Source organism: Phnomibacter sp., from assembly GCF_036803085.1.
Classification (GTDB): Bacteria; Bacteroidota; Bacteroidia; order Chitinophagales; family Chitinophagaceae; genus Phnomibacter.
Genome location: NZ_DAIRUZ010000010.1, coordinates 57,672 through 114,219, shown reverse-complemented (window position 1 = coordinate 114,219; position 56,548 = coordinate 57,672). Strand labels below are relative to the sequence as shown.

58 protein-coding genes and 1 pseudogene (2 of these 59 only partly in view) are annotated in these 56,548 nt (G+C 47.4%); 34 read left to right on the top strand and 25 right to left on the bottom strand.

Going from position 1 to position 56,548, the window contains the following annotated elements:
* The 5 genes from V7Q13_RS16905 to V7Q13_RS16885 all read left to right on the top strand — a co-directional run.
* Window positions 1-627 carry the 3' portion of a hypothetical protein gene (locus tag V7Q13_RS16905; protein WP_333801848.1) on the top strand. The gene continues 78 nt to the left of window position 1, outside the view, so only the last 627 of its 705 coding nucleotides appear in the window; the start codon falls outside the window, past its left edge; the stop codon is at window positions 625-627.
* Between the two features lie 22 nt (window positions 628-649).
* Window positions 650-1,075: a hypothetical protein gene (locus V7Q13_RS16900; protein WP_333801847.1), complete on the top strand. Its 426-nt coding sequence runs from the start codon at window positions 650-652 to the stop codon at window positions 1,073-1,075.
* Window positions 1,076-1,231: 156 nt separating this feature from the next.
* Entirely contained in the window at window positions 1,232-2,167 is a 936-nt protein-coding gene (locus V7Q13_RS16895; RefSeq protein ID WP_333801846.1) for a glycosyltransferase family 2 protein, read from the top strand.
* Window positions 2,148-2,921: a class I SAM-dependent methyltransferase gene (locus V7Q13_RS16890; protein WP_333801845.1), complete on the top strand. Its 774-nt coding sequence runs from the start codon at window positions 2,148-2,150 to the stop codon at window positions 2,919-2,921. The genes V7Q13_RS16895 and V7Q13_RS16890 overlap by 20 nt, the downstream gene beginning before the upstream one ends.
* A gap of 2 nt (window positions 2,922-2,923) precedes the next feature.
* The gene (locus tag V7Q13_RS16885) at window positions 2,924-4,489 is read left to right on the top strand and encodes a hypothetical protein (protein WP_333801844.1); all 1,566 of its coding nucleotides are present in this window, start codon (window positions 2,924-2,926) and stop codon (window positions 4,487-4,489) included.
* A 77-nt stretch (window positions 4,490-4,566) separates the two neighbouring features.
* Here V7Q13_RS16885 and carB read toward each other — a convergent pair whose 3' ends face one another.
* Entirely contained in the window at window positions 4,567-6,336 is a 1,770-nt protein-coding gene (gene carB / locus V7Q13_RS16880) for a carbamoyl-phosphate synthase large subunit (protein WP_333801843.1), read from the bottom strand.
* A gap of 42 nt (window positions 6,337-6,378) precedes the next feature.
* On the opposite strand from carB, the gene bcp reads away from it, so the two are divergent.
* Window positions 6,379-6,837: a thioredoxin-dependent thiol peroxidase gene (bcp, locus tag V7Q13_RS16875; protein ID WP_333801842.1), complete on the top strand. Its 459-nt coding sequence runs from the start codon at window positions 6,379-6,381 to the stop codon at window positions 6,835-6,837.
* Between the two features lie 41 nt (window positions 6,838-6,878).
* Window positions 6,879-7,178 carry a DUF4157 domain-containing protein gene (locus V7Q13_RS16870; RefSeq protein WP_333801841.1) on the top strand — a complete coding sequence of 100 codons (300 nt, stop codon included), beginning with the start codon at window positions 6,879-6,881 and terminating at the stop codon, window positions 7,176-7,178.
* On the opposite strand, the gene V7Q13_RS16865 is transcribed toward V7Q13_RS16870, so the two are convergent.
* A complete protein-coding gene (locus V7Q13_RS16865; RefSeq protein WP_333801840.1) occupies window positions 7,175-7,930 on the bottom strand; it encodes a biotin--[acetyl-CoA-carboxylase] ligase in 756 nt (251 codons plus the stop codon). The two genes, V7Q13_RS16870 and V7Q13_RS16865, sit on opposite strands and share 4 nt — an antisense overlap.
* A gap of 60 nt (window positions 7,931-7,990) precedes the next feature.
* On the opposite strand from V7Q13_RS16865, the gene rsfS reads away from it, so the two are divergent.
* The 4 genes from rsfS to V7Q13_RS16845 all read left to right on the top strand — a co-directional run bounded on the left by rsfS (window position 7,991) and on the right by V7Q13_RS16845 (window position 11,761).
* Entirely contained in the window at window positions 7,991-8,437 is a 447-nt protein-coding gene (rsfS, locus tag V7Q13_RS16860; protein ID WP_333801839.1) for a ribosome silencing factor, read from the top strand.
* Between the two features lie 89 nt (window positions 8,438-8,526).
* Window positions 8,527-10,611, top strand: a complete 2,085-nt coding sequence (ftsH, locus tag V7Q13_RS16855; RefSeq protein WP_333801838.1) for an ATP-dependent zinc metalloprotease FtsH — start codon at window positions 8,527-8,529, stop codon at window positions 10,609-10,611.
* A gap of 19 nt (window positions 10,612-10,630) precedes the next feature.
* Window positions 10,631-11,278 carry a LutC/YkgG family protein gene (locus V7Q13_RS16850; RefSeq protein ID WP_333801837.1) on the top strand — a complete coding sequence of 216 codons (648 nt, stop codon included), beginning with the start codon at window positions 10,631-10,633 and terminating at the stop codon, window positions 11,276-11,278.
* 45 nt (window positions 11,279-11,323) lie between these two features.
* A complete protein-coding gene (locus V7Q13_RS16845; protein WP_333801836.1) occupies window positions 11,324-11,761 on the top strand; it encodes a gamma-glutamylcyclotransferase family protein in 438 nt (145 codons plus the stop codon).
* Window positions 11,762-11,777: 16 nt separating this feature from the next.
* Here the strand turns inward: V7Q13_RS16845 and V7Q13_RS16840 are convergent, their stop codons facing one another.
* A complete protein-coding gene (locus V7Q13_RS16840; protein WP_333801835.1) occupies window positions 11,778-13,523 on the bottom strand; it encodes a tetratricopeptide repeat protein in 1,746 nt (581 codons plus the stop codon).
* 133 nt (window positions 13,524-13,656) lie between these two features.
* Here V7Q13_RS16840 and V7Q13_RS16835 point away from each other — a divergent pair, with 133 nt between their 5' ends.
* The 3 genes from V7Q13_RS16835 to V7Q13_RS16825 are packed head-to-tail and all read left to right on the top strand — an operon-like array spanning window position 13,657 to window position 16,354.
* Window positions 13,657-14,415, top strand: coding sequence for a UDP-2,3-diacylglucosamine diphosphatase (locus V7Q13_RS16835; RefSeq protein WP_333801834.1), 759 nt, complete (start codon window positions 13,657-13,659; stop codon window positions 14,413-14,415).
* Complete coding sequence (locus V7Q13_RS16830) at window positions 14,415-15,266, top strand: hypothetical protein (RefSeq protein ID WP_333801833.1); 852 nt, start codon at window positions 14,415-14,417, stop codon at window positions 15,264-15,266. Before V7Q13_RS16835 ends, V7Q13_RS16830 begins: the two co-directional genes overlap by 1 nt.
* A 5-nt stretch (window positions 15,267-15,271) precedes the next feature.
* Complete coding sequence (locus tag V7Q13_RS16825) at window positions 15,272-16,354, top strand: mechanosensitive ion channel family protein (RefSeq protein ID WP_333801832.1); 1,083 nt, start codon at window positions 15,272-15,274, stop codon at window positions 16,352-16,354.
* A 10-nt stretch (window positions 16,355-16,364) separates the two neighbouring features.
* Here V7Q13_RS16825 and V7Q13_RS16820 read toward each other — a convergent pair whose 3' ends face one another.
* Together V7Q13_RS16820 and V7Q13_RS16815 are read right to left on the bottom strand one after the other, a co-directional pair.
* The gene (locus tag V7Q13_RS16820) at window positions 16,365-16,895 is read right to left on the bottom strand and encodes a thioredoxin family protein (protein WP_333801831.1); all 531 of its coding nucleotides are present in this window, start codon (window positions 16,893-16,895) and stop codon (window positions 16,365-16,367) included.
* Window positions 16,892-17,788, bottom strand: a complete 897-nt coding sequence (locus V7Q13_RS16815) for a MerR family transcriptional regulator (RefSeq protein WP_333801830.1) — start codon at window positions 17,786-17,788, stop codon at window positions 16,892-16,894. The genes V7Q13_RS16820 and V7Q13_RS16815 overlap by 4 nt, the downstream gene beginning before the upstream one ends.
* A gap of 874 nt (window positions 17,789-18,662) precedes the next feature.
* Here V7Q13_RS16815 and V7Q13_RS16810 point away from each other — a divergent pair.
* Complete coding sequence (locus V7Q13_RS16810) at window positions 18,663-19,139, top strand: Lrp/AsnC ligand binding domain-containing protein (protein ID WP_333801829.1); 477 nt, start codon at window positions 18,663-18,665, stop codon at window positions 19,137-19,139.
* Window positions 19,140-19,261: 122 nt separating this feature from the next.
* On the opposite strand, the gene V7Q13_RS16805 is transcribed toward V7Q13_RS16810, so the two are convergent.
* Window positions 19,262-20,437, bottom strand: coding sequence for a glycosyltransferase (locus V7Q13_RS16805; RefSeq protein WP_333801828.1), 1,176 nt, complete (start codon window positions 20,435-20,437; stop codon window positions 19,262-19,264).
* Between the two features lie 106 nt (window positions 20,438-20,543).
* A complete protein-coding gene (locus tag V7Q13_RS16800; RefSeq protein WP_333801827.1) occupies window positions 20,544-20,828 on the bottom strand; it encodes an RNA recognition motif domain-containing protein in 285 nt (94 codons plus the stop codon).
* Window positions 20,829-21,257: 429 nt separating this feature from the next.
* Between V7Q13_RS16800 and V7Q13_RS16795 the strand changes: the two genes are divergently transcribed.
* The 5 genes from V7Q13_RS16795 to V7Q13_RS16775 all read left to right on the top strand — a co-directional run bounded on the left by V7Q13_RS16795 (window position 21,258) and on the right by V7Q13_RS16775 (window position 26,605).
* The gene (locus V7Q13_RS16795; protein WP_333801826.1) at window positions 21,258-21,716 is read left to right on the top strand and encodes a MarR family winged helix-turn-helix transcriptional regulator; all 459 of its coding nucleotides are present in this window, start codon (window positions 21,258-21,260) and stop codon (window positions 21,714-21,716) included.
* A gap of 69 nt (window positions 21,717-21,785) precedes the next feature.
* A complete protein-coding gene (locus V7Q13_RS16790; RefSeq protein ID WP_333801825.1) occupies window positions 21,786-23,582 on the top strand; it encodes an acyl-CoA dehydrogenase family protein in 1,797 nt (598 codons plus the stop codon).
* Window positions 23,583-23,711: 129 nt separating this feature from the next.
* A complete protein-coding gene (locus V7Q13_RS16785; protein ID WP_333801824.1) occupies window positions 23,712-24,824 on the top strand; it encodes a Re/Si-specific NAD(P)(+) transhydrogenase subunit alpha in 1,113 nt (370 codons plus the stop codon).
* A gap of 38 nt (window positions 24,825-24,862) precedes the next feature.
* On the top strand, window positions 24,863-25,162 hold the full coding sequence (locus V7Q13_RS16780) for an NAD(P) transhydrogenase subunit alpha (RefSeq protein ID WP_333801823.1): 300 nt from the start codon (window positions 24,863-24,865) through the stop codon (window positions 25,160-25,162).
* A gap of 54 nt (window positions 25,163-25,216) precedes the next feature.
* Window positions 25,217-26,605 carry an NAD(P)(+) transhydrogenase (Re/Si-specific) subunit beta gene (locus V7Q13_RS16775; RefSeq protein WP_333801822.1) on the top strand — a complete coding sequence of 463 codons (1,389 nt, stop codon included), beginning with the start codon at window positions 25,217-25,219 and terminating at the stop codon, window positions 26,603-26,605.
* A 4-nt stretch (window positions 26,606-26,609) separates the two neighbouring features.
* On the opposite strand, the gene V7Q13_RS16770 is transcribed toward V7Q13_RS16775, so the two are convergent.
* Together V7Q13_RS16770 and V7Q13_RS16765 are read right to left on the bottom strand one after the other, a co-directional pair.
* A complete protein-coding gene (locus tag V7Q13_RS16770; protein WP_333801821.1) occupies window positions 26,610-26,825 on the bottom strand; it encodes a hypothetical protein in 216 nt (71 codons plus the stop codon).
* Between the two features lie 51 nt (window positions 26,826-26,876).
* Complete coding sequence (locus V7Q13_RS16765; RefSeq protein ID WP_333801820.1) at window positions 26,877-29,150, bottom strand: hypothetical protein; 2,274 nt, start codon at window positions 29,148-29,150, stop codon at window positions 26,877-26,879.
* Between the two features lie 144 nt (window positions 29,151-29,294).
* Between V7Q13_RS16765 and V7Q13_RS16760 the strand changes: the two genes are divergently transcribed.
* On the top strand, window positions 29,295-29,612 hold the full coding sequence (locus V7Q13_RS16760; protein WP_157480649.1) for a heavy metal-binding domain-containing protein: 318 nt from the start codon (window positions 29,295-29,297) through the stop codon (window positions 29,610-29,612).
* Between the two features lie 284 nt (window positions 29,613-29,896).
* On the opposite strand, the gene obgE is transcribed toward V7Q13_RS16760, so the two are convergent.
* Together obgE and V7Q13_RS16750 are read right to left on the bottom strand one after the other, a co-directional pair.
* Window positions 29,897-30,904 carry a GTPase ObgE gene (gene obgE / locus V7Q13_RS16755; RefSeq protein WP_333801819.1) on the bottom strand — a complete coding sequence of 336 codons (1,008 nt, stop codon included), beginning with the start codon at window positions 30,902-30,904 and terminating at the stop codon, window positions 29,897-29,899.
* Between the two features lie 72 nt (window positions 30,905-30,976).
* Entirely contained in the window at window positions 30,977-31,351 is a 375-nt protein-coding gene (locus tag V7Q13_RS16750) for a putative zinc-binding protein (protein ID WP_333801818.1), read from the bottom strand.
* 115 nt (window positions 31,352-31,466) lie between these two features.
* Here V7Q13_RS16750 and ric point away from each other — a divergent pair, with 115 nt between their 5' ends.
* The 6 genes from ric to V7Q13_RS16720 are packed head-to-tail and all read left to right on the top strand — an operon-like array spanning window position 31,467 to window position 35,557.
* Complete coding sequence (gene ric / locus V7Q13_RS16745) at window positions 31,467-32,420, top strand: iron-sulfur cluster repair di-iron protein (protein WP_333801817.1); 954 nt, start codon at window positions 31,467-31,469, stop codon at window positions 32,418-32,420.
* A gap of 11 nt (window positions 32,421-32,431) precedes the next feature.
* Window positions 32,432-32,938, top strand: a complete 507-nt coding sequence (locus V7Q13_RS16740; protein WP_333801816.1) for a hemerythrin domain-containing protein — start codon at window positions 32,432-32,434, stop codon at window positions 32,936-32,938.
* 4 nt (window positions 32,939-32,942) lie between these two features.
* On the top strand, window positions 32,943-33,509 hold the full coding sequence (locus V7Q13_RS16735) for a DUF2249 domain-containing protein (protein WP_197428869.1): 567 nt from the start codon (window positions 32,943-32,945) through the stop codon (window positions 33,507-33,509).
* Between the two features lie 2 nt (window positions 33,510-33,511).
* A complete protein-coding gene (locus tag V7Q13_RS16730; protein WP_333801815.1) occupies window positions 33,512-34,786 on the top strand; it encodes a cytochrome C oxidase subunit I in 1,275 nt (424 codons plus the stop codon).
* Between the two features lies 1 nt (window position 34,787).
* Complete coding sequence (locus tag V7Q13_RS16725; protein ID WP_333801814.1) at window positions 34,788-35,114, top strand: metal-sulfur cluster assembly factor; 327 nt, start codon at window positions 34,788-34,790, stop codon at window positions 35,112-35,114.
* 11 nt (window positions 35,115-35,125) lie between these two features.
* Window positions 35,126-35,557: an RrF2 family transcriptional regulator gene (locus V7Q13_RS16720; RefSeq protein ID WP_333801813.1), complete on the top strand. Its 432-nt coding sequence runs from the start codon at window positions 35,126-35,128 to the stop codon at window positions 35,555-35,557.
* A 1-nt stretch (window position 35,558) separates the two neighbouring features.
* Here the strand turns inward: V7Q13_RS16720 and V7Q13_RS16715 are convergent, their stop codons facing one another.
* Together V7Q13_RS16715 and V7Q13_RS16710 are read right to left on the bottom strand one after the other, a co-directional pair.
* Window positions 35,559-36,854, bottom strand: coding sequence for a M24 family metallopeptidase (locus V7Q13_RS16715; protein ID WP_333801812.1), 1,296 nt, complete (start codon window positions 36,852-36,854; stop codon window positions 35,559-35,561).
* Window positions 36,855-36,977: 123 nt separating this feature from the next.
* A complete protein-coding gene (locus tag V7Q13_RS16710) occupies window positions 36,978-37,577 on the bottom strand; it encodes an acyltransferase (RefSeq protein WP_333801811.1) in 600 nt (199 codons plus the stop codon).
* A 176-nt stretch (window positions 37,578-37,753) separates the two neighbouring features.
* Between V7Q13_RS16710 and V7Q13_RS16705 the strand changes: the two genes are divergently transcribed.
* Window positions 37,754-38,026 (top strand): hypothetical protein, encoded by a 273-nt coding sequence (locus V7Q13_RS16705; protein WP_333801810.1) that lies wholly within the window; start codon window positions 37,754-37,756, stop codon window positions 38,024-38,026.
* A 3-nt stretch (window positions 38,027-38,029) separates the two neighbouring features.
* Here the strand turns inward: V7Q13_RS16705 and V7Q13_RS16700 are convergent, their stop codons facing one another.
* From V7Q13_RS16700 to paaA, 7 genes and pseudogenes are all read right to left on the bottom strand, one after another.
* Entirely contained in the window at window positions 38,030-38,479 is a 450-nt protein-coding gene (locus V7Q13_RS16700; protein ID WP_333801809.1) for a PaaI family thioesterase, read from the bottom strand.
* Entirely contained in the window at window positions 38,476-39,255 is a 780-nt protein-coding gene (locus V7Q13_RS16695; RefSeq protein ID WP_333801808.1) for an enoyl-CoA hydratase-related protein, read from the bottom strand. The genes V7Q13_RS16700 and V7Q13_RS16695 overlap by 4 nt, the downstream gene beginning before the upstream one ends.
* A 61-nt stretch (window positions 39,256-39,316) precedes the next feature.
* Window positions 39,317-39,784 carry a 1,2-phenylacetyl-CoA epoxidase subunit PaaD gene (paaD, locus tag V7Q13_RS16690; protein ID WP_333801807.1) on the bottom strand — a complete coding sequence of 156 codons (468 nt, stop codon included), beginning with the start codon at window positions 39,782-39,784 and terminating at the stop codon, window positions 39,317-39,319.
* Window positions 39,785-39,947: 163 nt separating this feature from the next.
* Window positions 39,948-40,700: pseudogene (gene paaC, locus V7Q13_RS16685) on the bottom strand (1,2-phenylacetyl-CoA epoxidase subunit PaaC); the annotation flags it as partial.
* A gap of 33 nt (window positions 40,701-40,733) precedes the next feature.
* The gene (gene paaB, locus V7Q13_RS16680) at window positions 40,734-41,099 is read right to left on the bottom strand and encodes a 1,2-phenylacetyl-CoA epoxidase subunit PaaB (protein WP_442958266.1); all 366 of its coding nucleotides are present in this window, start codon (window positions 41,097-41,099) and stop codon (window positions 40,734-40,736) included.
* A gap of 27 nt (window positions 41,100-41,126) precedes the next feature.
* Complete coding sequence (locus V7Q13_RS16675) at window positions 41,127-41,501, bottom strand: four helix bundle protein (protein ID WP_333801806.1); 375 nt, start codon at window positions 41,499-41,501, stop codon at window positions 41,127-41,129.
* 80 nt (window positions 41,502-41,581) lie between these two features.
* Window positions 41,582-42,523, bottom strand: coding sequence for a 1,2-phenylacetyl-CoA epoxidase subunit PaaA (paaA, locus tag V7Q13_RS16670; RefSeq protein WP_333801805.1), 942 nt, complete (start codon window positions 42,521-42,523; stop codon window positions 41,582-41,584).
* Window positions 42,524-42,878: 355 nt separating this feature from the next.
* Here paaA and V7Q13_RS16665 point away from each other — a divergent pair, with 355 nt between their 5' ends.
* The 3 genes from V7Q13_RS16665 to V7Q13_RS16655 all read left to right on the top strand — a co-directional run bounded on the left by V7Q13_RS16665 (window position 42,879) and on the right by V7Q13_RS16655 (window position 45,692).
* On the top strand, window positions 42,879-43,694 hold the full coding sequence (locus V7Q13_RS16665) for a hypothetical protein (protein ID WP_333801804.1): 816 nt from the start codon (window positions 42,879-42,881) through the stop codon (window positions 43,692-43,694).
* Between the two features lie 421 nt (window positions 43,695-44,115).
* Window positions 44,116-45,213 carry a nickel-binding protein gene (locus V7Q13_RS16660; protein WP_333801803.1) on the top strand — a complete coding sequence of 366 codons (1,098 nt, stop codon included), beginning with the start codon at window positions 44,116-44,118 and terminating at the stop codon, window positions 45,211-45,213.
* Between the two features lie 101 nt (window positions 45,214-45,314).
* The gene (locus tag V7Q13_RS16655) at window positions 45,315-45,692 is read left to right on the top strand and encodes a DUF4242 domain-containing protein (protein WP_333801802.1); all 378 of its coding nucleotides are present in this window, start codon (window positions 45,315-45,317) and stop codon (window positions 45,690-45,692) included.
* 93 nt (window positions 45,693-45,785) lie between these two features.
* Here the strand turns inward: V7Q13_RS16655 and V7Q13_RS16650 are convergent, their stop codons facing one another.
* On the bottom strand, window positions 45,786-46,919 hold the full coding sequence (locus V7Q13_RS16650; RefSeq protein ID WP_333801801.1) for a hypothetical protein: 1,134 nt from the start codon (window positions 46,917-46,919) through the stop codon (window positions 45,786-45,788).
* A 174-nt stretch (window positions 46,920-47,093) separates the two neighbouring features.
* Here V7Q13_RS16650 and V7Q13_RS16645 point away from each other — a divergent pair, with 174 nt between their 5' ends.
* Entirely contained in the window at window positions 47,094-47,621 is a 528-nt protein-coding gene (locus V7Q13_RS16645; protein ID WP_333801800.1) for a phage tail protein, read from the top strand.
* A 26-nt stretch (window positions 47,622-47,647) separates the two neighbouring features.
* Here V7Q13_RS16645 and V7Q13_RS16640 read toward each other — a convergent pair whose 3' ends face one another.
* From V7Q13_RS16640 to V7Q13_RS16625, 4 genes are all read right to left on the bottom strand, one after another.
* On the bottom strand, window positions 47,648-48,250 hold the full coding sequence (locus V7Q13_RS16640) for an HAD family hydrolase (protein WP_333801799.1): 603 nt from the start codon (window positions 48,248-48,250) through the stop codon (window positions 47,648-47,650).
* A 229-nt stretch (window positions 48,251-48,479) separates the two neighbouring features.
* The gene (locus tag V7Q13_RS16635) at window positions 48,480-49,463 is read right to left on the bottom strand and encodes a glycoside hydrolase family 43 protein (protein ID WP_333801798.1); all 984 of its coding nucleotides are present in this window, start codon (window positions 49,461-49,463) and stop codon (window positions 48,480-48,482) included.
* Between the two features lie 103 nt (window positions 49,464-49,566).
* Complete coding sequence (locus V7Q13_RS16630) at window positions 49,567-50,031, bottom strand: hypothetical protein (RefSeq protein WP_333801797.1); 465 nt, start codon at window positions 50,029-50,031, stop codon at window positions 49,567-49,569.
* Between the two features lie 37 nt (window positions 50,032-50,068).
* Window positions 50,069-51,952 carry an ELWxxDGT repeat protein gene (locus tag V7Q13_RS16625; protein ID WP_333801796.1) on the bottom strand — a complete coding sequence of 628 codons (1,884 nt, stop codon included), beginning with the start codon at window positions 51,950-51,952 and terminating at the stop codon, window positions 50,069-50,071.
* Between the two features lie 129 nt (window positions 51,953-52,081).
* On the opposite strand from V7Q13_RS16625, the gene V7Q13_RS16620 reads away from it, so the two are divergent.
* The gene (locus tag V7Q13_RS16620) at window positions 52,082-53,395 is read left to right on the top strand and encodes an MFS transporter (RefSeq protein WP_333801795.1); all 1,314 of its coding nucleotides are present in this window, start codon (window positions 52,082-52,084) and stop codon (window positions 53,393-53,395) included.
* A 174-nt stretch (window positions 53,396-53,569) separates the two neighbouring features.
* Window positions 53,570-56,548 carry the 5' portion of a family 10 glycosylhydrolase gene (locus tag V7Q13_RS16615; RefSeq protein WP_333801794.1) on the top strand. It continues 1,548 nt past the right edge of the window, so 2,979 of the gene's 4,527 nt are visible here — the first part of the coding sequence; it begins with the start codon at window positions 53,570-53,572; the stop codon falls past the right edge of the window.

The following is a 56,548-nucleotide window of genomic DNA, read 5'->3' as shown; positions in this document are numbered from 1 at the left end:
TACGCCGTACCCGAAGGCTACTTTGAGTATCTGGCCGACCGCATGCTGATAGAAGTAACGCCCTCCCCACAAACCGGCACTGTACCCGAAGGCTACTTCGACAATTTTGCCGACAATATGCTGCAGCTCATTCGTAAGCAAAACAGCAGCCACGAACTGGCCGATATTGCTCCCACACTCGCAGGCATCTCTAAGGAAATGCCGTACCATGTACCTGCCGGTTATTTTGAGCAGCTTACTCCTGCCCTGCCCCAGCCCGCCAAAGTGGTAAGCATGAGCAGTAAAAAAATGTGGTGGCGTATGGCCGTAGCAGCTGTGTTGCTCATTGGCGGATTCAGTATCTGGCAACTCAGCAACGATAACAAGCAAGCCAACAGCACAGGCCTGGATGTAGCAACGCTGGCTGCAGATACCGTGGCTATTCCACAAGAAATCAGCCTGCAATTGGCCAATCTGGATGCCAGTACACTCGAATCAGCATTTGCAGAAACAGAACATACCAGCAGCCACACACAAGCCGCTTACCTGCTCGAAACCGACAACTTTGAGCAAGCCTTACAATCAGTAACCACCGAAGCCATCAGTGATCAACTCGATAAAATACCTGTTACCCAAAAAAATATTTAATGGTTCAACTCTACGCATAGTCATGAAAAAGATTTTGTTATTCGTATGGATGCTGGGCTTGGGCTTTGTAGCGCAGGCACAGGATAAAAAAGAGGATGCGCTGGAAGCATTGCGCATTGCCTTCATCAGCAAGCAGCTGGAGCTCACTCCTACCGAAGCCGAAAAGTTTTGGCCGGTATACAACAAATATCAGGGCGACCTGCGCCGCATGATGCAGGAGCACCGCGATAAGAAAGGCTCTGAGCTGGATTGGGAAGAAAAACTGCTGAACATGCGCAAGCAGTACAAACCTGAGTTTACCAAATGCATCAGCGAACAAAAATTTGATCGACTGATACGGGCCGAACGTACCTGGGGCGATATGCTGCGCAAAGAATTACAGCGCCGTCGTGAAGCGGGTGAACGCCCGGGTATGGGCCGGCCGCCAATGGTTCGTCCTCGTCAATAAGCTTCCGTTACGCTATTTATACTGCAGTAAGCAAAAAAAGCCGCCCCTTGGGTGGCTTTTTTATTGATTGCTGTGGAATGTTGATTGCCTGATTTCTGATGGATGGAAAGCCACAACTATATTTGCTCTGCTGCCTTACCCCAGCCCATTTGCTGCATGCTGTTATCCGTTATTATTCCTGTTTACAATAGTGAGCATACCATTGGTCCGCTGGTGGATTTGCTGCAATCATCAATTCACCATACCTCATTTGAAATTGTACTGGTAAATGATGGCAGCCGCGACCGCAGTGGAAAAATCATTATGCAACTGGCGAAGCAATACCCCAATGTGCAAGCCATTTCTTTGCGTAGAAATTTTGGAGAGTTCAATACCGTGATGTGTGGCCTTAATCATTGCAAAGGCGATTATGCCACTATTATTGATGATGATTTTCAGAACCCACCCACTGAAATTTTAAAGCTCTTGCAAAAAGCACAGCAAGACGATTTGGATGTGGTATATGCCAACTATGGCAAAAAAGAACATTCCCACTTTCGCAATATGGGGAGCCGGTTGTTCAACTGGCTCATCAGCCAACTGATGGACAAACCGAAGCATTTGTATCTCTCCAGCTTCAAGGTCATCAGCCGCCCGGTGATTGATGAAATCATTCGCTACAAAGGGCCGTACCCTTTTATTGACGGACTCATTTTTGCAGTCACCCGCAACGTTGACAGTCAACTGGTCGATCATCAAAAAAGAAAAGAAGGCAAAAGCAACTACAGCATCCGCCGATTGGTATCGTTGTTTCTCAATATGTTCATCATCTGCAGTCCGCGTCCGTTACGTATTTTATTCATGTCGGGCTGGTTGTTTATTGCACTCGGCTTATTGGCCGTTGTGTTTGAAACCATCCTGCTTTGGTTTTTTGAAGAATATTACAAAGCAGAACATATTGTTTGGATTACGCTGGTGCTGGTAATGGGCCTGCAGTTTTTTGCGATGGGTTTGCTGGGCGAATACCTGGGTAAAATCATGATGACACAAAATGGCTGGCCACAGTATGTAATTAAGCAACAAAGCGGAAAGGATGATCGGCAAGAAGCATGAGTATGCGTTGATGCATGAATCAGAAACGAATTTCTGGTGGTACAAACACTTGCATCAACAAGTGCTGCACAGCATTGAGCATTACTTCTTGCAGCAAAAAAACATTGATATTTTAGATGCAGGCTGTGGCACAGGAGGACTGTTGGTAAAGCTGCAGCAACAACAGTACAACAATCTGCATGCGTTAGACGCCTCTTCAGACGCTGTGAACTTTGCCCGTGAAAAAACAGGATTGCCCAATATTGTGTTTGGCTACCTACAAGAAGTGGGACAGCATTTTTATGGTCGACAGTTCGATGTGATTTGCTGCATGGATGTATTCACGTATTTAATTGATGAAGAGATTGTTTCGGTATTGCAACAGTTTGCTGGCTTATTAAAGCCTGGTGGCATCATCATCACCAACAACAATGCTTTTAAAGCATTTAAAGGCACACACGACTACCACGTGGGTGTCATCAAACGTTTTACAGCGAAAGACTTTCAGCAATATGCAGCGAATGCCGACCTACAAGTATTGGAAAACCGCTATTGGAATTTCTTGCTTTCACCATTGGTATGGACCATTCGCAAGTGGAAATTATTGCTACACCATACAGGCATCAAATCAGCCGATCACATCCAGTCTGATATTGCCATGCCAGCTACTGCTGTAAACAACTGCTGTTTCTCACTGCTGCAGTTTGAACGCAAATGGCTGCGCAATCCTCCTTGGGGTACCAGTGTTTTTACAGTATTACAACACAAACCTTAGGCATGCTACTACACTTACTTACCGGAATATTGTTGCTTGCAGGCTTTGGTCTTGTTGGCTGGCTATTGCATTCACAACGCATTCGACTTTCTGTAGCCTTGTTGGGCAACACCTTGCTATTGCTCATTTTTCGGTTGTGCTATATCGCTACAATTGAAACAGGGCCAGATGCATCTATTTGGTTGGCATCCGCACAAACTGTAAGCAAATTGTCCGATCCGGTTTGGTCATTGCTTACTACCAATGAAGGCCGGCCGCTGACGGTATTGCCTCTTGTATTGCTGCACAAAATAGGCATGCCACTCACGTATGTGTGGGCCGATGTAGCAGGCATACTCATGTACGCTGGTGCATTTGCAATAGCCGCATCATTGATGGCTAAATTGACAAATGCATTGCAAGCCTGGCAATTGAGCTGCATCTTGTTTGCCACACTCGCCACCGTTAGTATCATTGATTATACCAGCTACAATTGTCAGGCTCCGTCACTGTTGATTACAATGTATTGCCTGCATCTGCTGCATGACATTTGGCAGCAATCCGTTAAACGTTATCATACAGTCTTGTTGGGAATATTGCTGGGCAGTTTGCCGTTGTTCAAGTTTCAAAACGCACCCGCAGGTATGCTTATTGGTGTTGCTACCTGTGCCTTATTTCTTTTCCGCAAGCAATGGCAACAACTCATATTGATTGCTGCAACAGCATTATTACCCGTAGCATTGGTAGCTTTCTTTTTTTGGCAGCGGGGTTTGTGGGCCGATTTCATGAACGATTATTTCAACAACTATTTCTTTTACGCATACACCGAAGACTATGCAGGCGATAGCTACTGGCACCGGTATTCACCACGTAGAGTATTCAGCTTCTTATTACGTACTACTGATTCGGCAATATTGATTGCAGGTGCATTTGGCATGCTCGCCATAGCTATACTACAAGCAAAACGAAAAGCATTCAGTAATGTGCCACAATGGTTTTTACTACTCTTTTTATTGGCTAATTTTTACGCTGTTATCCAAAGTGGATGGAACACACCGCACTACCTTTTTTACATCTGGATTCCACCGCTCTTGCTGATAGCTGCCATTACTCAAGAACAACGAAAGTGGTTGTTGGCAGGCGCAACACTGATCATCATTGGGCAAGTAATGGTCAACCAAATGTGGCGCAAACAAGCCAACACTGATCATTTGGCAGCAGATGAACAAATACTGCAAGGCATACGTGCACAGATTGATGAAAATGAACCTATGGTGGTATGGGGTCACGCCGATCGCTATTATGTGCAGGCTCCACGTCCAATGGGTGCAAGACTGGCAGACAGTTGGTGGATTATTCAAAAAGGGCCTTTGCAACCAAAACGGGTAGCTGAGTTTATTTACGATTTGGAAAAAAGACAAACGCCGTTGATAGTTGACAACACCGGCGGACCCGATCCGCACCGGTTCCAGTTTAAGCAATCGCATCTGTTGTCGATACCGGCCATTGCAGCATATGTGCAACAGCACTACACCGTTAGCGACAGTATTGCTGGTGCTATTTTTTATACACGAAAAAAACAACTGTAGTTTTACTTTCTCAGCTGTTTCAAGAAATAAAACAGGCCGGGCAAAGGCCCGGCCTGAAGTGCAAAAATACAAGAACGTTATCCTTCGAAAGTGCTGTAGTAGTAAGGCGTTTTGGCCTCAAACTCAGCGCTACAGGTATCTACCAGTTTGTACACACGGGTAATACCCCATGCTTTTCTTTTTTCATACACCTGATCGGCAGTGCAGTTGCGCATGATGCGGGCAATTTGCTCATCGCTAAAGCCCTGGCGTTTTACTTCCTTCATCAAGTCTTGCGGAATGGTATCAATGGTGTATTTCGCAATTTTTTGCTCCAGCTTGCACAGCTCACGGATTTGGTAAATAAACCAGCGATCTATTTTGGTAGCCTGCACCACACTTTTTACCGATACACCTGCCATCAGCGCATCTTTAATGCGGAAAATGCGATCCCATTTCGGCGTTTTGATGTATTCCAGCAATTCTTCGGCATGCATCAGGCTTTTGCCATAGTAGCCCAAACCAACGGCTTCGTTCTCCAGGCTCTGACACGCTTTTTGCACCGCTTCATTAAAGCTGCGGCCAATGGCCATTACTTCACCCACACTCTTCATTTGTAAGCCGAGTGTGTCATCTGCACCCTTAAACTTATCGAAGTTCCAGCGGGGTATTTTTACAATCACATAGTCCAGCGCCGGCTCAAAGTAAGCACTGGTGCTGCCGGTAATCTGGTTTTTCAGTTCATCGAGGTTGTAACCAATGGCCAGCTTGGCAGCAATTTTGGCAATGGGATAACCCGTTGCTTTAGATGCAAGTGCCGATGAACGGCTCACCCGTGGGTTAATTTCGATGGCAATGATTTCTTCTGTTTCCGGATTGAGGGAGAACTGCACGTTGCAACCGCCGGCAAAGTTGCCAAGGTCACGCATCATCATGATGGCCGTGTTGCGCATCAGTTGGAAGGCCGTATCGCTCAGCGTCATGGCCGGAGCCACGGTAATGCTGTCGCCGGTATGTACCCCCATGGGGTCAAAGTTTTCTACCGTACAAATAATCACTACGTTGTCGGCATTATCACGAAGGAGTTCCAGTTCAAATTCTTTCCAACCGAGTACGGCTTTTTCTACCAGCACTTCGTGTATGGGCGAAGCAGTAAGGCCGCGGTTGAGGGCTTCATCCAAATCGTCTTTGCCATGTACAAAACCACCGCCTGTACCACCCAAGGTAAATGAAGGACGAATCACCAACGGGAAACCAATTTCCTGCGCAAATTCTTTGCCTTCCAAAAAGCTATTGGCGGTTTTGGCAGGCGCTACAGGTACGCCCAGGCGAATCATCCACTGGCGGAACTGTTCGCGGTCTTCAGCTTTATCAATGGCTTTGATGTCTACCCCAATCAGGCGAACATTGTATTGTTTCCAAATGCCCAGCTCTTCGGCTTCTTTGGCCAGGTTGAGGGCTGTTTGACCACCCATGGTAGGCAGTACGGCATCAATATCATTTTCCTGCAGAATCTGCTCAATGCTTTCCACCGTCAGCGGCAATAAATAAACCCTGTCGGCCATCATTGGATCTGTCATGATGGTGGCAGGGTTGCTGTTGATGAGGATGACTTTGATGCCTTCTTCCCGAAGGCTTCGGGCCGCCTGAGTGCCGCTGTAGTCAAATTCGCAGGCCTGGCCAATAATGATGGGACCAGAACCAATAATGAGTACCGATTTGATAGAATGATCTCTGGGCATGCTGCTTGCTTGTGCGTTTTGGCGGCAAATGTAGTAAGCCCGCAGCAGGCTTGGGGCAAAAATTTCCAATCTGTTCCATCTGCGGCACACATCTTTGCCCCGTACTGCGCCACTATTGGGTTGCAAACAAATGATTTATACCGTTGTTATATAAACAAATACTTGCACATGTTGACTACAGGCATTAAGGCGCCGGCGTTTTCCGGACCCGATCAAAATGGAAAAATGGTTGCTCTCAAGGATTTTAAAGGCAAGAAACTGGCCATCTATTTTTACCCTAAAGACAATACGCCCACCTGCACCACACAAGCCTGCAACCTGAGAGACAATTATGCTGCATTACAAAAAGCGGGTATCCAAATTGTGGGCATCAGCACCGACAGTGTAAAAAGCCACAAGAAATTTGAATCCAAATTCGACCTGCCCTTTCCGCTCATTGCCGACGAAGACCAAACCATTGTGCAAGCCTTTGGCGTATGGGGCGAAAAAAAGTTTATGGGCAAAGTGTACGATGGCATTCACCGCACCACCTTTTTGATTGATGAAAAAGGCATCATTCGCCACATCATTAGCAAGCCCAATGCCAAAGATCATGCGGCAGAAGTGCTGGCGGGTTTTGGGTTGTAATAGCTGGTCCGGCTTATAGTTCGACGCTGTTACTTTGTAACATGTTGCCTCCTCATGTAATTGTGGTAGAAAATGCCTGGCTCGCCAAAATGGCTGCACTCAAAATGGGTAGCCAGCGGGTAGCCATGGTTATAGGCAGGCACATTTATTTGTGGGGTGTTTCCAAAGCAGATTTTTTGCAGCAGCCAGCATGGGTAAAACATGAGCTGGCACATGTGGCCCAATACCAACGCTACGGCGTGGTAAAATTTCTGTTCCTCTATTTATTTGAATGGATAAAAAAAGGCTATCACAACAACCGCTTTGAAGTAGAAGCCCGGGCGGCAGAGCAGGCACCTTAATCGCCCAGCAGCCATTCCACTTCGCCATGTTGAAAATGGTACTCTCCATTTTCACCTGCCAACAATTGGCCCTGTTCATCTACACCCACGATTCGGTAATGCGCCGCACTATTTTGGCGGCGCAGCTTTTGCAAACTGCCGGCACCAAACAACACCCGGTTGTAATCGGCCAGTATTTCGGGCCAGCCACCTGGCTGCATCAGCTGCAGCCAGCGTTTGTTTACAAATACGCAAAGGCTGCGGCCTAATAGCTCCGCATTAAACCTGCGGCCCGCCACCAAGCTCAGCGAGGTTGGATTGGGCAACATCGGATCAAATTGCGTAGAGTTGACATTTACACCAACACCGGCAATGGCCCATCGCCACTGGTTTTGTTGCACCACATTTTCTATAAGTATGCCACCTGCCTTTCTGTCACCCCAATACAAATCGTTGGGCCACTTAATATTCCAGCCGCCTGCGGCATGGTGATGCAGAAAATCATGCACCCCTGCGGCAATGGCTGCACTAAGCCTGAAATACTGACTGGGAGCCAGTTGTAGCGGTTGCAACACCATGGTCATTTGTATGTTTTCGCCCGGCTCCGACCACCATTTTTTACCCCATTGGCCACGCCCCTGGGTTTGCTCATGGGCAAAATAAACAGCACCATGAACAGCCATTCCTTCACGTATGCATTGCATGGCATACATGTTGGTGCTATCAATACTGTCAAAAACTTCGAAAGAATGCCCGATGGTTGGTAAGTTCATGCCGCCTTTGGCTAATTTTGAGGCGAAATTAGCAGAAGCTTCTCATAGAAACCTGCGATATTGCAACAGCAAAAAATACCGCTTATAAAGCATCCCGCATTGAAGAACGTAGCACAACCTCCACAAGCCGGCATCCGCTCTCAGCAGCGCATCTCCCGTCAATCCAAATTATTCAAAAGCATTATCGAAGGCATCTTCGACAAGAAAGGCGAAGAAGTGATTTCCCTCGACCTGCGCAAAATTCAAGAGTCGGTAGCCGACTTTTTCATCATTTGCCAGGCCAGCAGCAGCACCCAGGTAAAAGCCATTGCAGATAGCATTGAGCACAAAGTGCAGGAAGCCACCGGCGAATTTCCTTACCGGCAAGAAGGTTTTCAGCATGCCAAATGGGTGTTGGTAGATTATGTAAACGTAGTGATACACATTATGCAGCCCGAAACAAGGGCCTTTTACCAACTGGAAGAAATGTGGAGCGATGCACCCGCTCAATTGCACCATCCTTCTTGATAAAGCCCACCGCTTTTATATATTTTTAAATTATCCGCACAAACCTTTTAGTCGACCGTACATTATAAACAAGACGCAGCTCAATATTTATGTTACCAGAAGAAAAACCTCAAAATAGCAAACCTCCCTTCCTGAGAAATTCAGGCGGCGACGATAAACCCGGTAAAAGAGGCTCCCGGTTCAACTTGTATTGGCTCTATGCCGTTGTCATTGTCATCCTCCTCGGTTTTCAATATTTCAGCTCCGGCACCGATGCACTGGTGACCGACAAGAAGACCTTTCTGGAAGAAATGTACAAGCCGGGCGATGTAGAAGCCATTACGGAAATACGAAACAAGCAATTGATTCGCATTTTCATAAAACCGGCCAGCTTGCAAAAGGAGTATTACACCAGCAAGTTTAAAAAAGGATTTGCCGTACCCAACCAAAAAGGGCCGCATTTCGAATTTAAAATAACCGACTGGAAAAGCTGGAACGAAGAACTTCGCCAGTACCAAATAGCCAACAACCTGCCCTCGCTGAATGCAAGGGTAGATGACGAAGCTGAGTGGGTAGGCCCCATTATGCAAACCTTGCTTACCATTGGTATGCTGGTTTTGTTTTTTGTGCTGATGATGCGCAAAATGGGCGGTGGTGCTGGCGGTGCCGGTGGTGCCGGCGGTATATTCAACATTGGTAAAAGCAAAGCCCAGCTGTTTGATAAAGACGTGAAGGTGAACATCACTTTTGCCGACGTAGCAGGCCTCGACGAAGCCAAGGTGGAAGTAATGGAGATTGTAGACTTTTTGAAACAACCCAAAAAGTATACCGCACTGGGTGGTAAAATACCTAAAGGCGCTTTGCTGGTTGGCCCTCCGGGTACCGGTAAAACATTGCTGGCCAAAGCCATGGCCGGTGAAGCCAAAGTGCCTTTTTTCAGCCTTAGCGGTAGCGACTTTGTAGAAATGTTTGTAGGCGTAGGTGCCAGCCGTGTACGTGACCTGTTTAAGCAGGCCCGTGAAAAAGCTCCATGTATCATTTTTATTGATGAAATTGATGCCATTGGCCGTGCCCGTGGCCGCAATGCCATCATGAGCAACGACGAACGGGAAAACACCCTGAACCAATTGCTGGTAGAAATGGACGGCTTTGGTGGCGACACCGGCATCATCATTTTGGCTGCTACCAACCGCCCCGATGTGTTGGACAGCGCCTTGCTGCGCCCCGGTCGTTTCGACCGCCAAATAAGCATCGACCGGCCCGATGTAACCGGCCGTGAGCAAATTTTTAAAGTACACCTCAAGCCCATCAAGGTTTCTACCACGCTTGACATTCATAAGCTGGCAGAGCAAACACCAGGTTTTGCCGGTGCCGATATTGCCAACGTATGCAACGAAGCAGCGCTGATTGCAGCCCGGAAAGGCAAAGACGCCGTAGACATGAGCGACTTTCAGGATGCTATTGACCGTGTGATTGGTGGTTTGGAAAAGAAAAATAAACTCATCAGCCCCGAGGAAAAAGAAATCATTGCTTACCACGAAGCCGGCCACGCTATTTGCGGCTGGTACCTGGAGCATGCTTATCCGCTGTTGAAAGTAACCATTGTACCACGTGGCACCGCAGCGCTTGGCTACGCACAATACACCCCCAAAGAGCAGTACCTGTACAATACCGACCAGCTGATGGATCAGATTTGTATGACGCTTGGCGGCCGGGCGGCCGAAGAAATTTTCTTCGGTAAAATATCTACCGGTGCCAGCAACGATTTGCAGCAAATCACCAAAACTGCATACGGGATGGTTACGGTATATGGTATGAACGAAAAAGTAGGCAACGTAAGCTATTACGACCCCAACAGCGATCAAACCTTTACCAAGCCTTACAGCGAGGAAACAGGTAAAATCATTGACGAGGAAGTACGTGGCATTATTGACGATGCTTACAAGCGTACATTGAAGTTGCTGACAGAAAAGAAAGGCGATGTAGCCAAGCTGGCAAAAGCCTTGCTGGATAAAGAAGTGCTTTTCCAAAGCGATGTAGAAGAATTGATTGGCAAGCGTCCGTTTGAAGTAAAAGGCCACGTACACATTATAGATGAAGTGCCTGCGCCACACACTGCAGCCGAAGTAGCCGATAATGCCAGCGCTGCTCAGCCCGGCACAGAGACTGCTACAGCAATTTTGCCAGAGGCGTAGACCAGCGTATTTTTGGGCCATGCCTGACAACGCTAAAGACCGAATACTTCAAAAGATAAAACAGGCACTGACAAGTTCAGTGCCTGTTCCGTTTCCAGAACATACACAGTTATCTGCAGAAGCCGTATTGCCTCCGCAGGCCGATGCAGATTTAGCCATCCTGTTTGCCGAACAGTTTACACAAATACAAGGGCAGTTTGCTTATTGTACAGACATAGCAGAATGTGTGGCACAACTCAACATGCTGGCAGAAAAAAAAGCCATTCAAAAGTGGTATTGCAGTAATGCTGTAATTAGAACCATGCTTGAGTCCGCCGGATGGAACAAGGGCTGGCACCCAACCCTGGCCGACTGCCATGCCAGCATTACTGGTGCCGAAGCATTGGTAGCCCGTACAGGCAGCTTGTTACTCAGCAGCACCGCATCATCGGGCCGAACCACCAGCGTGTATGCCCCCATACATATTTGCCTGGCCGCAGAGCAGCAATTGGTGTACGATATTGCCGATGCCATGCAGCTATTGCAACAAAAGTATGGCCAACATTTACCTTCATTTATAACACTCGCCAGTGGCCCCAGCCGCACTGCCGATATCGAAAAGACATTGGTTACCGGTGTACATGGCCCAAAAGAAGTATTCTGCTTTTTAACTGAATCGTTATGGTAGATTGGGTATACTTTGTGACCTTTAGCCAACACTAATGAGGATTATATGAGTAAGCCCGAAACATGTTTTCAATTGTTTGTATACGGTTCGCTGCGCAAAGGGTTTAACAGCCCTGCATACGAATGGATGAGTCGCTATTTCAACTGGGAACGTGCCGGGAAAATAAACGGCAAACTCTACGATTTAGGTGAATACCCCGCTGCACTTCCTTGCCAAGAAGAAGCTTACATCGTAGGTGAATTATACAGCATCAAAAATGTGGATGAATTTGGCTACGCTATGGCCCAGCTGGATGATTACGAAGGCATACACGACAACGAAGACGATGGAGGCCCCCTCTATCGCAGAGATTTAGTGACGGTATACCTCGAAGGCGGACAAACCACGAACGCATGGGTGTATTGGTATGCCCGATCTATTGAAGGCAAACCCATCATTCCTTCTGGCGATGTGTTGCAATACCAGCAAGAAAAACATCGATAACAAAAATTAGCCTGCCCTACATTACAGAGCTTTTTAGTTCAACATCTGCATCTTTTGCGGCTTGCTGCAATTGCAGTTTTGTTTGTGCAGCTCCCTTCGCTTTGCCCAAGAAAGATTGTGCTTTGTACAATCCATACAGGCTCCACACGTTTTTTGGATTGATGATGAGTTCTTGTTGATAGACTAAAGCTGCTCGGGCAAACTGCCGCTTCGCTAATAACGCAGCCCCCAAATAATGCCTCCCCGGCAACAGCCAATCCCTTGGTTCTTGATACATCAGCCCGTCTTCCCGTTTCACAGCTTCTTCAAACAAAGCAATCGCCTCATCCAGCTCCTGGTTTTGCCAGGCGATGCTGCCTTCCAATATTGCAGTCATAATACCCAAAGCTTTGATAGCAGGGTTAATGGTTTCAAACTGCTCCTGCAACGATGCATCGTTGCTCAAACTTTTCAAATCCGAAAGCATATCCGTTGCTTTTACAGTATTGCCTTTTTTCAACCAGGCCATGCCTTTGCCAAAACTTTGTATAGCCCAGGCATACTTCAATTGCGGATGGATGCGTGGTGCATCCAGCAAGCTATCCCAATGCCCAAAACGCACTTGCGCCATAATAGATGTACTGAAGGCATACTGCATGTAATTACCCATGCCACCACCCATTTCCATATACTTACCAGGCACTGCCTCCTGCAGTTGCTTGGCCGCAGCAGCTGCATCTTGCGCATTGCCCCTATACATGGTGCATGCTGCTTTCATGTGCAAATTGTGTATGAGGTATAAATAAGCATCGCCCTCCACCTCGGGAAACTGCGCATAGTATTCATTGAATCCATTGACGGAAGAATCATTTACCAGCATGCCTTCTTTATAATAGCCGGTACGAATGAAAATATGCGAAGGCATGTGCACCATATGGCTCACCATTGGCATCATAGTGCTGAGGCGCCAGGCACTGGGTAAAGCATCAGTAGCTTTTACACCACCTTCCATCGCATGTATATACAAATGATTGAGGCTTGGATGAGACGGATGTTTAGCCAGCCCCTGCTCAAGCACCGTTACAATGGCAGGTGTCCATGGCTTGGGGCTTCCATTGATGTCGTACTTATCCCATGGGTGCTGTACCATCAATGCATCGGCATACAAAGCATGTACATTGGCGTCATCAGGATATTTATCCAATACCCGCCTGATGGCCTTTTCGTAGTCAACATTTTGCCGGCTTCTGCTCACTGCGGTATCTGCATTGTAGCGGGCAGTAAGTGTAGCTATAAGTGCTTGCTCCAATGCAGTTTCATTATTTACAGTAGCACTGGCTTTGCGCACAGCATCCATGGCCTCCGGTGCATTTTGAAGCATTGCATAGTTATAGTTTACCCCATAGGCCATGGCCAACCCCCAGAAAGCCATGGCACAATCCGGATCGAACCGGGCGGCTTTGGCAAACGAAGCTTTGGCTTCAATCATGTGAAAACTATAATACATGTTGATGCCCTGATTAAAATACACCTGCGCAGAATCGTTGGCGGCAGTCACATGCCAACGGAAGCTTCCCCAGCCTTGCAGTAAAGGAATTTGTGGTTCATCCACCCGCCAATCAAAGCTTGCATCTCCTGATGAGGCACAGCCAATGGCTGTTTTATTTTGCAGGTATGCCTGATAAGACACAAAAGCCGGCTGCGTTTGATAGCCGAATGTTGACAACAGGAATGCGACAAAGATGCTAATGACGGTTCCGGTAATGAGGAGTGGCCATTTCATAGGGCGGAATTAAAACGTATCGAAATAAATGAGGCAGGAAAGTACTGTTTTGCGTAGCCAAAACAAAACGCTTTACTGCATTTAAAGCCCTGCCGCTGGATGCCAATTACTGGCATCCGCCTACATTTGTGCCATGCAATTACCCGCCGGCAAAAAGGTTTTCTTTCTTTCTGATTTTCATTTGGGCGCACCCAATGCTGCTGCCAGCCGCCAGCGGGAAAACAAACTCGTTCGATTTCTCAATGAGATTGAACACGAAGCTGCCGTCATATTTATTGTTGGCGACCTGTTTGATTTTTGGTACGAATACAAATACGTGGTGCCCAAAGGCTATGTGCGGCTCCTGGGCAAACTCGCCGATCTTACCGACAAAGGCATTGCCATCCATTTTTTTGTGGGCAACCACGACATGTGGATGAAAACATACTTTCAGGAAGAGTTGAACATACCCGTATACTTTGGGCCAAAATGGTTTGAGTTTTCGGGCAAGCAATTGTACATCGCCCATGGCGATGGCCTTGGCCCGGGCGACCATGGTTACAAGTTTTTGAAAAAGATTTTCCGCAACCCCTTATGCCAATGGGCTTTCGGTATGCTACCGCCCGTTATTGGCATGGGCCTCGCCAATTTTTTTAGTCGCAAAAGCCGCGAAGCAGTGGCCGACCATGAAAAAGAATTTTGGGGACCCGATAAGGAATGGCTGATGATTCATAGCCGCGAAGTGTTGCAGCAACAACATGCTGATTATTTCGTTTACGGACACAGGCACGTACCCGGCATACATGCATTGCCCAATAACAGCTGGTATGTAAACCTCGGCGATTGGATTATTCATTTTACCTACGCTGTTTTTGATGGCGAGCAAATGCAGTTGCACAAATACGAAGGTTGATGCGTTTATTGTTTACCATATTTATCTGTTGCTTAAGCGCTGTATCCTACACGCAGGTAGCACCAATACCAGATGCAAATAATGGTATTACCAAACTGCAAGTACAACTGGAAAAAACCTTTGCCGGCAAATGGACAAATGTAGAAGTAGACAACCTTGGCAACCTGTATTTGGTAGACGACCAGCAGCGCATCAAAAAACTCAACAACCGCTACGATTCTGTTGGCACTTTCAATGAAGTAAGAACCGTGGGTACGCTGCACAGCATAGATGTATCGAACCCGCTGCGGATTATTTTGTGGTACAAAGATTTTGGCACCCTGCTGCTGCTCGACCGTTTTTTGCAAGTGAAAACGAGCATAGATTTACGCAACATTGGCCTGCTGCAATGCAATGCGGTGGCACAGAGCTACGACAATAATATTTGGGCATACGACGACCTGAGTGCACAAATCAAAAAGATAAACGAAGAAGGCAAGGTTTTGCTGGAGTCGCCAGACATGCGGGTACTGTACGATATGCCACCGCATCCGCAGACATTGACCGATTTCAATAGAAACCTGTATGCGTACGATGCCGATAACGGACTACTGATTTGTGACTATTTCGGTGCTGTACAAAAACGCATGCTATACAAGGGTTGGAAAAACCTGCAAGGCTTTGGCCGCGGCTTACTGGCTACCAACGAAGATGTAGTAACATGGCTAAGCAGCAATGGCATTGATACAAAAAAATGGGAATTGCCCGCCGGCTGGTGGGATGCCCAAAAAATTCGCTTTTACCAAAACAAAGTATATGTGCTGCGCAACAATCAATTGTATGCGTATGCACTCACACAAGCATTAGAATAAGCACTATGCAAGAAGTATTGAATCAGGTGATTTTGGACAATAGCCTGCGGAGCTATCTCATCTCTGCAGGTATTATTTTAGGTGTAGCTATTTTCAGGAGATTGTTATCGAAAGGTGCTGCCTGGCTCATTGCCAAAATGATTGCCAACAAAAACCGCCTCTTCGATCGCAAACGCTTTCACGATTTGGTACTGGCGCCGTTAGATTTATTCATTTTGGTATTGGCATTCATCATTGCCATGCACAGGCTCACCATGCCAGAGCTCTTGAAGTTTACGATTTACAAAGCGGCTTTCCACGATATTATTGAAGCCATAGGCCGTGGCGTACTCATTGGCAGTTTTGTATGGCTGTGCAACCGCATGATTTTGTATGTATCGCATTTGCTACAGCAAAAAGCAGCCCTCACCGCCGACCGTACTGATGACCAGTTAGTGATGTTTTTCCGCGACTTTCTGAAAGTACTCGTTTGGATTTTGGGTGTGCTGATGATCCTCAAATTCTCATTCGGGTTCAACCTAAGCAATGTGCTCACAGGCCTCAGTATTGTGGGTGCTGCACTGGCATTGGCTTTTCGCGAAAGTTTGGAAAACCTCATTGCCTCGTTTGTTATTTTCTTCGACAAACCCTTCACCATTGGCGATTTTGTAAAGGTGGAATCTGTAACCGGGTCAGTAGAAAAAATAGGTTTGCGTAGCACCCGCATTCGTACTACTGAAAAAACGTTTGTAACGGTGCCCAACAAAAAAATGGTGGATTCAATACTTGACAACCACTCGCTGCGGACGCAGCGCAATGTGTTCAACAAAATGGAGCTGCATTTAAAAGCAGAACCCGCACATATTGCAGGCTACATTGCAGCTGTAGAACAACTGTTAGATCAGCCCGACATTTTGGATAGTAATGTTTACCTGAGTGATACCGGCGGTCCGGCACACATCATTCACATCGAATACTTTGTGGATATGGGAGTTGCTATTAAAGATTTTTTCAAACTGAGAGAGCAAATCAATTTGAAACTCATCAGTTTATTGCAAACGCATCATCTGGAATTGGCGGGAGAATCTGATATCAGAAAGCCACGATAAAAGGTATTGATTATAATGCGGCGATAATACTGGCCAACTCTGCATCTGGCAAGCCTGTTTTACCGTACTCGGAAATACGGCCCACTTCTTTGCCTTCTTTCATTACAATAACGGTTGGCACCAGCGTAACGCCAAACAATTGATGCAAGTTGCCAACGGTGGTTTTATTACGGTCGGCAGCAATAATGGTGAACGCAGAATCGGGTATGCCCGCCGCTTCCAAGCAAGAGAAATATTTGGGTATTATCTGTTGTGAATCGTGACACCAGGTGCCGGCAAAAATCACCAACTGAAACTGTCCTTTCTTTTGTTTGAAAGCTTCAACGAGTGCGGCATTATTTCTATAATACTGTAGGTTTTGCTTGTACCATGTAAAACTGCTGTCACCTTTAATGTCTTGCAAGCTTACGATGCCCCGAAAGAGTTTTTTCTCTTCGGCATCGGGTAATACTTCATACAGTTTTTGCTGCGCAAATACCTGTTGCGTTACTACCATTAACAGGGCAAAAAGCATCCATTTGCGAAGCGGTGTGTTGGTCATGATACGTTGGCTTTCAGTTCTAATAAAAAAGATTTCAGCTTTTCGAGCTTTTTAATCAACTCAAATGTATCCAGCGCTTTGTTATGGTTACGCAAATATTCACGGGCACCTTCAATGGTGAAGCGACGCACTTTCAGCAAGTGATAAATGAGTTGGAGATGCTTCACATCTACCGGGCGGAAATAGCGATCGCCTTTGCGGTTTTTGCGGGGTTGCAACACATCAAATTCATTCTCCCAATAGCGCAGCATGGAATGCGAAATATCGAACATGGCGGCAGTTTCTTTCATGCTGTAATACTGTCGTTTGAACAGTTCTTCATCGGGCGGCACATTCATTTGTGCAGGCGTACCCACTTCTGCATTGGCAGCAACCATAGTTGCTTTTTTACCCGAAGGAAATTCTACCACAATATCAGATACCGGTTCTATCAGCGTAGTGCCGGGCTTTTCATCAACAGGTTCATCTGTTGGCACAACGTGGCGGTTGGGCTCAGGTGCCATCCAGGCAATTACGTCCGATACCGGTGCTGCTACTTCAGGTTCAGCAATTGGCGCTTCCTCTTCTATCAGCGTAGTTTCCGCTACTTCAGCGGGTGGTTCTTCGTCCACTATTTCCTCCCACGTCTGAGCAGCTATTGGTGCCGCTTCTTCTTCCGCTATCCAATCGGGCATAGGCTCCTCCACTTGCTCCGCCTCCGGCATATCAACTGGAACAGGTTCCATTGGCATAGCTTCCGGTTCGGGTATGGGCGTAGTGGCCATCAGCGAATCATCGGTGTCGGGCAAAGGAGCCGGTTCCGGCGTGGCGGATGTGGTATCGGGTTCTTCTTCCCGAATGCGTTTTGGAGGTCGGGGTGGTCCGCCAAATAAGTCTAACTGCTCAGGTATCATAGCTGCAAATATGGCGCTTGGCCAATGTGCAAATCTACCTACAACCACCGTTGCAAACGAATGGAAATGAGGCCTGTGGACATGCTAAAGCCAAATTGGGGATAAGCAGGAGACATAAAAAAGCCTGACCGGGCAAAATGCGTGGTCAGGCCAAAGCTGTAGGGGGAGGAGTCGAACCTCCACGAAGAAGTTAGCGGCTGTACATCGTGATTGGGATGCGATCCCAAACCTGCTGGTGGTCAACCCCAGTCGGTCCTGCTGCAGACAGGATCGGCGTTATACAGTGTTTATCCTTTGCTCTTCACCCCCGAGACAAGAGGGCATGTCTGCCAAAAGTTTCATCACCCCACAATAGAAGAACTATTTGTAGTTTTTGGTTATTTGTTTGTCGTTGAAAACGGCCAACCAAAAACAATAAACCAAAAACCAAAAAAATCCGCTGTAGGAGAAGGATTCGAACCTCCACGGGGTAGTTAGCAACAGCACAAAGAAAAGTGGTCAACCCTGGTCGGGTCCGGTGTTGCAATTGACGTTGACCTGCCAACGACAAAACCGGCACGGCTCTATGCTGTGTTTGTTCTGTAATCCCCACCCCCGAGACAAGAGGGCATGTCTGCCAAAAATTTCATCATCCTACAAGATGGTGTTTCCGAAATCGTCTGCATTAGATTATTTCGAAAAAGAAAGAACTATTGTTGATTGAATTGCAAACCTTACTTTTATGCCGAAGGCAATTGGCTTGCTTTCAATTACAGTGCAATATTAAACGAATCAAGCTTTTCATTCCAAATTTTTCAAGCTTTAAAACCAAAATTTTGAATTTTTTTATAGTTTGATTTTTACTTGTAGAAATTTTCGAATCAATTTTTGAAAAATGGCCGGAAAACTGAATCTCGACAAACTCGACTACCAGATCATTCAGCACATGATGGAAGACGCTGAAATTTCTTATGCAGACCTCGGTAAGAAACTTTTTGTAAGTGGTGGCACCATCCATGTCCGCATCAAAAAGTTGCAGGAAATGGGCGTAGTAAAAGGCACCCGCCTGGCAGTGGACACCCACAAGCTGGGCTACACCGTCATTGCCTTCATTGGTATTTATCTGGAAAAAAGTTCGCTGTACGATTCTGTAGCCAAAGACCTGATGAAGATTCCGGAAGTGGTGCGCCTCAACTACACCACCGGCAACTATAGCATGTTTGTAGAAATAGCCTGCAAAGACATCAACCAGCTGCGCTTTGTACTGCACGACCAGATGCAGAAAATCAAAGGCATTGAACGTACCGAAACACTCATCAGCTTGGAAGAAAGCCTGAACCGGAACATTCAAGTGGCTACTTCTGAAGGGTGAGGTTGGTAAGTTTGAGTTGGTGTGTTGACGAGTTGATCTGTTGATGAGTAAATGGGGCAGAAAGGAATAGGCTGCGCTTAATAGCTTTTCTCCTGCACCTATCAACTAATATCCAACATCTGTCATCTGTCATCTCTTTTATGTACCAAGGTTGAAGGTTTCTCAACTCTTCTCCCCTTCCATTGGTAGCTGCCAAAGCGGCCCAGCCAGCCGGCAATAACCGTGTACACAATGTGGTGCAGTTGCAACACATGAAACCAGTTGAGCCATTGCTGCTGCTGAAAAAACTGCGCCACCGGAGCCAGAAATAAAAACTCCACCATGGTTTTGAGCACCAGTGCCAGGCCAAAGGCCAACAAGAGTTTGGGCATGGAGGCAATCAACCCAACGATTAAGGCCAACAGCAAGCTCACATTCAGCACATAAACCAGCAGCAACACAGCAATGATACGTTTGTCCTGATAGTATGCAGCCTTACTGGCCCAGCGGATGCGCTGCTGAAAAAAGGCTTTCCATGTAGGGCAAGGTTGAGTGTACACAATGGCATCGGTGCTTTTGAGCCAGCCCACAGCATCAGGATAGCGTTGCCAGATTTTGTGCATCAACAGCATATCATCGCCAGTAGGCAATGCGTCGATGCCGGCAAAACCACCCACTTCCTCGAAAGCTTTTTTACTGTACGCAATATTGGCGCCATTGCACATGGCATGAAACTTTTTGCTTACGCTGGCTGCTGTAATGCCCTGCAGGGTTAAAAAATCGAGCACCTGAAACACCTGCAATACCTGCTGCTGTTTGGCAATGTATTGAACCGGCGCTGCTATGAATTGCCAGCCCTTTGTTTCGTGGGCATGTACCAAAGTCATGAGCCAGTTGGGGCCCATGGCGCAATCGGCATCGGTGCATACAATGAGCTGTCCGGTAGCTTGTGCTATACCATGTTCTATGGCTCTCTTTTTGTGCGATTGTGCAGCTGGCGGCACGGCTACCACTTGCACAAATGCATGCTGGTGAGCAATACTGTTGGCAATAGCAGCCGTTTCATCTTCCGATGCATCATCAAGCACAATGATTTGTAATAAGCTGGCAGGAAACCTTTGCGCCACAAGGCTTTTGAGGCAGGAAGCAATATTGGCAGCTTCATTGCGGGCTGGCACTAATACAGTTACGGCAGTGATTGGTTGATAATCTTCAGGCACTTGCGGATACAAGGGCAACGACTGCCAGGCCGACTTGTACCACAGCACCAATGCCGCATACGCTACGGCCAATAAAATGATTGCATACCACCACCACATGGCTGCAAGATACGGGAGCAAATGCTGGCAAGCTGAAGGAGCTGCACTAACATAAAGGCATAAAAAAAACCTCCCGAAGGAGGCTGAGATTTTTTTGAAGCTTGGCTTACCAACGGCTCTTGTTGTAGGCAGGGCGTGCAGGACGCTCTTCACGAGGACGGGCTTCGTTTACACGGATAGCACGACCATCGGCCATAGCACCATTCAACTCAGCAATTGCTTTGTTAGCAGCAGCTGTGTCGGGCATTTCAACAAATCCAAAACCGCGGCTGCGGTTGGTGTCACGGTCAATTACAACACGTGCACTTGAAACTTCTCCGTAAGGAGTAAAAAATTCTCTCAGGTCTTCGTCTTGTACAGCGAAGCTCAGGTTCGAAACATAAATGTTCATCTGATTAGCAGATAAAAAATGAAAAAAATACTTGAGGCAAAGGCAAATAACGAGGGAGGCGATACTAACTAACCAGAACGGCTGAGCAGATAAGACTAACCTGAAAAAATGCAAATAACTCAAATTGACCGGGCAAAGGTAGGTGTATGAGTTTAGAATGGCTGTTAATGTTTTGTAACCCGGCTTTTGCGGAGTGCTCAAGTCAGGCCATAAAAGCTGGTTCATGAACAATTGGTGAAGGGCTGGGCGATGTGCAGGGCCCCGCTGCAGGCGGGGGTGCGTAGCCGCAGGCGAAGCACGGCACCCCGGAGCACCGCCAACCATAGCCGGGACATGCACCTGGCCGACAGCCCCAAAAAACATTCACTTTTTAGCGATTTGGATTTTTGAATGAACCGCCTATCTTTGAATAGTTGCATAAACAACTATATGTCAAACAACCAATTCAGAAGAGGCGAACTCTACTTTGTGATTACGGGTGTGGCCAACACTGCGCTGGCCCGCCGGCTGCAGCGCCATTTCAGAGACAATGGCATTGAGCTGACCGTGGAGCAATGGAGTGTGCTGGTACACCTGTGGAAGCAGGACAATGTGAGCCAGCAAGAGCTCTGCCACAAAACTTACCGCGATAAGCCGAGCATTACCCGACTGGTGGACAACCTCGAAAAAATGGGGCTGGTGGAACGCAAGGGTACGCCAGACGACCGCCGCATCAACCGCATTTGCCTTACCGATTTGGCCCGTGACATGCGGGACCGCACCATGGATTTGGCCAACCAAACCCTGCTGGAAGGGCTGGAAGGTGTGCCGCCAGAAGACATAGAAGTAACACGCCGGGTGCTGACCAAGGTGTATGAAAACCTGAATATGGTAGTGACCGGGAATTGAAAATGATGAATTAGGAATGTTTTTCTCAGCTACAATAAACAACGATCAAATCATAAAATCCGCTTTGCCATGAGTACCGAACTGAAGCCCACTGCCGCTGCCCTGAAGGGTGCAGAATGGCTGGTGAAAGAAACCAATCCCGCCGATGTGTTTATTCCGGAAGATTTTTCGGAAGAACAGCAAATGATTATGGATATGTGCCAGCAATTTCTGGATACAGAAGTGCTGCCGCACATTGACCGCATTGATAAAATGGAACCCGGCCTGATGCCAAGCCTGATGGACAAGGCCGGCGAACAAGGTCTGCTGGGCGTAAGTATACCCGAAGAGCTAGGCGGCTTGGGCAAGCCTTTTATTGAAAGCATGATTGTAGCCGAAGGCCTGGGTGGCGGCTATAGTTTTAGCGTGGCCATGGCGGCACATACCGGCATTGGCACTTTGCCCATTTTATACTTTGGTACCGATGCGCAAAAAGCCAAATACATACCCAAGCTGGCCAGTGGCGAGTGGAAAGGTGCTTATGGCCTGACCGAACCCAACAGCGGCAGCGATGCCCTGAGTGCCAAAACCGTAGCCAAGCTGAGTGACGATGGCCAGCATTATATTTTGAACGGCCAGAAATGCTGGATTACCAACGGCGGCTTTGCCGATGTGTACACTGTGTTTGCCAAAATTGATGGCGACAAATTCACCGCTTTTATAGTGGAGCGGGGCATGGAAGGATTTACCCAAGGCAGCGAAGAACACAAGATGGGTATCAAAGGTTCCTCTACTGTGCAGCTGTATTTTCAGGATTGTAAAGTGCCGGTAGAAAATGTGCTGGGCGAAATTGGTCGCGGTCATGTGATTGCCTTCAACATTTTGAACATTGGCCGACTGAAACTGGATGCTGCTGCACTGGGCGGCAGTAAGCGCAGCCTCGATATTACCATTCAATACGCCAATACCCGGGAGCAGTTTAAGCAACCCATCAGCAATTTTGGCGCTATTAAACACAAGCTGGCCGAAATGGCCATCCGCTGCTGGGCCGATGAAAGTGCGTTGTACCGCACCAGCAAGCTCATTCAGGATAAAGAACATGAACTGCAGGCTGCCGGCAAAAGCTTTGCCGAAGCATTGCTGGGCGCCGCAGAAGAATATGCCGTGGAATGTGCGGTGATGAAAGTGCATGGTAGCGAAACCCTCGACTTTGTGGTAGACGAAGGCGTACAGGTGCATGGTGGCAATGGCTTTAGTGATGAATATCCGATTAGCCGTGCTTACCGCGACAGCCGCATCAACCGCATTTACGAAGGGACGAACGAAATCAACCGCCTGCTGAGTGTAGACATGGTATTGAAACGTGCCCTCAAAGGCAAGTTAGACCTGATGACACCCGCCATGAATGTGATGAAAGAACTCATGAGCATTCCTGACTTTGGTGCTGAAGATGAAGGCCTTTTTGCCGCCGAAGTAAAAGCCATCCAAAACATGAAGAAAGCTATTTTGATGGTATCGGGCGGTGCCGTGCAAAAGCTAATGATGCAACTGGAACACGAACAGGAAGTGCTGATGCACATTGCCGATATGAGCATTGCCACTTACGTAGCAGAAAGCTGCCTGCTGCGGGTACAAAAACTGGCCAACCTACGTGGCGAAGCCGCAGTAGCATTGGATGCGGACATGATGCGCTGCTACCTCAACGATGCAGTTGATTTGGTAAACAAGCATGGCAAAGAAGCCATCAATGCCTTTGCCGATGGCGATGAACAACGCATGATGTTGTTGGGTTTGAAACGCTTTACCAAATACGGACCATTCAACAGCAAGGATGCCCGCCGTCGCATTGCCGACAAGCTCATCAGCGAAAACAAGTATTGCTTTTAGTCAATCAGATTTTAGTACACAGGCCGCCGGTTCTCCGGTGGCCTTTTTTGTATTTGCCCATTTGTGTAAAGTCATAAAGTGTATGGGTCCAAACGGTTAGATTTGGCACTCATCATTTTTAGTTTGACTATGACAATAGGAATACCAGCAGAAACATTTACGGGAGAATTGCGCAGCCCCATTATTCCTGCTGATGTAAAAAAACTAACCAGCCTTGGTGCAACGGTACTGGTAGAAAGTGGCATTGGCCAAGGCATACATACCAGCAATGACGCATACGTACAAGCAGGTGCCAGCATTGCCAACAGTAAACATGAAGTGTTGCAAGCAGACATGGTACTCCGGTTGCGCAAGCCTACGATAGAAGACATAGCACAACTAAAGTCAGGTTGTATTCATGTAAGCTATCTCGACCCTTTTAACGAGCATGAATTGCTGCAAGCTTTAGCCGCAAAAAATATTACGGCCATTTCCATGGAAATGATACCGCGAAGCACCCGTGCTCAAAAAATGGACAGCCTGAGTAGCCAGGCCAGTTTGGCGGGTTATGTAGCCGTGCTGCTGGCAGCAGAAAGAAGCAGCAAAGTGTTTCCCATGATGACCACACCGGCCGGCACCATCCAACCCAGCCGTGTATTTATTATTGGTGCTGGCGTTGCTGGCCTGCAGGCTATTGCAACCGCTAAAAGATTGGGTGCAAGGGTAGATGCATTTGATACAAGACCAGTGGTGGCCGAACAGGTAAAAAGCCTGGGCGCAAGATTTGTGGAAGTAGAGCTGGGCGAAACCGGCCAAACAAAAGATGGCTATGCCAAAGCTTTGACAGAAGAACAATTGCAAAAGCAACGGGAAGTAATGGCAAAGCAATGTGCTATGAGTGATGTGGTGGTAACAACGGCACAAGTATTTGGCCGTAAAGCACCCATTATTATTACAAAAGAAATGGTGGCAGGCATGAAACCCGGGAGCATTGTGGTAGACCTTGCGGTGGAAACCGGCGGCAATGTGGAAGGCGCTGTAGCAGGGGAAGAAGTAATGGTGAATGGCGTGAAAATTATTGGCCTTACCAATCTGCCGGGCAGGGTAGCCACACATGCCAGCCAAATGTATAGTGCTAACTTATACAACCTCGTAGATGAATTTTGGGATAAAGAAACCAAAGCGTTTACCCTTAACCTCGAAGACGATATTTTGAACAGTTGTGTAATGACACACGGTGGCGCAGTTCGCAAATCTTTGTAAATAAAACAGCTATTGATTACCTCATAAAAGCTATTTGTATGGAATCGACCATTCTCATTTTTCTCATTTTCATTTTAGTGTTGTCCATTTTTTTGGGTTTTGAAATCATCAGCAAAGTGCCTTCGCTATTGCATACACCACTCATGAGTGGTAGTAATGCCATTAGCGGCGTAACTGTAGTTGGTGCGTTGATTGCAGCAGGCCTTGCCAAAGGTGTTGGCGACAACGATGTGGCTGCCATATTAGGCGGCATTGCCATTTTTCTAGCCATGATTAATGTAGTGGGCGGCTACTTCGTAACCGACCGCATGCTCAACATGTTTAAGAAAAAGAAGTAGATAACCCATTGCTATTTACGCAGTGATATTTCTTCATACTAAGTATTTCATTCCATGAATATTTCTATCCTGATCAACATTGTATATATCCTTGCTGCCATTGCATTCATCCTGGGTTTTAAGCTGATGAGCAGCCCTGAGTCGGCCCGCAAAGGCAACCTTATTTCTGGCATTGGCATGTTGAGTGCCATCATCGTTACGCTGATGGATGCACAGGTACAGCGCTACGATTTCATACTGATTGGTTTACTGGCAGGCAGTGTTGTGGGACTAATTTTAGCCTACCGCACACCTATGACTGGTATGCCACAAATGGTGGGTTTACTCAATGGTTTTGGTGGCCTCGCCTCCTTTTTGGTAGCATGGGCCGAGTTTCATGCACACAAGCATCATTTAACAGCAGGCAGCGCCGCTATTATTTGGGTGGCAGCCATTATTGGTGCGGTTACATTTACCGGTTCGCTCATTGCCTGGGCCAAGCTCGAAGAAAAGTTTATCAGTGGCAAACCCATTACCTACAAAGGCCAACAGATCGTAACTACGATTGTAGTACTGGGCATGCTGGTGAGTGGGGCATTATTTGCCATGCAGGTGCAATCCGAAAATGGCTACCTCTACTTTGCAGCCTTTACTTTTTTCTCCATGGTATTAGGTGTATTGCTCACCATACCCATTGGTGGTGCAGATATGCCGGTAGTCATTTGCCTGCTCAATAGCTACAGTGGTATGGCAGCCTGCGCCAGTGGCTTCATCATTCAAAACAATCTGTTGATTGTAGCAGGTGCATTGGTGGGTGCCAGTGGTATTATTCTTACCCTCATTATGTGTAAGGCCATGAACCGCTCCATTGCTAATGTATTTTTAGGCGGCTTTGGTGCACCACCCAGTGGCAGCAGTGCCGAAGTGGTGGGCGAACTGAAAGAAGTAAAAGCCGACGATGCTTACCTGATGCTGGAAGCAGCCAATAAAGTAGTGATAGTGCCGGGCTACGGATTGGCCGTTAGCCAGGCACAACACGCCGTACGTGAACTGATGGAAGCTTTGGAAAAAAACGGTGCCGAAGTAAGCTTTGCTATACATCCTGTGGCAGGCCGTATGCCGGGCCACATGAATGTGCTGCTGGCCGAAGCCAATGTGAGCTACGATGCCATGGTGGAAATGGACAGCATCAACCCGCAAATGGAAAACGTGGATGTATGTATGATAATAGGTGCCAACGACGTAGTAAATCCTGCCGCTCAAGAAGATAAAAACAGCCCGCTGTGGGGCATGCCCATTATTGAAGCCTACAAAGCACGTACAGTAATTGTAATGAAACGAGGCAAGGGCAAAGGTTTTGCAGGGGTTGAAAATATTTTATTCTTCCGTAACAACTGCCGGATGTTATACGGCGATGCTAAAGCCAGTTTGCAAAACCTTATAGCCGCGTTTAAAGGAGCATGATTTTTTACTCAGCAGTGTTTGCAGCATGCATATTTGCTGTTGGCAATAAACCTGCTGATGCCTGCAATTGCTCATTGGTATGACAATTATCGCCATCGCAACAGGGCAATGCGTTGATGCCACAAACATTGCACTGATAATGACCGTGCACATGCACCAGTACCGAAGGCTGACCGCAAAACTGACATAGCTGCATGACCACAAAATAAAAACGCCGCATGAATCATGCGGCGTTTTGTATTCCACTAAAACTGGAACTGCTGTGGATAGCTTAGAAATCTTCTTCTTCAGAATACACCATGATTTGAACACGCCATTTTCCACTTGTTTCCAAATACATGCCTGCTTCTATTACTAAAAACTCAAAGCCTTTGGCAACGGGAGTTTTTGGAACTATGTAATAAATAGATGACTTGTCTTTTTCTTCAATCGGTAGTTTTTCTAAAACAACACCAGCTCGTGTTTTCATGATGTCAGCCACCAGGCTTGTGAGTTTTGCAAGAGCAGCTTGCTTGGTGCTATACCTGTCAAAAATGGATGTAAACTCCACGTGGTCATTAACAAAACCATCTGTCAAGAAATTGTTGTAGGAGCCGGCAAGATGAATCTTGCTTTCCCAATCTTTAAAAGTAGCATTGGGCTCACTGGTCTCCTTCCCTTTTATGTTATCGAAATTGCCGGGATATCCTTTGATAATTGTTTCAAACTGTGTTACAAAATTGCCTGTTGCTACCGTTTTACCTGCATTGGTGTTGGTATTACTTCCACTACCACCACCCAGCACTCCGGTAATAGGCTTGGTGCGGCCATCGTCACCACCATTACCAGTTCCACTACCACTGCCTGTTGCTTGCTTTACATTTACTGTGGCTTTTACTTTATCGCCCAGCGTTACAGCACTGCGGGCATACACCATGTAAATATCATTTTCACCACGGCAAGCTGCAGGCATGTGGCCATTTTTATTCATGGGTATCCACAGCAGTACTTTATCGGTACCAATATCTGCAATGTAGTAAGCTACAAAATTGATAAAGCCTTCGCGATAACTATTGCGGCCGGTAAATGTGCTAATGCCGGAAGGCCAGCCTGTTTCTACTGCTCTTTTCAAAATTTCATTACCAGCAGCTGTGCCATAAGTATTGCGCAGCAAGCTGGCAATACCACTTTCATCTTTTTCTAAATCGTATGTGGAGTAAAGCTGGCCGGGATCTTTAATTACTGTAGTACGGCTTCCACTACCGCTGCCTGTGCCGCCGCCAAGGGTTTTGGTACCCGTTCCCGCTGAGGAAGGTGGTCGTGTTTTTTGTCCAAGTGTAACCGCAGATTTTTTATACACCATGTATATGTCGAAGGGCAAACGGAGGTCGCTGTCTACATTTTGGTTTTCAGCTTTCGGCAACCAGAGCAATACTTTATCTGAACCTACATCAGCAATATAATAAGCCATGTATTGGGTAAATCTTTCCCGTTTGCCATCCCGCTTTGATAGCGTATTGATGTTTTCGGGCCAACCACTTTCATTAGACAGTTCCAAAATTTTATCTACCGTGCTGCTACCCCACTCACTGCGCCAGCGGGAAACATCATCAGCGTTGCTGCCTGCTAAATTGTAAGAAGAATATAAATCGCCTACCGTTACTATTTTGGTGTACTTACTGTTGCTGCTACCTGTGCCACCACCAAGGGTGCCGGTAGTAACGGGCTGCGTAGTGGTGCCTCCCGTTGTTGCACTTCCTTCTTTGTAGCCCGTCCATGTACGGGTGCTTTGGTCAAAAAACCAATACATGCCATTGGCATAGCCGCAGTTGAACTTTGTGTACAATGACACACCAGAAGGAATAGCTAGTTTTTGGCCTAATTGCCCACTCATGCCATACAACTCCACCATGCGGGTTGCAGTATTGACCACGCCAATTTCCTGACCGGTAATGCCCGTATAAAATACGGTGCTATTGTTGTAGTCATCTGCATCGAATGAACCCATGCCCGATTTTTTCCGCATTTCTTCCAGCGAAAGCGACTCTTTTACCTCTCCGCTGATGACGTCGTAGAAATAAATATCACGGCCATCAAAAAACAATACCTGGTTGAGCTTGGCAGCAAAGGTACCCACACTTTGCGGGTCGGGTTGCGAAGCATTTTCCATGATGATGCGATGATCGGTAGGGATTCCGTTTCCATCAAGGGTATATTCAAACCACCCATTTTCGCCATAGGCATTGCCCTGCAACTTGGCCTTGCGGGTATTGAACCACAAACCACGTACATCGGCAAGCGACTCCACCTGCCCGCCACTTACCAGATACCCTTGTTCATTAAACACACATAATGGGTACGTTGTATTACCGGCCATGGCCGCATAGTACTTTTTGTTGACCGTATGAAAGGCAATGGCTGCTCCGTTGGAACCACCATCGCCCTGCATTTTCAGCTGCATTACTTTTTGCAGCGATTTGGTTTGCTGCGCCATAGCATGGCCGGCCAGCATCAATAAAACAAGGGTTAAAAAGCGAAGGCGCATATCAAGATCAATTTTAGACATGAAGGTGAATGATTGCACAATGTAACCCAATACCCGTACATGGGTATTCTCAAATATTGGCTGATGTGTGGAGGATGTGCTGGGTTGAGTGGCTGTCGGGCAATATTTTTTCGCAGTATCTTTCCGCTACAAAATCTCATCATCATGATTACTACCACTACCAACAGTATAGAAGGTCGTCCAATTCAACAATATATTGGCATTGTAAGTGCAGAAACCATTATTGGCGCCAATATATTCAAAGATTTGTTTGCGGGCATCCGCGATATCGTAGGAGGCCGCAGCGGCACTTACGAAAGAGTAATACAAGAAGCCAAAGCCACCGCTATGAACGAACTTACCGGCAAGGCCCAAGCCATGGGCGCCAATGCCGTAGTGGGTGTAGACCTCGATTTTGAAACCATTGGCAGCGGCGGCAGCATGCTCATGGTGGTGGCTACGGGTACAGCGGTGAGAATTTGATAGCTACGGAAGAGGAAAAAATGGAATAAGAAATAAAGAATAAGGAACCAGTAATATGGAAGGAAAATGGCCGCCGTTTAAGTGATGCGCAGCGAAGAAAAAAGCATCATTGCTCGTCCCCGACTCTGCCTGGGATGCATTGGTAAAGCAACTTCTGTCGGCCATTTCAAAAGCTTTCTTGCTCCAATCTTTCAACAAATAAAACAGCCAGCAAAACAATTGCTGGCTGTTTGTATATCTATTCCTTGCGGTGCAACTTGTGAACCTGTGAACTTTCAAACTCGTCAACCTTTTACATCCCCTGCATTCAGCGTTTGCCACAGCAAATCTTTCAACTCAGTAAGGCCTTGCTGCAATACAGAACTGATAAACACCAGCGGGTATTCTGATGGCATTTCGGCACGAATGGCGGCTTTCAATTCATCATCCAGCATATCGCTTTTACTAATGGCAATTACGAAATCTTTTTGCAACATTTCGGGGTTGTACTCTTCCAGTTCGTTCAACAAAATTTCGAATTCTTTGCGGTGGTCCTTGCTATCGGCAGGTATTAAAAACAGCAACACAGAGTTGCGTTCTATATGGCGCAAAAAGCGGTGGCCCAAGCCTTTACCTTCCGCAGCACCTTCAATAATACCGGGCAAATCGGCTATGCAAAATGAGCGGTTGTCGCGGTAAGGCACCATGCCCAACTGCGGCGTAATGGTGGTAAAAGCGTAGTCGGCAATTTTTGGTTTGGCAGCGGTAATAACGCTCAGAAGCGTACTCTTACCAGCATTGGGAAAACCTACCAAACCTACATCTGCCAGCACTTTCAGCTCCAGATATTTCCAGCCTTCTACGCCATCTTCGCCGGGCTGAGCATACTCAGGTGCCTGGTTGGTAGCCGTTGCAAAATGCTTGTTGCCCAAGCCACCACGACCACCTTTCAGCCAAATTTCTTGTTGTCCGTCGTGTAAAATTTCAATTTCCTTTTCACCGGTTTCTTCGTCGAAGGCTACGGTACCCAATGGCACTTCAATAATAATATCCTGACCATCGGCACCGGTACACAGGTTTTTATCGCCCCCTACACCATCGCTGGCAATCACGTTTTTATAATAGCGCAGGTGAAGCAATGTCCACAGCTGGGCATTGCCCCGCAAAATAATGTGGCCGCCGCGGCCGCCATCGCCGCCATCCGGACCGGCTTTGGGGTTGAATTTGGTGCGGGCAAAGTGCCGGCTCCCGGCGCCGCCGTGTCCGCTTTTGCAAAACACCCGGATGTAATCAATAAAGTTTGTTTTTTCCATGAAGGGGCCAAAGGTCGTACATTTTTTGCCGACGCCCCAAGTTGGCCTGTTTCCAGGCAATCCTTACATCGTTTAAACAGGCATTTCCTGTATTTTTTCCTGTAGCAACTCCCACATCTTTTTCGCATCAGCTGTATCAAAATGCTGGTGTTGCAACTTGCGGATTCCCATTTGCGACAGCTCCATGTGCAACTGTGGCACTAACCCCTGCTGTGCCAAACAAGCACGGGCACAAGCCAGTGCACAGCCATCAATGACTACCAATGGCCTGCCGCTACGAGCCTTGTGTACCAAGGGTTTCACGCCAGCCCCTACACCGGCTATGCACGACATTTCGGCAAGCTCCTCCCTATCGGCACGAAGTGCTAAATGATTGGCCAGCTGTGCGGCACTACTACAGCCAGAACAGGAATAAATGATGGGTTGTACCATTTGCTTGTCTTTCATGATGCGTCGTTTTTTGTCATTTCGCAGTCAAATAAAAGTATTAATTTACTTTTATTAAAAGTTTAGGGTAGTTTTGTTTTTGCAAACACAAAGCACTCATAAAAACAACTCAACCATGGCGAAGCAAGAACTGGATGTAACCCAACTGGAACCCAAATTGAAACACCCAACCATTTTTGATCGTTTTGCCCTGTTGGCACCGGGCGAAACTTTGCTGATACATAATGACCACGACCCCAAACCGCTCTATTACCAAATGCTGGGCGAACTGGGTAATGTTTTTCATTGGCAATATCTGGAAGAAGGCCCCGATTGGTGGCGGGTAAACATTACCCGCAGGGCCTTGGCCGAAGGCGAATCAACGCTGGGAGAAATAGCCGCCAAGGATTTGCGCAAAGCACAGGTGTTTGCCCGCAATGGCATCGACTTTTGCTGTGGTGGTAAAAAAACCTTGCAGGAAGCCTGCGCCGAAAAAGGGCTGGACATGATGCGCATAGAAAAGGAACTGGAGCAAGCCGAACAATTGCCTGCACAACGAGCACTGCCCTATCATGAGTGGTCGCTGGATTTGCTGGCCGATTACATTGTGCAAACGCACCACAGCTTTATGCGCCAATCGCTACCGCAGCTGGTAAGCCTTTCGCAAAAAGTAGCAGCTGTACATGGTGCCCATCATCCTGAATTGCTGGAAGTAGCCGCACTGGTAACTGCCACCGATACCGAACTGGCTGGCCATTTGATTAAAGAAGAACGAGTGCTTTTCCCCTATGTAAAAGCATTGGTGAAAGCCAGCCGCAGCGATGCTCCTGCTCAAGCTTCTGTATTCGACAGTGTGCAACAACCTGTGAACATGATGGAAATGGAACACGAAGTGGTGGGTGGATACCTGGCCAAACTACGCAGCATTACCAACAACTATTCTTTGCCTGCAGATGCCTGCAACTCGTACAAATTGCTGTACGACCAACTGGAAGCTTTTGAAGCCGACACGCATTTGCATGTACACCTCGAAAACAACATTTTATTTCCAAAAGCAGTGCAGCTGGAACAAAGCCTGACTGCTGCATAAATACAAGCAGTATGGAATCAAAAGCCGTTGTACCTCAACCACTAAAGCGCCATGCGGCGCTTCAGTCTTACTCTCGTGATCATCATTTTGGTTTGCTGCTGGTGTGGAAACTGCGCAAAGGTTGCCGCAAAGGCATTGCAGCCAAACGCATGCAAGATTATTTGCTGTGTAGTTTGCAGGCAGAACTGTTGCCGCATTTCAGAGATGAAGAACAGTTTTTGCTAACGCATTTACCCGCAGGTGATGACTATGCCAACCGCACATGGCAAGAGCATGCAGCACTGGAACAGTTAGCAGCCAGTTGGACCACAGCAGCTGCTACGCATGAGGACTTGCTTCGCTTTGCCGACCTGCTGGAGGCGCATATCCGTTTTGAAGAACGGGGCTTATTCAGCTATCTGCAATTGCAGTTGGATGCAGCCACGCTGCAGCAACTGGAAGCCATTGACCGAACCGCCAGAGAAGATGTTGACAGCCAATGGTCAGATTTGTTTTGGCTCGATAATCAAAAAAAATAAATACATGAGCACAACCATTGAGTATACCGAAACAACCGTCATCAACAATGCGGCCGAATGGGTGGCGCTTGATGTACGCAGTGTATTAGCCGGCGGTACGGATCCTTTGCAACTGATACAAAAAACTATACGAGAACTTAGCCCAACACAGGGGTTGGCACTTACAGCTCCGTTTGTGCCCACACCACTGGTGCAGTTGCTGAGCAAGCAAGGCTTTGCAGCACACAGCCACCGCTATGCCCCCGATGAAGTAACCACCTGGTTTTGGCGGCCAGTGGAAGCAGTTGATGCAGCAGTAACCAGCAAGCACAACGGTGAAACAAACCGGGAAAGCATTCAAGAAAGATTTGGCACAAATATGCAAACGATAGATGTTCGTGGATTGCCCATGCCACAGCCCATGTTGCAAATACTGGCTGCTGTAGAAAAGTTGCCAGCAGATACAGCTTTAAAAGTGCTGCACCAACGGATACCGGTGTATTTGCTACCTGAGCTGGCTGCCCGGAATATTGGCTACGCCATCAGCGAAACGACGGATAACGGAATTGAATTGCTGCTGTACAAAATGTAACCATGCCGCAATCGCAACCACATACTGCCCCCCTGTTTGTATTACCGTTTTATGGATATGCTGCAATTTCTCTACTGGTATCATTAGGCTTGTTGTGGTGGTCGGTACCTAACCTCGATGGTCATTTTTTTCAACCCAAATTATTGGGCATTGTACACCTGATGGCATTGGGCTGGGGCACCATGATGATACTCGGTGCCAGCCATCAATTGCTGCCTGTGTTGCTTGGCAATGCATTGTACAGCCACAAACTGGCAATGAGTAGTTTTGTACTGGCAGCATTGGGTATTCCTTTCTTAGTGGTTCGCTTTCTGCAATTTCAAATGGATGTATGGGCTTTGGCTGGCGCTGCGGGCATCATCTTTGCCATCATTGCCTTCTTCATCAATTTGCTGCAAAGCATGCGGCAGCAACCACAAAAGGATGTACATATTTGGTTTATGCTGGCAGCTACCATTTGGTTGTTGCTAACCATGCTGTTGGGCTGGTTGTTGTTGTATAATTTTTCGCATCCCATTTTACCCAACAATTCATTGCACTACCTGAGCCTGCATGCACATATAGGATTGGCTGGTTGGTTTTTATTACTTGTTATGGGTGTGGGTTCAAGATTGATACCCATGTTTTTAATAGCACAGGTAAACGACAACAAAACACTATGGCACATATTCATTGTAATGAATGCATCGCTATTGTTGTTTGTATTTGTGTTTTGCCTGGCAATGCCTTTACCCTGGTTGGTAGTACCCTTCGCCGGCATCGTTTTTTCCATGCTGCTGTTTGCCAACTATATACGCCACGCATACCGGCTACGGGTAAGAAAAAGCATTGATACCCCAATGAAACTTTCACTGGTAAGTGTGTTGTTGATGCTGCTGCCATCGCTGCTACTGGCGGCGGTGTTGCTGCTGCAAACAACGGCATCCGGCGCAGCCATCACCAGTTTGGTAAAACTGTACGGCTTCTTACTATTTTTCGGATGGTTGAGCACCCTCATCATCGGCATGACGTTTAAAACCCTGCCGTTTATAGTATGGAGCCAGCATTACAGCAAAGCAGCAACTACAAAGCAGCACATCAACCCGAACGATTTGGTGCAACATACAACAGTAAAATATATGATGCTCTTGTATGTAACCGGCTTGTTGCTGTTTGCATGTAGCATGTTGCTGCAAATACTGTGGGGCTTGCACCTTGCAGCAGCCATCATGCTGGTGGCAGGAGTGCTGTATACCTGGCTTGTGTATCAAATGATTGCTCACCAACCTGCAAAATGATATGTACGCCATCACTACCAACCGACCCGATTACTGCGCCCAAGCAGTGGAGCAACTTTACTCCGTACTCGATCCGGAAATGGGAGTGAGTGTGATTGATTTAGGATTGATAGAACAAATAGATGTGGATGTGGCAGCGCAAAAAATATATTGCCGGATGACGCTCACTACTGCTTTTTGCCCATTGGGTGAAGCCATTACCAATCGGGTACAGCAGGCGCTGCAAGAAACCTTTCCGAACTTCAGTGCAGCAGTAACGCTGGACTTCGACAGCCGCTGGACACCCGACCGCATCAGCGAAGCCGGTAAATCCATTTTGGATCGATAAATTGTGCCCCTATGTTGAGCATTACTTGTAAAGCCGCTATCAAAGCCGTGTTGTATTTAGCCAGCCATGTGGCAGGCCCACAACGCTTTGGCATGGTGGAAGTAGCAGCCGCCATTGATGAAAACGAACATACCGTTGGCAAGCTTTTGCAAAAGCTGGTGAAGGCCAACATCATTCACAGCGCCAAAGGACCCAATGGCGGCTTTTACATTACTGATGTGCAATTGGCGCAGCCAATTATTCGCATAGTACACGCCATAGATGGAGAAGAATTGTTTACAGCATGTGGTCTTGGATTGAGCCAATGTTCGCACCTTCACCCCTGCCCCATCCATAACGATTATAAAAAAGTTCGGGATGGATTTGAGCAACTCTGCCGCCAAAAAACGATTGCAGATTTATGCAAACCTGTTACGGATGGCGATGCTTTTTTAGTGAGCTAAATCAATCGGCATTGTTGCCCACCACACGTGGTATCAGATAAAGTTGCTTTTGCCGTCCGTTGATGTATCGAAAACCCGACTGATCGAAATAACCATCTTCTTCGAGCATGATGCGAATGTTCTTTTTCCACGAAGGAATATCTGATGAACTATTGAGTTCGATACTGTAAGCGGTGTTGTAATACAATGGATAATCGCCGCTACCGGGCACACCATTTTGCATATCCCACATGCCAATGGTGGGGCCCGCAGCATGACCATGCAAGCCCAACGGATGCGTGTAAATGCTGGCTACAATGCCTTCTGCCTTTGCCTGATCCAAAGCGCCTTTTAAGATTTGATTGCCCGTTCTGCCGAGCACAAACTGACTGGTTAAAATATCCTGCAGGCGATTGCTTTGGGCAAAGGCTTTTTGCAAATCGGCTGGCGCATTTTTCTCGCCGGGCTTCAACACGTAAGCATGTTGTTGAATATCTGTATTGAGGCGCAGGTAAGTAATGCCAATGTCTACATGCAGCAAATCGCCGGGGCGAATGAGGTCTTCTTTAGGCCTATCGCTGAAAGCCCGCAGGTGTTCGAAACTGTTGCTATCACTGCGTTGTACCGCTACACTGGTATGAAACCAGGTATCCAAACCCAAGTCGCGGATTTTTTGCCGGAACCACCACACCACATCGTCGGTAGTAGTAACGCCGGGTGTAATTACTTTTTCAGAAAAACCTTCTTCAATGATTTTATGCGTCATGTTGACGAGCTGCGTGTAGTACTGCATTTCCCGTTCGGTACGGGTTTCTAACCACGCCACACCCAGTGGTTCTGCACTCACCACTTTGCTCTTGAATGCTGCAGGCAGCTTTTGCATAAATTGGTCATAGTGCGTATGATCAATACCATCGGCATGGCCATAGTCTTTGGATGTATTTAAGCCAATCTTTTTCGGATTACGGGTGGTGATGATGTTCATCAATGCATCCCACTGATCGGGGAAGCGCTGCATGTCCCAATTGGCTTTGATGTTTTCGCCCACATTGTAGCGGGCAATGGCCATCTTCTCCAACTGCTTCGTGGCAGGGTTGAGGTAAAACACCAGCATGGTAGTACGCCTTGCACTCAGCCAGGTAGCAGGCAGCATGGTTTTCAATATGGGGTCTTCATTGTACTCCCGGCTAATAATCACCCACATATCAATACCTGTTCGTTGCATGAGCTGCGGCAGCAGGTTGTTGATTCTGTCGGCAGTAATTTCATCGGTTACACGAGCCTGCTCTCTGAGTGGCAATACTTGTGCGTTGCTCATTAAAAAGCAACAAAAGAATATGGAGAAAAGAAAAGGCTTCATATTAAAAAAAGACAGTTTCGTGAAAAATGAATGCCGCCAATCAATCATAAGTCGGCATTAGCACATTGGCAAATTAGCTCATTAGCTCATTGATTTTATTTTCTCCCAGTTCTCAAACAACAGTTCTTGTGCAGGCCGATTGGAAGGCAGTGCTGTTAAAGGTTCGCAGGGTGTAGCGTCGGCATACATCTCTGCCGGCAGTTGCTGATAGAGTTGTGTACCCTTCGTTTTCCACGCCAACATCTCGTCTGAAACTTGCCTGATGATTTTACCTGGATTACCCACCACCAAACTCCGATCCGGTATTTGCTCTCCTTCGCGAATGAAGGTGAGGGCACCAACAATGCAACCTTCACCAAGAACCACATTGTCCATCACTACCGCATTCATGCCTATCAAACAGTTGGCACCAATTTGTGCACCGTGAATAACTGCTCCATGCCCGATATGAGCACCGGCTCTCAACAATACTGTTTTACCGGGAAACATATGAATGGTACAGTTTTCCTGCACATTGCAACCATCTTCGAGAATGATGCCGCCCCAATCGCCACGCAACGCTGCACCCGGCCCGATGTAGCAATTTTTACCAATGATGACATTGCCTGTAACCACTGCCTGCGGATGTACAAAACTGGAAGGATGTACCACTGGAACAAAACCTTTGAATGCGTAAAACATACAACTAAAATAAGTGAATTGTACCCAGCGAAGCCGGATATTGAATCAGTGATTCTTCGTACATTTCTTTTATTGAACAGTTTATTTCTTTTTTACCGATGTACGAACATAAACGACAACCACTTGCCAGCCGAAAAGTTTTTCTCAGCCGTATTTGGCGCAATATGGTTTGGTGTTTGGCAATACTCTTAGTGAGTTTATTCATTGGCACAGTTGGCTTTCGATTCACTACTACCAATGCCTATAGTTGGATGGATTGCTTTCACAATGCAGCTATGTTGCTCAGTGGAATGGGGCCTGTAATTGTTGACTTTCCGAGTAACTATGGCAAGTTGTTTTCTTCATTGTATGCTTTGTACAGCGGCATCACGCTGCTTACCAGTGTGAGTTTGTTACTAGCTCCTGTAGCACATCGGTTTTTTCATCAATTGCATGTAGAAGAATCTTAAGCCCTAAGCATTTCCGGCCAGGTCTTCGGGTTCTATCCATCGCTTTTCGCTGCGGTAATAAGTGCCTTTAAACAAAGCAATGCGTACCGCATCCTGGTTGATGATTTCTGCAGTGTACACCCCCAGCTTTTTGCCCAGCGATTCTTCCTTACAAGTGCAGGTAATGGAATCGCCGGGTTGCAAGGCTTTGAACTGATTGACGGATGTTTCAACGGACACGGCTTTACGACCATGTGCATTCACCGCAAAAGAGCAGCAGCTATCCCCCAATGAAAAAGCAATGCCACCATGCGCAATGGAAAAACCGTTGCACATATCTTCTGTTACCAGCATTTGTAACTGGCAGTAGCCGGGCATTATATCCACCACTTTGATGCCGAGCCAACGACTGAAAGCATCGTTGTTCAGCATCATGTCTACAATCAGGTCGGCCTGTTCGGGATTGCTACTCATTCGCCGGTAAAGTTTGGTGTACGTTTTTCGAGAAATGCGGCTACGCCTTCTTTGAAATCGGCAGTAGCGGCAGCCCGCTGTTGCAACTTGTCTTCATTTTCCAACTGCTCTTTAAAGGTATGTGCGAAAGACCAACGCAGTGCCAGCTTCGTCATGCCCAAGGCCTTGGTAGGCATGGCCGACAAACGTTCGGCCAACTGCCACGAGGAAGTGGCAAACTGCTCGTCTTCGAATACTTTATAAACCATGCCTATGCGTTCGGCTTCGGCTGCAGGCACTTTATCGCCAAGCATCATAAGGGCAGTTGCTTTTTGCCAACCCACCAATCGGGGCAGCATAAACGTGCCGCCACTATCGGGTATAAGGCCAATGCCGGAAAATGCCTGTATAAAAGAAGCCGATTGCGCAGCTACAACAATATCGCAGCACAAAGCAATGTTGGCGCCGGCACCTGCAGCCACACCATTAACCGCAGCTACCACGGGTTTTTCCAACCATTTTATTTTGGATACAATAGGGTTGTAATGCTCACTCAAAATGCGGTTCATACCCGGCCCGTTGGGGTCGGTTACTTCGGCCAAATCTTGCCCGGCACAAAATGCTTTGCCATTGCCCGTGATGTATACGGCACGAATGTCTTGCGCCCTGGCACACTCATCGAGCACTTCCTGCATTTGCAAGGCCATTTCGCGGTTGAAGGCATTGAATTTTGCCGGCCGGTTCAGCGTAATTTTTCCAACGTTTCCTATACGTTCAAATACAATGGGCATTTCCATATTCTCACTACTGATTTAAGATAACGAACGTGATAAATATACAGCCTTCGACATGCACTACTCAGTGACACTTAAAATGATCAAAAGGCTCAAGACATTCATTGCAGGTATAAAAAGCCTTGCAGGCAGTGCTGCTGAATGCACTCACCAAATGCGTGTTGCTGCTGCCACACCTGGGGCATAGCACAACTGTATTTTCCAGCAATGCTCCATCTATACTTTTACCCACAGGTGGCGCTATGCCGTATTGCCGCAGTTTTTTTTTGGCAGTGTCCGTCATCCAATCTGTGGTCCATGCAGGTGACAGCACTTGCGTAATGCGAACATTACTGATGCCGTTTTCCAATAACGTCATGCGTATTTGTGCCCGAATCATATCGGTAGCGGGGCAGCCCGAGTAGGTAGGTGTAATCAACACTTCCCACTCCCCCGTTGCTTCCTGCCACTGGACACCCCGCAGCATGCCCATTTCAGCAATGGTGAGCACCGGTATTTCCGGATCGACCACTGTTTGCAGCAAGGCAGTCAATGATTCGTATGTAACAGACGGTTTGATGTTTGTTGTTTTTTGTTTGTGGTTTGTGGTTTGTGGTTTGTGGTTCTAAAACTAAGATGGTCTCACCTTCTGCTCATAAATTCAATTTATAGAACGCTTTATTCCCCCTTTAGGGGGCTAGGGGGTTGCTAAAAAATCACCACTCACTATTCGGATAAGCCCGTTGCAAATACTGCATCTCTGCCAGCAGATAGCCCAGGTATTCGGTATGACGGCCATGCAGGCCACCGGTTTGAAAAGCCCCCTCCCGGCCTCCCCCTGCGGGGGAGGAGATGGTAGCCTCAGCAAGTGTTTGCTGCACTTCGCTCATCCAGTTTTTTTTGATAGCGGCATAGTCTACCCAGCCTTGTTCATACGGCGGCACTTCAAACAGTTCGCCGGTAAATGGCCAACAAGCCTGCAATGCCTGCTGCATGCGTTGATGGCTTTCTGTTGTACCATCGCCGAGGCGCAATATCCATTCGCGGCTCCACCGCAGGTGATAGGTTACTTCCTTCAAACTTTTTGCAGCAATACCCTGTACTTCTTCATCAGTGCATTGCTGCAACTGCTGCATCAATGCGTGTTGGTAGGCACTAAAGAAAAACACCTTGCACACGGTAAACGCCCAATCGCGGCCCGAAGGCATCGCATTCGGCAATTCCACCAGCAGGTGATTCTTGAATTCATGTTCCAACCGCAGCATGGCAAGGCTGTCTTCTGTGGCGCCATCCCCCATTATGTTGGCCGCATATTGATACCACATGCGGGATTGCCCCAGGTAGTCCAGCGCAATATTGGTGAGGGCAATATCCTGCTCCAGCACTGGCCCATGGCCGGTCCATTCGCTCAGTCTTTGACTCATCACCAACGCATCATCTGCCAAGTGCAACAAGTATTCTTTCATTGTTTCGTTCTTAAACTCCCCTTTAGGGGTTGGGGGTTACATGTGCTTCACCTCATCCGGCAAATCATAGAAAGTAGGATGCCGGTACACTTTATCACTGGCGGGGTCGTACAAGCTGTCGGCCTCATCGGGATTGCTGGCGTGGATGTGTTTGCTCTCCACCACCCATATGCTCACCCCTTCCATGCGGCGGGTGTATACATCCCGTGCATTTTCGATGGCCATTTGTGCATCGGCTGCATGCAGGCTGCCCACATGCTTGTGATCGAGGCCCTGTTTGCTGCGGATGAAGATTTCCCAGAGCGGCCATTCGTTGGCATTTGCTTTCGATTCCTGCTGACCGCCAGCGGCTTCTCTGTCGCCGTAATCGCCGTACCTGTTCATCTTAATTGTATGGTCCATATTAAATGATGATTTATGAATGATGAATTATGAATGCTTGGCAGCATCCAAACGACTTTTCACTGTTTTAACTGAAGCAACGAAAATGGATAGCAATTCATTGGACTCTTTCGTAATGGGCGATAGATCTGTTTTGTCAGTTATAATATTGGACTCGTCAATCATTTCCAACCAAAACAAAGTCTCATCTGCTTCTTCAATAACCGTTTCCATTTTGGAAATAAAATCCTTATCACTCTTAGCACGGCAAGCAGCCCGATAATTTGCTACCACGGAAGTTGCAGACCTTATAATCTGATCAGTAAACGTCCAACCTACCCTGTTATGCGGCAACTGCTCTGCAAGTTTGATAATTGATAATGCAAACTTCTTTGTGCGTTGTTTCAGGTCATCTCCCTTCATGCGATTCCTTTGAATTTTAATTCATCATTCTTAATTCATAAATCATCATTCCGCATTCCTCATTCCGCATTCCTCATTCCTCAAGCCACTTCCTTTTTCAAACGCACTTTATTGGCGTAGGCTTTCGCCGCCTCCCGCACCCAAGCCCCATCATCCCAGGCCTTGCGTCTTGCATCCAACCGTTGCTGGTTGCAGGGGCCGTTGCCTTTCAACACCTGCCAAAACTCATCCCAGTTGATGGCGCCAAAATCGTAATGCTGCCGCTCCTCGTTCCAACGCAGGTCGGGGTCGGGCAGCGTCATGCCCAGCAGTTTGATTTGCTCTGCTATCATGTCTACAAAACGCTGGCGCAGTTCATCGTTGGTAAAACGTTTGATTTTCCATTGCATGCTTTGCTGCGTGTTGGGGCTTTCATCATCGGGCGGACCAAACATCATAAGACTTGGCCACCACCAGCGGTTGATGGCATCCTGACACATGGCTTTTTGCGCATCGGTGCCCTTGCTCAGTACCAGCAGTATTTCAAAGCCCTGGCGCTGGTGAAAACTTTCCTCTTTGCACACCCGTATCATGGCGCGGCTGTAGGGGCCGTAGCTGGTGCGGCACAGCGGCACCTGGTTCATTATGGCGGCGCCATCTACCAGCCAGCCAATGGCACCCATATCGGCCCAGCTCAGCGTGGGGTAGTTAAAAATGGAAGAGTATTTTGCTTTGCCCGTATGCAGCTGCGTGATCATTTCATCGCGGCTGATGCCCAGCGTTTCGGCGGCGCTGTACAGGTACAGGCCGTGGCCCGCTTCGTCCTGCACTTTGGCCATGAGGATGGCTTTGCGCTTGAGGCTCGGGGCACGGGTTATCCAGTTGCCTTCGGGCAGCATGCCCACTATTTCGCTGTGGGCGTGTTGGCTTATCTGGCGGACGAGCGTTTGCCGGTATGCCGGCGGCATCCAGTCTTTCGGTTCAATTTTAATGTCACGGTCAATCTTCTCCTGAAACCGTGCTTCCAAGGGAGCAATGGCCATAGCAATCCGTTTAGTGGCCGTAAAAATACAGGGATTGCCGTCAAAAACTAACGCTTGTTAGTTTTTGGGAACACTTTGGGGGCTGTGGGCTACCACAAAATGGCAGCTGTGGTTCGGTGCCTTTTGGCTCCGCTGCGCTGCGGTGCCGGCCAAAAGCGCCGGCACTACCCGCCAGTCATCCGCAGCCCATCAGCAGGGGTGCAGGCAGCAGCCATTGAGCCCGCCGTTGTTGGTCAGCGACTAACAACAGCAGCAACATATCTATGTGCAATACGATCAAGAGCAATAAGATACCCGCCAGCGGGTAGTTATTTGACATACTTGTTAGCCTATTTTTGGTATTAAAAAAACACACATGCTTAAACTCAATTTTATCTGTCTCAGCATTTTCCTGTTTTTTACCGTTGTTGACACAAAAGCACAGCCGGCAGCACCCATAAAAGTGATAAATCCCGTAGCCTTCAAGTATAAACTCAGCGATTACAACTTAAAGGGGAAAGTCAAAAAATTATCGGAATACGATGCTTCAGGTTCTGTTTCAGAAGAATATGAATTTGACACGGCGGGTCTGTTAAAAAAAATTACCAACTATTCTCCTGCAGGCACAACAGTACTCGTATATAATTTCAAAAAGCGTGAAATAACAGTAATCCAAAACAACGCTTCGTTTAAGGGGACCTATAGCTATGCTTTAAATGAAGCAGGCTTTATCACCAGCAGAACGGGCGGCCTTGGCGGGAATGAAACATACAGCTACGATTCAAAGATGCTGCTCACTTCAAGTAAAAATAGCATGTACGGCACTTCCCGATATGAATACAATGCAGAAGGGCAACTGATAAAACAATATTACTATTCAGGAAACGGAGACATGGCAGGAATGTATACCTACAGCTACCGGCAGGATGATAAAAAGAATCAGATTGTTCTTTTTCAATCAGACGAGGATGGTGAAATCACGAACAAGCTGATCTATTACAGCGAGAAGCATGTTTTGATTCGTGAGACCAGTGTTTCAGCCGACAAGACCTACACCGACAGAACACTATACACAAATGATGCTACCGGAAACTGGATAACCAAAAATTCATCAAGTGAATCAAAACAACCAAATGGAGAAATGAAAAAAGGGACAAACTGGGTAATAAAAAGAACGATTGAATACTATTGACAGCCGGTAAAGAGCGGTTCAAATCCAATAAGTTTTTTTTGATTTTCACGTCCTGGTTCGTGGCACACGAACCGGCATACATGCGTTGTTGGTCAGCGATCAACAACGGCAGCAACCCTTTTTGTGAACGTTTTTTTATTTCCAAACAAAACGTTCACACATTTTTCGTTCACCGTTTTGTGGAAGAAAATTTTTTTTCAAAAAAAACGTACACACTTTTTTCGTTCACAGATTTGTGAACGTTTTGTTTTGTTGATTTTTTTTGTTCACCTTTTTTTTCGCTACATGTTTCGTGTGCCACGAAACATGGCGGAGGGATTTATCACAAAACCTGTAAACTTTTTTTAGGACGAGTCATTAGCAAGCACCCACATATACAGTTTTCCGCATATCTGACTATCTTTCTACAAACATCTTACCCATGCCCATCTTCATGGACCTCCACATTGTACCCGGCGTGAATGCCAAAGACGTAGCCGATGCCCACAGCATGGATGTACTCATGGAGAAAGAACACAGCTGCAAATGCCTCACTTATTGGATTGATGAACTGCGTGGCCATGTGTTTTGCCTTATTGATGCACCCAACCAGGAAAGTGTGATAGAACTACACAACCGTGCTCACGGTTTGGTACCGCACAAAATAGTGGAAGTTGAGCCCAACCTTGTGTACTCTTTTCTGGGCCGCATTACCGACCCCGACAATGCACAGGTATCCGACAAGGGGCTCATCATTCTCGACGACACCTCCTACCGCATTTTGCTCTGTGCACAAATCTGTGATACGGTACTGTTGCAGCAAGCCGTTGGTGCCGATGCTGCCGCCACTCTTAGCGCCGGTTTTTACAAAACCATCCGCCAAATTGCACTGCAGCACCACGGCCGCGAAGTCATCCGCGAAGGGCAGGAATACCTCGCCTCTTTTGTAGCCGCCACCGATGCATTTGCCGCAGCCTGTGCCATGCAGCAGGCGCTTGGCACTCATAGTCCGCTGCAATGGAAACTGAGCATTCATGCCGGCGAACCCATCATGCAAACCGATGCGTTGTTTGGCGATACGGTAACCATGCTGCGCCGCATGAACCTGATGGCACAACCGGGTTTTGTGCAACTCACCAATACGGTAAAAGTGCTGCTCAGCAGCAATCAGCTGGCAAGCATGCAAAGCCACCTGCAGCTCTTTGCGCCGCAAGATGAGCCCTTCATTACCCAACTGTTTGATGTGCTGCAAGAGCACTATGCCGAAGAGCATTTCGACATCGAACAATTTGCACAAGCCATGGCCATGAGCAGCACACAACTCTACCGCAAAACACAGGCGTTGTGGCAGGTATCACCCAACGCCTTGCTCAAAGAGTTTCGCTTGCAGCAGGCACTCGCCATGCTGCGTACGAAAGATGCTTCCATTGCGCAAATCAGTTATGCCACCGGCTTTTCAAGCCCGTCGTATTTCACGAAGTGTTTCAAAAACCGCTTCCACATGTTGCCGTTGCAATACACCGATATGGCCAATCAATAGCCGGTTGAATTTTACCATTCTTTGCAAGAAAATTGATAGTGCCGCATAGCGGGCTGTTGTTGTTTTGTGTCATTCCATCAAACCCCAAAAAAGAAAAAGTTATGACAACCATTACCCGCCTCCTCGCCATGTTGCTGTTGCTCTGCGGCAGCCTGTACACACAAGCACAAACCACTACCAAAACCGACAAAAAAGAAGCTCCTATGAAAACCTACCTCATTGAAAGAGACATTCCCGGTGCTGGCAATTTTACCCCCGGCGATTTGAAAGCCATCTCTCAAAAATCTTGCACGGTGCTCAAAGAAATGGGGCCCCGCATTCAGTGGGTGCAGAGTTATGTAACGGGCAACAAAGTGTTTTGTGTGTACAAAGCCGATAATGAAACACTGCTCAGAGAGCATGCCAAAAAAGGTGGTTTCCCCGTTACGACAATCACCGAAATCAACAACACTATTAGTCCGGCTACGGCTGAGCAATAATGATTTGATTGCATCATGAATCACCCCGGCCTGTAGGTCGGGGTGATTCATGTCTGCTGGTACGGACAGCTGCCAATGAAGCAAAACAATATTTTATTGCTGAAATACCACAAAGTGGAAAGGAGCATCTACCAAAGTACCGTTGATATCAAAAATGCGAATGATGAGTTTGCCGCTTCCGGCACCAGTAGTGGCAATTCTGAAAGAAGCTCCACCCACCACCGTAACCGTAGTGATGTAAGCCGTGTTGCTGTACGTTTCGTTGGTAATGCTGACTTCAAATTGGCCGGCAGCCGTTCTCACAATCGAGAAATTGCCGGTACCACTATTGATGCTTCCTGCAGAAGATATAGAACCGTAACAAATGGGCACCACATTGGCGGCGCCGGTGGCTGGGCGTTGTACTTCGCCGGTTATGGTAGCATCGCCATTTTTGCGGACTACCAGTGCATTGCTTCTTGCATTATCTGCCGTACCATTCCCAACAATGAAAACGGGATCTGTTGCTACAAAAGTTGTTTTGCTACTGCCTATGATTGAATCATTAAATGTACCAATCACCAGCGATGCATATGCATTGTTGACATTCCTCCGCCCTGTTACAACCCCAAAATCTGCATTCACTATGCCTTCGTATCCGGTGGCAAATGAAGCAATACCATAAGCTAAATTATATGCTCCGGTAGTAAAAGAAGCTGTGCCAATTGCACTTGTCCGAGTGCCTGTGGCAAATGCATAATCAAAAGCAGCAATTGTATTTTCACCAAAGGTTGTTGTAGCGTAGCCTTTGGCTTCTGTTCGATATCCTGTAGCGACACTGTATATCCCCGTTGCTTTTGATTCTCTGCCTGTAACAAAAGTATTGGAACCAATTGCTTCATTATTGCTACCAAATGCTGCTGAAGACTCTCCAAATGCTTTTGTATTGTCACCGAAAGCTGCCGAAGCATACCCAATATTATTCTTGTCCCATTGGTTGGCAGTAACATAGCCAGCCCTGAAAGCCATCCGTTCGGGATACCACATCATGCGTATTCCTTCGCCACTGGCTGGCGGGTTGCCATCAGGAGCACCTATCGCACCACTAAACAACACGCTACTATCTTTTACATGCAGCATGGCTTGTGGCGCATTGGTATTGATGCCAACTTTTCCCTGGCTAAAAGAGGGTACAATTGTAATGCAATAGCACAATACTGTAAAGACAATGATGGCGGGTTTGAACATGGCAAAAAATTGATGGGGTAATAGGAATCCTGGAGTAAAAATAATATTGCATACAGCATCGAAAAAATAACGGTACAGAAAAAAACAGTACCCTTCCTTATCGGCTGGTGCGGACATCTGCCGATAAAGCTAATAGCTTTTTTCTTTTCCAAATACCCGTTGTATCTTTTGTGCATGCTTACATTTTTGCTCATCGGGGTGTTGGTATTGCTGGCAGCATTGTTGCTGCTGCTGGTGCTGTGGTACCTCACTTACAAAAACACACTTGTTATGACAACGCCTTTGCCTAACTATCATTTTGATGTTCAATTTGGAGGCGTCAGTCTCCGCTTTACCGAAATCACCGGCCTCGATTTGCAGGTGGAAGTCATCGACTTTCGGGATGGCGCTTCGCCGGAATACAATACCCGCAAAATGCCGGGCCAGCACCGCTACAGCAACCTTATTTTAAAACGCGGCATAGTTACTGGCGATACCGATTTTTTTGACTGGATGAAAACCGTACAATCCGGTAAGCCAGAGCGGCGTGACCTGACTGTGCGACTGCTGAATGAAGAACATAACCCTGTGTACGTTTGGAAACTCCGTAACGCCTTTCCGGTACGGTACAGCGGCCCGCATTTCAACAGCATGCGTAGTGAAGCAGCCATAGAAACACTGGAGATTGCTTACGATGGCATGGATGTACAATCGACGGCGTAATTAGGGAAATAACGGTAGTATTTCTTTTACAATAAATCGATGCGTACCCATTGCATGCCTGCAGCAATGGCCGCATCTACACCGGGCTGGCCATCTTCAAACACCATGCATTTAGCAGGCTCAACACCTAGCTGTTCTGCCGCTGCCAAAAATGGATCGGGGTAAGGCTTCCCTCTTTGGGTATCGCCGGCGCCTACAATCACTTCCACGTATTGCAGCAGTCCCAGCACTTCCAGCGTTTTGGTTACGGTGCGGGGTCTTCCACCCGACACAATACCAATCCGCACTTTACCAGCATGCTCCTGCAAATGACGGGCAACAAATTCGATGGGTTGTGTATGGCCAATGTATGACTCGTAATAAAGGGTAGATTTTTCGGTCGCAAATTTTTCCGGATCAAAAGCCACCCCATAACGCTTACTGATTTCTGCAGACACGTCTACCGTGGGCCAGCCGGCAAGTTCGGTAATCAACTCAGGATCCAGCTCAATGCCATAGTTGGCAGCTGTTTGCACATAAGCGGCTTTGTGGGCATGCATGTTATCGGCCAGTGTGCCATCGCAGTCGTACAAAAAAGCGTCGTACCCTTTATTGGTAACGGCCAGTAGTTGCTGATATTTTGCGTCCATAGTATTGCCCGTTTCACTCATGCCGTATCATTGATTAGGGGCACAAATGTAGGTGGATGCATCGAGGTATGCTGCCACAGCCATGCAGCATCTACGAAATCGATTGTGGAATGCTGTGCAGCACAAACTTTCCCTGCTGAACATCGGTTCCCAAAGATGTGTAGCTCCGCTCTGCCACATTTACTCCGCTAACCAACATCAGTCATCTGCATCAAACATCTAGTTTCAATCATCTACCCACGGGTCCTTCAAAGGTCATTTTCACCGGTTGTATCAGGCCATTGGCATCAAAAGTCATTTTGTCGATGCAGGTAACCCGGTGGTTGTGGTGGGTTTCGCCCAACGGCCGGCGATGATATACGATCAGCCATTCATCTTTGCCCGGCACTTTCACCACCGAGTGATGCCCGGCACCGGTGGCCACAGCGGGGTCTTGCTGCAGCACGGTGCCAATGCGCTGCCAGGGGCCAAACGGCGAATCGGCCATGGCATAAGCTACCCGATAGTTGGGACCGCCCCAGCCGCCTTCGCTCCACATAAAATAATACTTGCCTTTGCGCTGAAACATAAACGGCCCTTCTACATAACCCTGCGGTGTAATTTCTTTGAATGTTTGTCCGTCTTCAAAAGGCAGCAATCCGGTAAAATCGCTGTTCAGTTTCACCATGTTGCAGCGCCCCCATCCGCCATATATCATGTAGTACTGTCCATCCTTATCCTGAAACACAAACTGATCAATGGGTTGTGCTTTGTTCACGATGGCATTGATCAATGGCTTGCCCAGCAAATCTTTGTAAGGCCCTTCGGGCTTGTTGGCCACCGCTACACCAATGCCACCCAGTTCAGTTTCTTGCTGAATGTCGTTGGCTGCAAAAAACAGGAAGTACTTTTTTCCTTTTTGAATAATGGCCGGAGCCCACATGGCCCGTTTCGCCCATTGTACTGCCGCCGTATCAATAATGCGTGAATGCTTGGTCCAGCTGCGCAAATCGGCAGAAGAAAACGCATCCATAAATACCTGCTCGTTGTACGATGCCGAATAGGTGGGAAACACCCAATACCGTTTGTTGAACACAGCACCTTCAGGGTCGGCGTACCAACCGGGTACAATAGGATTGCCCTGTTTGGCAGCGGTGTCTGTCGAAGTTTGTTGTGCCAGAGCAACTGAGCTTGTGCCCAACATCATCCATAAAAAGCAAGTGTACAAACGCATGGCAGTAATGCACGGAGATAAACGTGCCTGCCAAAACTAATGGTCAAGAGCATTCATTGCATGCCTGGCAGCGGCCATGGAGGTTAATGAAAATCAAATGACCCTATCGGGACGCTGGCAGCCATTCGGTAGAGAAGCCCACCGTAATGCGGGTGGCATCCAAAGCAGAGCGGTCGTACAAGGCAATGCGTTGCTTTTTCTTTTTATCAGCATATACGCTTACCCGCCGAAAGCCTTTGGCATCTGCAGGTTGCTGTACCAGTGTGTACCCGTTGGTAGTACACCATGATTGCCAGCAGGTGTGCAATGCATTTTGTACACTATCGGGCAATTGCCAAAACACATAGCTGCTGACACTGGAAGGTTGCTGTTGCTGTATTGTAAGTGTCTTGTATTTTTCAGCCAGCAGTTTTCTCACAAAAAGTGTATCCTGCTTGTTTTGCTGCCGCAGTTTATTCCATGTACTTATGCTGTCGGTAACCAGTTGCCATTCGGTACAAACAGGTTGCTGGGCTGTAGCGTTCAGCATACTGAATACTGTAATCAGGCTTAGCCAATAATTTTTCATGGGCATGAAATTGTACAAACAAGGTTTGACTAACCGATTACTGCTTCACAATTTTTCCGGTTTTAATGACATCTCCTGAAGAAGCAACAATGCTGTATAAATAAGTGCCGGCCGAAAAGTGTTGTACTTGTATTGTATTGCTGCCCATTAATAGTGGTTTATTCAACAGTGTACTTCCGGAATTATTTCTCACTACAATATGCATTTTTTCAAGCCCATTGTATTGCACTGTAAAAGACGAATTTGTAATGGAAGGAAACACTTTCAATGCTAATGCTGCATTGCTAATACTACTGGTTTTGCTATAACTAAATTTTCCATCAACATCTACCTGACGAATGCGATACAGCACACTTGTATAGTGTTGCAACGAAGCAATATCATCAGTAAAACTGTAGCTATTCGTCCTTCCGTTTTTAGCAACAACACGACCTGTTTTGCTATAATTTACGCCATCTGTACTCCGCTCAATATCAAAGTATGCCACCTGTACTTCATCAGCAGTTTTCCACTCCAGGCATGCAGTAGCCGAAGTACAACTTTTAGCAGTAAAGGAAATGAAGCGCAAAGGCAATGCCACAAAATCGTTTATCACATACACATCTCTTTCATTGGCTAAAGTTTGTGCTGTGGCAAAAAGTTTTGAACCCACAATGGTAAACTGTTCAATATTAGAACCATTCACACCCGGTTCAATATCCTGAAGTTGAAGTGTACCCATTTCAGTGCCGTTGCTCACCCATGGCTCTGCACCTGCGGTGGGCGTAGTAGCACTAAAGATGATTTTATCTCCAATATTGGTCAGGTTTTTTAATGAGGAAGATGAAATGCCGGGATTAATATCTTTCACCAATACAGTACCCGGTATAGTACCATCCGTCTTCCACAACTCACTGCCATGCGTTGCATCAGTTCCATAGAAATACAATTTGTTCTGAAAAACAACCATGGACATTCCACCATTACCGTGAGTGCCAGCTGCAGTTGCTAACGCTACTGTACCAGCTTGGGTGCCATTCGTTTTCCAAAGCTTAGATACACCGGCCTCAGTGGCAATAAAGTACAGCTCATTATTGAAAACAATAAAATTAAAAGGGTTACTTCCAGTAGGCCCGCTACTAATGTCTTTAACCATGTAAGTGCCGGCAGTTGTTCCGTCTGACCTCCACAACTCCACGCCATTGATGCCATCGTTTTTTGCGAAATAGGCAACATCATTCAAATTCCCAATTTGTGTGCCTTCATAGGTATTAGGCGATACGCCAGCATAAATATCTTTGAGTAACATGGTGCCTGCGGCTGTGCCATCGCTTACCCACATTTCAACCCCGCTTAGGGCATTATATGCCCAAAAGAAAATTTTGTTACCCACTGTTGTAAGGTTAGCCGGAAAGCTGCTACCCGCACCGGGTACAATATCCTTTACCATATAAGTACCAGCTGTAGTACCATCAGTACGCCAGAGTTCCAACCCATTGGGACCATCCTGTGCATCAAAATATCTTATCCCGTTCAATGTGGCAAAAAAGGCACTGCCTGAACTTCCTGCACCGGGGTTTATATCTTTTACCAATACTGTTCCGGCATTAGTTCCGTCGCTTTCAAACAACTCTACGCCATTGGCGGCGGTGCCTGAAAAAAAATACATTTTATTGTTTAAAATGGAAAATGCATAGCAACCACCATTGGCACTACCGGGTCTTATATCCTTTACCAGGTTTGTACCGGCCGAAGTACCATCTGTCACAAATAATTCATTGCCCACCACGCCATCGCTATTCTTGAAATACACTTTTCCATTGTACACAATCAGCTCAGTGGGTGCGCCGGGTGTATAATCTTTTACCAGAGAAAACGATTGTGCAAACAATTGCACACATAGCGCAAAAAACACAACCAGCGTTATGAAACACTTTTTCATTTGGGGTAGGTATTAAACCTCAAAAATATCAGCATTAATGTAGGTAATTCTACCCACTACAGGGTATTTCGCTTTGCATCAAATTCGGGCATGCCATGAGCTACTTACGCCCACAAGCCATGTAACCAAATGGAAATATCACCGTTGCAAGAATATACGCTGGCTAAAATGAATTCCATTTCTCCATTATCTTCCGCTGTAATGCAGCCCAAACAATACGGCATTTTTTCGCTACCGGTGGTAGTGGGTGCCCTCGGTTTTTTTGTCGATATCTACGATTTACTGCTATTCAGCATTGTGCGTAAATCCAGCTTTCGTGATTTGGGCGTACCCGAGTCGGCCATGAAAGACATTGGCGAAAGCATCATCAGCTGGCAAATGATGGGCCTTACCGTGGGCGGCATTTTATGGGGTATGATGGGCGATAAAAAAGGCCGCAAGAGTGTATTGTTTGGTTCCATCCTGCTGTACTCGCTGGCTACTATCGCCAATGGATTTGTGCAAACGGTAGATCAATACACCTGGCTGCGGTTTATAGCCGGGCTGGGGCTGGCTGGTGAATTGGGTGCCAGCATTACCCTTACCAGCGAATTGCTGCCGAAAGAAAAACGCGGCATTGCTGCAGCCATCATTGCTACCAGCGGTGTGTTTGGCACCATTGCCGCCTACTTTGTACACAGCCTTAGCGGCGAAGACTGGCGTCTCTGCTATTTCATTGGCGGCGGCATGGGTGTTGCCTTATTGTTTTTGCGGGTGGGTGTGCTCGATAGCGGCCTCTACGATGCCAGCAAAAAATCACATGTGCCCATGGGCAATTTCGCCATGTTCTTCAACAATCGTGAACGCATGATGCGCTACTTGCGGGGCATTTTCATTGGCCTGCCCGTGTGGTATGTGATAGGTGTGCTCATCAGTTTTTCGGATGAGTTTGCCCGCCGTTTCGGCATTGCCGATTTTGACCAACCGAAGGCGCTGATGCTGCAATACGTAGCGTTGGTATTTGGCGACATGGGCGCTGGTTTTCTCAGCAATTATTTGCGCAGCCGCAAAAAAACCTTGTTCATTTACTATGGTATTTTATCGCTGTTCATCCTCCTGTTTTTTGGTTTGAAAGGCGGTGGCACGGCCAGCAATATGTACCTGCTGTGCATGGGGCTGGGCTTTGGTTCCGGCATTTCGGTGGTATACATTACCATGAGTGCTGAGCAGTTTGGTACCAACCTTCGGGCCACAGCCGCCATCTCTATTCCCAATTTGGTGCGGGGCTTTTTGCCACTCATTTTATTGCTGTTTCAATGGCTGCGCAGTGAGCATATGCTCAACAACTACCTGACAGCCGCCGCCGTAACAGGGGCCGGCATTATTGCCCTTGGCATTTGGTCGGTGTACAAAACGCCCGAAACTTTTCACAAAGACCTCGATTACCTCGAGACCAACGGGTAAAGATGGCCGGTTGGCTTGGCTGGTCACCACAATCGTTTGCAAGTTTCTGCTGGTCGTTGCAGGTTTTTGCTGGTTTAAGTGCCGATTTCTATTATTTTAGACTGGCAAAATCATCCGTCATACTTACCAAAACTTGCCTGTAGCTTGAAATTCCAACTTTCTTTTCGCCGTAGCATGCCCCTTTTGTTGGCTGGCAGCTTCCTTTTGCTGGCCTTTGGCAGTCATGCACAAATCAACAAAAAGCCACTGCCCACCGACAGCTCACTCAAACAGCTGGAGCGGAAGTACATTCAAACACCAGTGCGTCGTGTAATGCAATCCAACGGCGATGTGTGGCTGCAACGTGATTTCAGCAACTACCTCATGAGTGCCGGCAAACATCTCGAAGGCATTGCCATGGAAGACGATGATCATGGCCACCCCGACCATACAGCACAGCTGGTAGACATACTCAATCGTCCCCATCCTTCGGTGGCCGTCATGGAAAAATATTTCCGTGAAGCGGCGCAGGAATTTGGCGTACCCGTAGCCATACTCCGTGCTTACGCACAGGTGCAAAGCAACTGGGCACAGGTGGGTGAAAGCATGTACGGATCTTGGGGTATGATGGGCCTGATAGAGCAGGGCAACGTGACGCAAATAACAAAAGCTGCAAGCCTGCTGGGCATTTCCAACGATGCTATTAAAAACGAGGCCCGTCAAAACATACGGGCAGCAGCTGTGCTGTTGGCATTGTATAAAAAACAGAACGGCAACAGCGGCAACAGTTACGAAGATTGGTTTGCGGCCGTAGCGCAACTTACCGGCCTTACCGACGCCGATATGCGCTACAGCCTGGCCAAACGGGTGTACGGTGTAATGCAGCAAGGCAGCAAAACCATCAGCATTTGGGGTGAAATTATTGAGCTGACACCCGATGAAACCATCAGCATTCCAAGCATCGAAAGCACGGGTAATATTTCAGTGTTGGGAAATGGTACGCCTGACTATACAGCTGCTGTTTACAGCCCTACCTCTTGCAACTTCAACAGCCGCCCTGCGGGAGCCGGCATCAATTATTATTTTGTACACTATATCGCAACGGGCACTTATGAAGGTGCCATCAGCTGGTTTAAAAACTGTACCTCACAAGTGAGTGCTCACTATGTGGTACGCAACAGCGATGGACAAATAACCCAAGTGGTAGATGAAGCCAAACGTGCCTGGAGCCAAGGCGTAACCGAATATAACGACCAAGGTATTGGTGTAGAACATGAAGTACTCGTAACCAACCTGAGTATGTGGGATAGCCAGCCCATGCTTACAGAAGCCGGTAAACTTTGCGCCGATGTATGTACCAGAAACGGCATTCCGAAAACCCGCCGCTCCGCCAATGGCGAGAAAGGCATTTATGGCCACAGCGATGTACGGGCCACCGACTGCCCCAATATGACACAGCTACGTTGGGACAATTTTCTCGCCAATGTAGCCGGAGCTTTGCCAAGTGTGGCCACACCCACTTTGTACAGCATCCAAGCCACAAGTGGCAGCACCGCAGTAACCGCTACCTGGAAAGCCAACCTCGAAACCAATTTGCTGGGCTATCGCTTGTACTACGCCAGCAGCGATGACATGAACAATTGGGTACTGGCCGCCAATGAGCAAACACTTACCGCTGCTACCACCGGCATCACATTGCAATCATCACAGTTTGTAATAGTACCCACCGAGCCGGTCTATCATTTCAAACTCACTGCAGTGGTCAGCAATGGGGCACTGTCGCCGGTAGAAAGCCCTGCCAGCGATGTGTACTCACGGTCGTGGAATACCACCGGCACCAAAGTGTTAGTTGTAGATGCCTTCGACCGCTCCAACGGATCATACAAAAGCAGTACGCACAACTTTGCGGCCCGCTACATGAAAGCCCTGCGAGACAGGGGCAATGTAGAAATCAGCACGGTGGCCAATGAACTCATTGAAGACGGCAGCATCAACCTGCAGCAATACAAGATTGTTGTATGGTTTATGGGAGATGAGAGTAGCCTCAACGTAGTCTTTTCAGCAGCAGAAAAATCAGCCCTTACTAATTACCTGAATAACGGTGGTAAACTACTGCTCTCCGGTTCGGAAATAGCTTACAACATTGGCCGCAGCGCTTCCACCACTTACGACCTCGCCTTTATGACAAATTACCTGAAGGCATCGTACATTGGCGATGGCGCATCTACCTACACACCTGCAACGGGCATTGCAGGCACAGATTTCGAGGGCATCAGCTTGCCGTTTGGCATTGTGTATCCCGAAGATTTTCCGGACAACATTGCTGCTGCAGGCGGCAGTGTGAGCATATTTGATTATGCCATAGCTGGCGCCAAAGGCGGGGTAGCCTACAGCGGCACATTTGGCAGCGGCACTACTCCCGGTGCCATTGTGTACATTTCTTATACGCTGGAAACTGCTACTGACATTGACATGAGTTTGTTCATGAACAAACTGCTGCCCTATTTTGGCGATTCAGTATTGCCCGCACCCCCGGTAGCAATTAACGATGCAGCCGCAGTATCGGCAGGCACGGTGAAAAGAATACATGTGTTGCAAAACGATTTGCCCAATGGCGGCAGCATCAATACCAATACTGTGACGATTGTAGCAGCGGCAGGCAATGGTACAGCTACCGCTCAGGCAGATGGCAGCATTCGCTATCAACCCAACAATGGGTTTACAGGTACAGACGCATTTACGTACAAGGTAACTTCTACCGAAGGCTATTTTTCAAATACTGCTACGGTAAACATAGCGGTACAAGAAGCCGTAGCCTGCGAGGCGACGCCAGCCGAAAAAGACGACCGTTATCCGCTCCGTGATTTACGTGGCGCATGGGTATCTACTGTTTCCAATCTCGACTGGCCATCTTCCCGCACATTGAGTACGGCACAACAGCAAGGTACGTTACTCGAGTTGCTCGACTCTTTGAAAGCCGCCGGCATCAACTCCGTGTTTTTACAAGTACGGCCAGAGTCTGATGCCTTGTATGCGTCGACGATTGAGCCATGGAGTTACTGGCTTACGGGTGCACAGGGCACTGCACCTTCACCCATGTGGGATCCGCTGGCATTTGCGATTGATGAGGCACATCAACGGGGCATGGATTTACATGCATGGCTCAACCCCTAC

What these genes read in the sequence shown, in the direction of transcription:
- V7Q13_RS16900 (WP_333801847.1), top strand. Translation starts at nt 650, where the DNA reads ATGAAAAAGATTTTGTTATTCGTATGGATGCTGGGCTTGGGCTTTGTA.
- V7Q13_RS16895 (WP_333801846.1), top strand. Translation starts at nt 1,232, where the DNA reads ATGCTGTTATCCGTTATTATTCCTGTTTACAATAGTGAGCATACCATT.
- V7Q13_RS16890 (WP_333801845.1), top strand. Translation starts at nt 2,148, where the DNA reads ATGATCGGCAAGAAGCATGAGTATGCGTTGATGCATGAATCAGAAACG.
- V7Q13_RS16885 (WP_333801844.1), top strand. Translation starts at nt 2,924, where the DNA reads ATGCTACTACACTTACTTACCGGAATATTGTTGCTTGCAGGCTTTGGT.
- bcp (WP_333801842.1), top strand. Translation starts at nt 6,379, where the DNA reads ATGTTGACTACAGGCATTAAGGCGCCGGCGTTTTCCGGACCCGATCAA.
- V7Q13_RS16870 (WP_333801841.1), top strand. Translation starts at nt 6,879, where the DNA reads ATGTTGCCTCCTCATGTAATTGTGGTAGAAAATGCCTGGCTCGCCAAA.
- V7Q13_RS16865 (WP_333801840.1), bottom strand. Translation starts at nt 7,930, where the DNA reads ATGAACTTACCAACCATCGGGCATTCTTTCGAAGTTTTTGACAGTATT.
- ftsH (WP_333801838.1), top strand. Translation starts at nt 8,527, where the DNA reads ATGTTACCAGAAGAAAAACCTCAAAATAGCAAACCTCCCTTCCTGAGA.
- V7Q13_RS16850 (WP_333801837.1), top strand. Translation starts at nt 10,631, where the DNA reads ATGCCTGACAACGCTAAAGACCGAATACTTCAAAAGATAAAACAGGCA.
- V7Q13_RS16845 (WP_333801836.1), top strand. Translation starts at nt 11,324, where the DNA reads ATGAGTAAGCCCGAAACATGTTTTCAATTGTTTGTATACGGTTCGCTG.
- V7Q13_RS16840 (WP_333801835.1), bottom strand. Translation starts at nt 13,523, where the DNA reads ATGAAATGGCCACTCCTCATTACCGGAACCGTCATTAGCATCTTTGTC.
- V7Q13_RS16835 (WP_333801834.1), top strand. Translation starts at nt 13,657, where the DNA reads ATGCAATTACCCGCCGGCAAAAAGGTTTTCTTTCTTTCTGATTTTCAT.
- V7Q13_RS16830 (WP_333801833.1), top strand. Translation starts at nt 14,415, where the DNA reads ATGCGTTTATTGTTTACCATATTTATCTGTTGCTTAAGCGCTGTATCC.
- V7Q13_RS16825 (WP_333801832.1), top strand. Translation starts at nt 15,272, where the DNA reads ATGCAAGAAGTATTGAATCAGGTGATTTTGGACAATAGCCTGCGGAGC.
- V7Q13_RS16820 (WP_333801831.1), bottom strand. Translation starts at nt 16,895, where the DNA reads ATGACCAACACACCGCTTCGCAAATGGATGCTTTTTGCCCTGTTAATG.
- V7Q13_RS16815 (WP_333801830.1), bottom strand. Translation starts at nt 17,788, where the DNA reads ATGATACCTGAGCAGTTAGACTTATTTGGCGGACCACCCCGACCTCCA.
- V7Q13_RS16810 (WP_333801829.1), top strand. Translation starts at nt 18,663, where the DNA reads ATGGCCGGAAAACTGAATCTCGACAAACTCGACTACCAGATCATTCAG.
- V7Q13_RS16805 (WP_333801828.1), bottom strand. Translation starts at nt 20,437, where the DNA reads ATGTGGTGGTGGTATGCAATCATTTTATTGGCCGTAGCGTATGCGGCA.
- V7Q13_RS16800 (WP_333801827.1), bottom strand. Translation starts at nt 20,828, where the DNA reads ATGAACATTTATGTTTCGAACCTGAGCTTCGCTGTACAAGACGAAGAC.
- V7Q13_RS16795 (WP_333801826.1), top strand. Translation starts at nt 21,258, where the DNA reads ATGTCAAACAACCAATTCAGAAGAGGCGAACTCTACTTTGTGATTACG.
- V7Q13_RS16790 (WP_333801825.1), top strand. Translation starts at nt 21,786, where the DNA reads ATGAGTACCGAACTGAAGCCCACTGCCGCTGCCCTGAAGGGTGCAGAA.
- V7Q13_RS16785 (WP_333801824.1), top strand. Translation starts at nt 23,712, where the DNA reads ATGACAATAGGAATACCAGCAGAAACATTTACGGGAGAATTGCGCAGC.
- V7Q13_RS16780 (WP_333801823.1), top strand. Translation starts at nt 24,863, where the DNA reads ATGGAATCGACCATTCTCATTTTTCTCATTTTCATTTTAGTGTTGTCC.
- V7Q13_RS16775 (WP_333801822.1), top strand. Translation starts at nt 25,217, where the DNA reads ATGAATATTTCTATCCTGATCAACATTGTATATATCCTTGCTGCCATT.
- V7Q13_RS16770 (WP_333801821.1), bottom strand. Translation starts at nt 26,825, where the DNA reads ATGCGGCGTTTTTATTTTGTGGTCATGCAGCTATGTCAGTTTTGCGGT.
- V7Q13_RS16765 (WP_333801820.1), bottom strand. Translation starts at nt 29,150, where the DNA reads ATGTCTAAAATTGATCTTGATATGCGCCTTCGCTTTTTAACCCTTGTT.
- V7Q13_RS16760 (WP_157480649.1), top strand. Translation starts at nt 29,295, where the DNA reads ATGATTACTACCACTACCAACAGTATAGAAGGTCGTCCAATTCAACAA.
- obgE (WP_333801819.1), bottom strand. Translation starts at nt 30,904, where the DNA reads ATGGAAAAAACAAACTTTATTGATTACATCCGGGTGTTTTGCAAAAGC.
- V7Q13_RS16750 (WP_333801818.1), bottom strand. Translation starts at nt 31,351, where the DNA reads ATGAAAGACAAGCAAATGGTACAACCCATCATTTATTCCTGTTCTGGC.
- ric (WP_333801817.1), top strand. Translation starts at nt 31,467, where the DNA reads ATGGCGAAGCAAGAACTGGATGTAACCCAACTGGAACCCAAATTGAAA.
- V7Q13_RS16740 (WP_333801816.1), top strand. Translation starts at nt 32,432, where the DNA reads ATGGAATCAAAAGCCGTTGTACCTCAACCACTAAAGCGCCATGCGGCG.
- V7Q13_RS16735 (WP_197428869.1), top strand. Translation starts at nt 32,943, where the DNA reads ATGAGCACAACCATTGAGTATACCGAAACAACCGTCATCAACAATGCG.
- V7Q13_RS16730 (WP_333801815.1), top strand. Translation starts at nt 33,512, where the DNA reads ATGCCGCAATCGCAACCACATACTGCCCCCCTGTTTGTATTACCGTTT.
- V7Q13_RS16725 (WP_333801814.1), top strand. Translation starts at nt 34,788, where the DNA reads ATGTACGCCATCACTACCAACCGACCCGATTACTGCGCCCAAGCAGTG.
- V7Q13_RS16720 (WP_333801813.1), top strand. Translation starts at nt 35,126, where the DNA reads ATGTTGAGCATTACTTGTAAAGCCGCTATCAAAGCCGTGTTGTATTTA.
- V7Q13_RS16715 (WP_333801812.1), bottom strand. Translation starts at nt 36,854, where the DNA reads ATGAGCAACGCACAAGTATTGCCACTCAGAGAGCAGGCTCGTGTAACC.
- V7Q13_RS16710 (WP_333801811.1), bottom strand. Translation starts at nt 37,577, where the DNA reads ATGTTTTACGCATTCAAAGGTTTTGTTCCAGTGGTACATCCTTCCAGT.
- V7Q13_RS16700 (WP_333801809.1), bottom strand. Translation starts at nt 38,479, where the DNA reads ATGAGTAGCAATCCCGAACAGGCCGACCTGATTGTAGACATGATGCTG.
- V7Q13_RS16695 (WP_333801808.1), bottom strand. Translation starts at nt 39,255, where the DNA reads ATGGAAATGCCCATTGTATTTGAACGTATAGGAAACGTTGGAAAAATT.
- paaB (WP_442958266.1), bottom strand. Translation starts at nt 41,099, where the DNA reads ATGGACCATACAATTAAGATGAACAGGTACGGCGATTACGGCGACAGA.
- V7Q13_RS16675 (WP_333801806.1), bottom strand. Translation starts at nt 41,501, where the DNA reads ATGAAGGGAGATGACCTGAAACAACGCACAAAGAAGTTTGCATTATCA.
- paaA (WP_333801805.1), bottom strand. Translation starts at nt 42,523, where the DNA reads ATGGCCATTGCTCCCTTGGAAGCACGGTTTCAGGAGAAGATTGACCGT.
- V7Q13_RS16665 (WP_333801804.1), top strand. Translation starts at nt 42,879, where the DNA reads ATGCTTAAACTCAATTTTATCTGTCTCAGCATTTTCCTGTTTTTTACC.
- V7Q13_RS16660 (WP_333801803.1), top strand. Translation starts at nt 44,116, where the DNA reads ATGCCCATCTTCATGGACCTCCACATTGTACCCGGCGTGAATGCCAAA.
- V7Q13_RS16655 (WP_333801802.1), top strand. Translation starts at nt 45,315, where the DNA reads ATGACAACCATTACCCGCCTCCTCGCCATGTTGCTGTTGCTCTGCGGC.
- V7Q13_RS16650 (WP_333801801.1), bottom strand. Translation starts at nt 46,919, where the DNA reads ATGTTCAAACCCGCCATCATTGTCTTTACAGTATTGTGCTATTGCATT.
- V7Q13_RS16645 (WP_333801800.1), top strand. Translation starts at nt 47,094, where the DNA reads ATGCTTACATTTTTGCTCATCGGGGTGTTGGTATTGCTGGCAGCATTG.
- V7Q13_RS16640 (WP_333801799.1), bottom strand. Translation starts at nt 48,250, where the DNA reads ATGGACGCAAAATATCAGCAACTACTGGCCGTTACCAATAAAGGGTAC.
- V7Q13_RS16635 (WP_333801798.1), bottom strand. Translation starts at nt 49,463, where the DNA reads ATGCGTTTGTACACTTGCTTTTTATGGATGATGTTGGGCACAAGCTCA.
- V7Q13_RS16630 (WP_333801797.1), bottom strand. Translation starts at nt 50,031, where the DNA reads ATGAAAAATTATTGGCTAAGCCTGATTACAGTATTCAGTATGCTGAAC.
- V7Q13_RS16625 (WP_333801796.1), bottom strand. Translation starts at nt 51,952, where the DNA reads ATGAAAAAGTGTTTCATAACGCTGGTTGTGTTTTTTGCGCTATGTGTG.
- V7Q13_RS16620 (WP_333801795.1), top strand. Translation starts at nt 52,082, where the DNA reads ATGGAAATATCACCGTTGCAAGAATATACGCTGGCTAAAATGAATTCC.